A 55584-nucleotide genomic window follows, 5' to 3' on the forward strand; every position below is an offset into this window, starting at 1 on the left:
TCCAGCACGGTAATCGTATTGATCTGGCTTGGCGACGCATTCGGCGGTGGCGTGGTGACTTTGGTGGTGACGTCGTAGGGGCTGAAGTGGCCGCTCCATGCTTTCTGGATCGCGTTGGTGATCCTGGCCTGTCGCTGCGGCGTCAATCCGCTGCCCCTGAATTGCACGGGCATGTCGATGACAACCTTGCTTGCGTGCATCGTGACGCGGATGTTCGGCTGGGCGTTGGCGCTTTCACCGGCCGAGGCGGGTGTCGCGGTGGCACTGTTGGACCAGGGATCATGAAAATTTTTGACCTGGCCCTGGTACCACCAGGGGTTAGAGCCGAATGACGCGTCGGTGTCCGGCGCGACGCCCATGATCTTGGGCGCTCCCGCGGCCATCATCAACGTATAAACCTTGCCGTTCATGCTCACCGTGTCGCCGCTGCGATACCTCGCGGCGGGATCGTAGGGCGGTGGGCTTTGCGCGCGGATGGACGCCGCGGCGCTTCCTTGTCCGGCCTGCGTCTGCCAGGGCGACTGTTGAGCGGCTATGCCGGCCGGCTGGGGCGTCGTCTCGCCGGGGCAGTCATCCGTATCGGCTGGGGCCGGTTGAGCGCGCGCGATGTCGTTGCCGGAAAGCGAGCCATATCGCGGGTTGATAGTCACAAGCCTCTTCCTTGTGGATCGACGAAGTGCATCGACTTTGCATCGGTGCGTACGAAGCGTAGATGGCGGTGCCGGCAAGCGTGCGGTATTTGCGGACATGCCGGATGCAGGCGTTCCGGCGGAAAGGAGGGCGCGGGCGAGTGTCGCCGCGCGGCCGGCGTTGAGGGGATGGCCGGGCTGAAGGCGAACGGGGCATGAATCGGCCGGCCATGCGGCATCGTTCAGGGTCTTCGGCAGGCCTATCGCTGGTGAAAAGGCTCTAAAATGACAAGCTGTTGACAACCACAAGACGAAGCGCCGTCCCGTGAGATGGCGCCACACCAGGGGGATTTCTTCCATGCCGTCGATTCCGTTTCGCATTTCGCGAAACCGCACGACTACGGTCTGCGCGCTGGTTTTTTTTGTCATTTGCTGCTGGTTTACCGCCTGGCAGGAGCCTTTGCTGGAGCAGCGCTGCTTTGTGCTGGCGCTGATGGTGTGCGTTGCCGGCGCCGCCTTTTTCGTGTTTGCGCGCGCGGCGTTTGCGCTGGTGCTGGGCGGTGGCCTGTTTCTGCTGCTGCGCGCGATCACGGTGTTGAAGCAGGAGTACCTCGAATCGCCGCTGATGCCGGCGGACTTCGTCTACTACGTGCGCTCCAGTCTGTTGGAAACGTTGCGTCGCTATCCCAATCTCTACAGCGTGGGCATTTGCGTGAGCATTGCCGTGCCGATCGTGCTGTGGCTGGCGTGGTCGTGCGACCGCCGGCGCTTTGCGCATTGGCGTGCGTTGCCGCAGGCGTTCTTGCGCCTGGGCGGGTTGGCCTTGTGCGTGGTGCTGTTCTGGGTGTGCCTGCTTCCTTCCGGTCCCTTCGCCAAGGTGCACGAGCGCGGCACGTGGGAAAAGATGTCCGACGATGCCGCGCTCACCAATTTCTTCGTCAACCTGCGCGATTCGAGCGTGCATCTGCCTGCGATGGCCGGCGATGACGCGGCCGAGCGCGACTGGCAGGCCACCGCCACGGCGGCGACGCCGGGTACGGTCGATCCCAGCCAGTATCCGGACATCGTGCAGGTGCTGGAAGAAAGCACCTTCGATCCCGCGCCGTACGCGCATTGCACGGTGCCCGAATGCCAGCCGGACATGTTCAAGCCCGATGCGCGTACGCGCGGCACCGGCGTGATGCGCGTGCACACCTTCGGCGGCGGCACGTGGGTGAGCGAGTTCGCCGCGCTCACCGGCATGCCGCAGGACATTTTCGGGCCGGGCGGCATGTATGCGCCTTACGTGCTTGCGCCGCATGTGCGCGACTCGCTGCCGCGCCAGTTGCAGCGGCTGGGTTATCTCACCGTGGCGATCTATCCCACCAACGGCGTGTTCCTCAACGGTCGCGATGCATACAAAGGCTACGGCGTCGATCATTTCTACGGCGCGGCGGAATTGGGCCTGGACGACTGGGACGAAACCGACGCCCAGATGTTCGCCGCCGCCAAGCGCGTGTACGACAAGCTGAAGAAGCCGGGGCAGCCGGTTTTCATCATGGTCCTGACCATCAACCAGCACGGTCCGCACGACGATCCGATGTCGACCCTGCCCAAGCAGTTCCAGAACCTGTTGCAAGGATTGTCTCCGGTCGCGGCGTTGAACTTCGATACCTATCTGCAGCGCCTGCACGACTCAGATGCGGCGATGAAGGGTCTGGAGCACGATTTCCTCGATCGCGCGCAGCCGACCATGCTGGTGCATTTTGGCGATCACCAGCCCTCGTTCGACGACCAGATGCGCCAGCTGCAACGCACGCTGCCGCCGGCACTGGTGCCATACCGGGATTACCTCACCTACTACATGATCAAGAGCAACGTGCCGGGCGCGCCGTTGCCGTCCTACCCGATGCTGGATATCGCGCACCTGCCGGGCATGGTGCTCAAGGCGGCGGGCTTGCCGATGGATCCGTACTTCTCCGCGCTCAGCTCATTGCGCGAACGCTGCAACGGCCTGTATGCCGATTGCGCGGACAAGGGGCTGGTGCGTTCGTATTACGCGTGGATCTTCAATCATTTGCATGTGTACCAATGATGCGGTGCCGTCGCCGGCTCAGCAGTAGCGGTCGGCGAGGCGGTCGGTTGCGTCGACCAGTGCATCGACGATCGCCGGTTCCGAGGCGGCATGTCCGGCCAGCACGATGCGCAGTTGCGCTTCCGGCCACGCGGCGGCAAGGTCGCAGGCGTTCTTCGCGGGGCAGATGATGTCGTAGCGGCCGTGCACGATAGTGCTGGGGATGTGCCGCAGGCGATGGACATCGCGCAATAGCTGGTTTGGCTGCAGAAACGCATGGTTGCGAAAGTAGTGCGCTTCAATGCGTGCCAGGCTCAATGCGACTTCGGGCGCGGCGAAGCTGGCCTCGGTTTCCGGGCTTTCCTCCAGCGTAATGCCGCCGCCTTCCCATGCGCCCCAGGCTTTGGCCGCATCCAGGCGCACGTTTTCATCGTCGCAGGTCAAGCGCTTCCAGTAGGCGTCAAGCAGGTTGCCGCGCTCTTGCGGCGGTATCGCGGCGGCGTAGCGTTGCCATTTTTCCGGCAAGATCCAGGATGCGCCGCCCTCCTCGTAATACCAGCGCACTTCTTCGGGGCGGCATAGAAAGATGCCGCGCAGCACCAGGCCGAGCACGCGCTCTGGGTGCGTCTGCGCATAAGCCAGCGCCAGCGTCGAACCCCACGAGCCGCCGAACACGATCCAGCGTTCGATCTCGAAGTGTTCGCGCAAAGTCTCGATGTCCTGGACCAGATGCCAGGTGGTGTTGTCGGTGAGATCGGCGAAGGGCGTGGAGCGTCCCGCGCCGCGCTGGTCGAACAGCACGATGCGGTAGCGCGCCGGATCGAAGAAGCGGCGGTGGTACGGCGACAATCCCGCCCCCGGGCCGCCATGCAGGAACACTACAGGCAGCCCCTGCCGATGGCCGCATTCCTCCACGTACAACGTGTGCCCGCCGCTCACCGCGATGCGGTGCGTGGCATAGGGTTCGAGTTCGGGATACATCGTGCGCATGATCGGGTTACCCGTACGGCGGGAGGAGGCGATGCGCCGTGGCGCGGCTGACGCGGAGCTTACCGGTTTGCCCGATGGCGGCAAAACGCGCGGAACGTTTAGCGCGCATTAGCCCAATTATCGTCATGGCATAGGCATACTCACAGCCGTTTTCATCCGTGGCCGGATGACGCCGCAGGGAGCGCACCGGCCAACCCGCCAGGGTTTTACGAAGGAGTGTCCCAGTGACCAAACGCTATTCCACCGGCCCGGCGATTGCCGCGGGCCTCTGCGCAACCATGCTGGTGCTGGCCGCTTGCAGCCAGCAGGCATCCAATGCCGGCAACGCACCGGCCGCGTCCTCGACCGCGCCGGCTTCGTCGTCCACCGCGCCCGCGCAGCAGGCCTATACGCCGCCGAGCGCCGATCAGCTTTATCAGCTGGTCGCCCCGATCGCGCTGTTCCCGGACAAGTTGGTGGCGCAAGTATTGGCCGGATCCACCTACCCGGACCAGATCACGGCGGCGGAAAACCTGGTCACGCAGAACCCCAATCTGAAAGGCGACCTGCTGCAGGCCGCCGTGCAGCCGCAGAGCTGGGATCCGAGCGTGAAAGGCCTCACGCAGTTTCCCTCCGTGCTGAGCCAGATGGCGCAGAACGTTCAGTGGACCACCGCGCTGGGCCAGGCCTATGCCAACGATCCCACCGACGTGCTCAATGCCATCCAGGTGATGCGCCAGCGCGCGGCGGCGCAAGGCAACCTGCGCAGCTCCGCGCAGCAGCAAGTGGTCACCCAGCCCGCGCAGCAGGTCGTGCAGAGCGAGGATCAGAGCGGCTATGTGGAGAGCGGCGCGCCGCCGGTGTATGCCGGCCCGGACGTGGTGCCGCCGCCAGGGCAGATCATCCAGATCGAACCGGCACAGCCCGACGCGGTGTACGTGCCCAGCTACGATCCGCAGACCGTCTACGGCGGCGACGTGGCTTACTACCCCGGCTATCAGTACGTGCAGCCCGGCTACAGCACCGGTGAAGTGGTGGCGGTGGGCGCGGTGGCGTTCGGGGCGGCCATCGTCATCGGCAGCCTGCTCGACAGCCACCACGGCGGCTGGCATTCGTGGGGCATGAACTGGGGCGGTGGCGGTGGCGGCTACAACGGCGGCGGCCGGCGTCATCCGGCAGTGGTCTATAACAATCAGACCTACGTGTCGCGCTCGACCACGGTCATCAACCGCTATACCACCATCAACAACGTCACCAACAACCGCTACAACACCGTCAATGACCATCGCACGTTCAACAACGGTGCGCCCACCAACGTCCCCAATAATCTTGCCCGCAACGAGGCTGCCCATCCGCATCCGGCAGGGCAGCCGATGAGCGTGCCGAACTTCAGCCATGCCGGTTATGCGCCGGCAGCAGCGCCGCATGCCACACCGGAGGCGGCGCGTCCGGCGCAAGCGCCGCACGTTACCGAAGCGGCACGCCCGAACATCGTGCACCAGCCCGCGAATGCGGCGGCTCCCGCGCATCCTGCCGCGGTGGCGCATACGCAAGCGGCGATGCCTCACGCGCAGCCGGCGGCAGCGCGTCCCGCGCCGCAAGCACCGCACCCGGCGCCCCATCCCGCACCGGCAGCGCAGCCGGCGCATCCGCAACCGCCGCATCCGGCAGCCGCGCCCGCGCCGCGTCCGCAACCCCCCGCGCAGCATGCGCCCGCGCCTCACCCGCAGCCGCAGGCACATCCGGCGCCGCCGGCTCACCCGCAGCCGCAGCATCAGAACAACGGCAACACACACCAGCCGCCGCCGAAGCGCAAAGACGATAACCAGCACTGATCGCACAAGCCCCTTTGCGCCAGCCGTGCAAAGGGGCTTGCCGTCAGGCGATCCGGCGCATCAGTCTTCCGACAGCTTGCGCGCGGCGTCGAACATCACGCGTGTGATCGAGCGGTTCGCATGCGGCGTCTGCAGCACGATCAGCGTCGTGGTGCTGATGCTCGGATGGATTTTCAGCAGGCGATCGAGCACCACCTCAAGATGGCTGATCGACATGGCTACGACCCGCAGCAGCGCCGAATCCTCGCCGGCGAGGCGGCGGCAATCGAGTACTTCGGTCACGTCCGCCACGATGTTGCCGATGCGCGCGCAGATGCCGCCATCGCAGCGCAGCCGCACCATCGCCTCGATGCCGTAGCCTAGTCGTTTCGGATCGATCACGGCGCGATAGCCGGTGATCACGCCGGCGTCCTCCATGCGCTTGACGCGTTCGGCGACGGCCGGTGCCGACAGTCGCACCTTGCGGCCAAGTTCGGCATAGCCCAGGCGGGCATCGTGCTGCAGGGCTTCCAGCAGCTGCCAATCCTTGGCGTCCCATTCGGGTTTCGATTCGTAGGTCATGGCGTGTATCTGTATTCCGTTCGATGGCGAAACAAGCGGAGCGGTTGCGGGACCATTATTCACCCGTGACTCGGGCAAGACTAGGATTTGAACCATTCCCTCCCCACGGAATTGACCCATGCACAGCGCCGAGCGCCTGGACGGGCGTGCCCTGATTTACATCGCCATCGCCTTGCTGACCTGGTCGTCCGCCTACGCGGCGATTGCCTACGCGCTGCCTTCGTTCACGCCGGGGCAAGTGGCCCTGGCGCGCCTGGCGATCGGCTCGCTGTGCTTTGCCGGCTTGATGTGGTTCAAGCGCACGCCGCTGCCGCAGCGTCGCGACTGGCTGCCGTTGGCGGTGCTCGGCGTCGTCGGCCTGACGGTGTATCACCTGTGCCTCAACGAAGCCGAAACACGCATCGCCAGCGGCACCGCGGCGATCCTGATCGCGCTGGTGCCGGCGGCCACCACCACGCTCTCGGCGTTCTGGCTCGGCGAGCGCATCAGCTCGCGCCGCGCACTGGGCCTTGGCGTGGCGCTGGTGGGTGTGGTGCTGGTGGTGCTGGCCAGCGGCAAGGAGGTGAAGTTTCAGCCGATGGCCGCGCTGGTGCTGGTCAGCGTGATCGCCTGCGCGATCTTCTTCGTGGGCCAGAAGCCGCTGTTTGCGCGCAACGACGTGATCGGCGTGACCGCGTTCGGATTCTTCGCCGGCACGCTGGGCTCGGTGCCGTTCGGACTCGGCTTGTCGCACGCGTTGGCGCTGGCGCCGTGGAAGCATATCGCAGCGCTGCTGTGGCTGGGCGTCGCACCGACGTTCGCCGGTTATCTCGCCTGGAACGCGGCGCTGCGGCGCGCGCCGGTAGCGCAGGTGTCGAGCTTCATCTACTTTTCGCCGCCGATCGCGGTGCTGATCGGCTGGGTATGGCTGGGCGAAAAACCGGGCTGGCTGACCTTGATCGGCGGCGCGATCACCGTGGGCGGCGTTGCGCTGGCCAATGCCAAGGGCGCCGCCAAGCCTGCCGCGCAGGCGGTGGCGGCCGAGCAAACCTGCGAATCGTAAATCGTCCTGCGTCTGTATCAATCGAAGGGGGTTGCATGTACACGCTTTACATCGCCAACAAGAATTACTCCTCGTGGTCGTTGCGGCCGTGGATCGTGTTGAGCGAGCTGGGCATTGCGTTCGAGGAAAAGCTCACGCCGTTCCAGGCGGGCACTTCCTCCAGTTGGACCGCCTTCCGCGCGTTTTCGCCCACCGGCAAAGTGCCGTGCCTGCACGACGGCGACATCACCGTGTGGGATTCGCTGTCGATCGTCGAATACGTGGCCCAGGACCATCCCAAGGTGTGGCCCGCCGACCGGGTGGCGCGCGCGTGGGCGCGCAGCGCCGCCGCCGAGATGCACTCAGGCTTCGAGGCGTTGCGCTCCCATTGCCCGATGAACTGCGGCATCCGCCTGCAACTGGCGGAGACACCGCCCGCGCTTGCGCGTGATCTCGTGCGCCTGCAGGAGTTGTGGCAGGAAGGCCTGCAGCGATTCGGCGGCCCTTATCTGGCGGGTGCCGCGTTCACCGCCGTCGATGCGTTTTATGCGCCGGTCGTCTTTCGCATCCAAAGCTATGGTTTGGAGGTCGATGCCACCGCGCGCGCCTATGTTCAGCGCATGCTGGCACTACCCTCGATGCAGCGCTGGTACGTGGAGGCGTTGAAGGAAGCCTGGCGCGACCGCGACCACGAGCAGGACACCCTGCGCTCGGGCACCTTGTTGCAAGACTTGCGCGCCGGCTAAGCGCAAGCGATATATGCCGATGCTTGCGCGAGCATCGGCATAGCAAAATTTTCAGGTATCGCGAACGGGGCGGTAATCGTTTCGGTAGTAGCTTGCATACTTCGCGTGAGGGTTTGCCAAGTACGTTGCTTATGCGGGCAATGGCAGGGGTTTATAGCTTGGTCGACTGAATACGTGCGCTAAAAGCATTCGTATCCAGGTTGTCGCCAATGAAAGCTATTGCAGTCCCCTGTCAACTGGCAGCGGCTGTGTGTGCGCTGACCTCCAGTTGCATCGCATCACCCGCTTGCGCCGCCGATCCCAGCTTCTCCGTCGAGGGCGGATGGAGTTTCATGGGCGAACATTTCACCACCAACCAGGCTGCCGCGGCCGCCTTCGGCGAAGCCGTGTTCGACCAGCACAGCATCGGCAGCACCAACATCACCTGGGCGCCAGATGCCGGCGTGGGCTGGGTTTCCGGTCGTGGCGATCCGCGCCGCGTCTATGCGCATTACTCCACGCGCGATGACGTCTGGATGGTTGCCGCCGGGCTGCGCTTTCACTTCGGTGCGGCCGATGCATGGTTCGCTCCGTTTTTCGCCAGCGTGCAGCCGACGCTGCACACCGGGCACACGCCCGCCTTGAGCGGCTGCTATGAATTCACCCTTACCTTCGGCTGGCAGTTCCAGCACTGGATGATCGGCGTGCGCCACAGCTCCAATGCCAATACGCACCTGCCCAACCTGGGCGAATCGATGCTGGTGGCAGGCATCACTTTCTAGCGCAATGTTGCGCGCAGTCGCCGCTTACAGTTTGTACGCGCGATGGATCGCCACGATACCGTTGCTGAGGTTGCGCACTTCCACGCGGCCGAAGCCGGCGTGTTCCATCATCGACTTGAGCGTTTCCTGGTCGGGATGCTTGCGGATCGATTCGGCCAGGTACTGGTAGCTCTGCGCGTCGCCGGCGAACAACCGGCCGAGCTTGGGCAATACCTGGAAGGAATGGAAATCGTAGAGCTTGCCGAACAGCTCGCTCTGCACCTTGGAGAACTCCAGCACCAGCGCGCGGCCGCCCGGTTTCAGCACGCGGCAGATATCGGCCAGCGCCTTGTCCTTGTCGGTGACGTTGCGCAGCCCGAAGGCCATGGTGACGGCGTCGAAGCTGTTGTCGGGGAAGGGCAGCACCTCGGCGTTCAACTGCGTCCAGCGCAGGCCCGACACCACACCGCGATCGGTGAGGCGGTCGCGGCCCACGTTGAGCATCGCGGCATTGATGTCGCCCACGATCACCTCGCCATCGGCGCCCACCACCGGCTTGATCAGCGCGGCGATGTCGCCCGTGCCGCCGGCCAGGTCCAGCACGCGGTCGCCGCGCCGGATGCCGCTGACGGCCACGAAGTGACGCTTCCACAGGCGATGGATGCCGAACGACATCAGGTCGTTCATCAGGTCGTAGTTGTGGGCGACCGAGGTGAAGACCTGGCCGACGAGTTTCTGTTTCTCCCCGACCGGAACGTCGCGGAAACCGAAGTGGGTGGTGGGCTGCTCGCTCATGGGTGCATGGTACCCGATGCCGGACGCCGATAAGGCGATCTTATCTGTCGTATAGGCAACACCAAGTAGCCTGATGGCCGCCAGCGGCGTAGCCTTGCCGCGTCGCAACCTGCGTTGCCCTGCGAGATGCAAGCATGAAACGTTCAGTCCTGTTGCTGTCCTGCGCCGTCGGCCTGTTCGGCGGCGGTATCGCCCTGGCCCAGAACCCACCGGCCGCGATCACCGCCGCCGGCGCCTACCATCCGCTGCCCAAGGCGGCTTACCAGCCCGATCCGGCGGCCACCTACAAAGTGGTGTTTTCGCTGACCAAGGGCAGCGACAAGCCCAATGAAATCAATCCGGGCCTGGAGCGCGTGGCGCGCACGGTCAATTTGTTTGTGGCGTCCGGGGTGCCGCTGGATCACCTGAAATTCGTCGCGGTGGCATCGGGTGCGGCCACCGGCCTGGTGCTGGACGATGCGCACTACAAGGCGCAGTTTGGCACCGCCAATCCCAACCTCGCCGCCATCGCGCAGTTGCGCAAGGCGGGCGTGGACGTGGCCGTATGCGGCCAGGCGATGGCTGAGCATCATTATCCCAATGAGTGGGCATCCAAGGATGTGACGCTGAGCCTGTCCGCGCTGACCACCGTCACCATCCTGGAGCAGAAGGGTTACGCCCTGCTGCCGCTGTAAGACACGGGAGCCCATCATGTCGCCACGCTTGAACCGTCGCTGGCAACGCGTGTTGCTGGCCGGTCTGCTGGCCGCCGCATGCGGCGGCGCCAGCGCCGGGCAGAACGATTATCTGCCGCCGTGGAATCCGCCGCCGACCGGTGGCGTATCGTTCGCGGTGCCGCCGTTCGATGCCATCGCCGACCTGCATGGCGACATTGCCGATCCGCAACTGACGGTATTCTTCGCCGGCAACCAGTTCATGGTGGTGCACGACCTGGTGGAGGCGTTCAAGCAGCGCTACCGGCAATACCGGCGCGTCTACGTGGAAACGCTGCCGCCGGGCATCCTCGCCAGACAGATCGAAACCGGTTCGCTGGTAATGGGCAACCTGCGCATCGCGCTCAAGCCCGACATCTTCACCAGCGGCAAAGGTTCGATCGCCGACCTGCAGAAAGAACACGGGTGGTTTGCCGACACGGTGGACTACGCGCGCAATCCGCTGGCGATCCTGGTGGCCAAGGGCAACCCCAAGCATGTGGAAGGGCTGAAGGATCTGGGCCGCCCCGACGTGCGCGTAAGCATGCCCAATCCGAAGTGGGAAGGTATCGCCAAACAGATCGAGGCCAGTTACCGAAAGGCCGGCGGCGACGCACTTGATCGCGCGGTGATGCAGACCAAGCTGAAAGACGGCAGCACTTACCTCACCACCATCCATCATCGCCAGTCGCCGCTGCGTGTGTTGCAGGGCGAATCGGATGCGGCGCCGGTATGGTCGACCGAGGCGTACTTCCAGCAGCAGATCCTGCATCGGCCGGTGGAAACCATCGCCATTGCGCCCGACCAGAACGTCACCGCCACCTACACCGCGGCACGCCTGAAAGCCGCGCCGCATGAGCAGGCCGCCAAGGATTTCCTGGCCTTCATGGCGTCGCCGCAAGCGCAGGCGATCTACCGCAAGTACGGCTTCCAGCCGCCCGCGCCATGAACCGCGCACGCGCCGCCTGGATGGTTCTTTTCGCCTTGTGCGCATCGCAGGCGTGGGCCGGCACGCCCAACGGCGCGACCATTGCACAGCAAGGCAACGGTCATGGCGTGGCGCCCTGCATGGCCTGCCACGGTGGCGATGGCGGCGGGCAGGGTGCGGCGGGTTTTCCGCGCCTGGCCGGACTGCCGCAAGCGTACTTGCGCAAGCAGCTGGACGACTTTGCCAACGGCACGCGCGTCAACGCCACCATGCAGCCGGTCGCAAGCGGATTGAGCGATGCCGAGCGCGATGCGCTTGCCGAGTACTACAGCAAGCTTCCCATTCCGATGTCGGCGCCGTCGCCCGCGCCTGCCGGCGATGCGGCGCAGGCCGGCCAAAAGTTGGCGACGCGCGGCAACTGGACGGCGTCGCTGCCGGGTTGCGAGCAATGCCATGGACCCGGTGGCATCGGCGTCGGCGATCACTTCCCGCCCTTGCGCGGTCAATCGGCCGTCTATCTGTCCAATCAGTTGCATGCCTGGCAACAAGGTTCGCGCCGCAACGATCCGCTGCAGTTGATGCAGAGCGTGGCCGCGAAGCTTAGCGAGGCGGATATCGCCGCGGTCAGCGCGTGGTATGCCGCGCAACCGGCGATGCCGCCGAAGGAGCCGCAGCCATGAAACCCGCACGCTTGATGTTGATCGCCACCGCGCTGTCGCTGGCCGCGTGCGATCACGGCGCTCCGCAAGCTGCGGCGCCTATCGCGAAAGCGCCCGCACCTGCTACATCGGCGCCGAGGAAACCAGCCGCCTTCACGCCGCCGCCCGAGTCGTCGATCCCGGACGACGACTTCGGTAAACAGGTGGCGCTGGGCCGGCAGATATTTATCGACACGGGCCGTTACGCGAAGGCGTATGTCGGCAATCAGCTCAATTGCGAGAACTGCCATCTCGATGCGGGGCGCCTGGCGCATTCGGCGCCGCTGTGGGGCGCCTATCCGTTGTATCCGGCGTATCGCAGCAAAAATCATCACGTCAACACGTTCGCCGAGCGGTTGCAGGGTTGCTTCAACTACAGCATGAATGGCAAGGCGCCGGCGCTGGGCGATCCGGTGCTGGTGGCGCTGGAAAGCTACGCTTATTGGATGTCCAAGGGCGAGCCGATCGGCCGTTCGCTGCCCGGCCGCGGCTATCCCAAACTGACCAAGCCCGCATTGGCTCCCGACTATGGGCGCGGCGAGGCCGTGTTCAAGCGCGATTGTGCGTTTTGCCATGGCGGCGACGGCCAGGGCCAGCAGGCGGCCGGACGCACGGTGTTTCCGCCGCTGTGGGGACCAGAGTCGTTCAATTGGGGTGCGGGGATGGAGCAGGTCAACAACGCCGCGGGCTTCATCAAGGCCAACATGCCGCTGGGTCGCGGCAATACCTTGACCGACCAGGATGCATGGGATGTGGCCTATTACATGGACGCGCACGAGCGTCCGCAGGATCCGCGTTTCACCGGTTCGATAGCGGCCACGCGCGCCGCGTATCACGACACGCCCGAATCGCTTTACGGCACCACTGTAAACGGGCAACTGCTGGGCGCCGGTTCGCCGGATCGGTAGGGCCTGTGCGTGGCGCCAACCTTCGGGGATCGGTCGTTGTCGCAAGATAATTCGAATGCGGCAGGCATTGCGCGCATCTTGCCAGTACCACTGACCTATGCACCGGGAAAGGAATATGCCGTAGCATGAGGGCCTGAACAGGGGGCCTGCACCGGCGTATCCACCTCGTGCCGCGCAGCGGCGCGAGGGAGCATCGCGTGCAACGTGCGCAAGGTCGATTCGTCATCGCCGGAAGGGAGCGACGACGGAACCTTTATCGGCGATGGCTCCTGCAGAGTGGACAGATTGCAGCGCGCAATCTGCCGCCGGCTTGCCAGGGGTTCGAGGGATCGACAATGACTTCAACGCGCATGCACGTCATCTCCGGCACACCGCTACGCTGCCGCGAGCAGCGTCTTTCCCGACTGTTTTTACGAACGTTCCAGCTCACGCCTGCCCAGCGCAGCCAGCGCTGAAATGAGGGTGGCTTTTTCTTTTCCATCGATGACATCGGCGGCATGAGCGTCGCCGCGCATCGACCGTGCATATCCAAACAGGGAGCGTACGCATGAGCTTGTTGAGCCGTCATAACGCACTGGCTTTTTCCGTTACCTTGGCCCTCGCGGCATCCTTGACCGCATGCGGCGGTGGCGGTGGTGGAAACAGCAATGTGCGCCCGTCGCCCGCGCCTAGTCCGGCGCCTTCGTCGGGGCCATCGCCGGCTCCCGCACCGGCGCCTACGCAGGGGCCTGCGCCGGTGGCCTTGACGGGCAGTCCGACGCCGCTTCCCACCCCTGCGATCAACTATTACAGCCCGCTGGATGCGCAGCTTGGCCCAGCGCAGGTGGCCACTGCGTGGGCCACCCCGCAAAGCCCTACCGGCAATCAGGGGCAGGGCGTGAAGGTTGGCATCCTCGATAGCGGTGCGCAGAGCGTCAATCCCGCACTGGTCAATCGCATCACATGGTTCAAGGATTACCAGGACCCGCTCAATACCATCCCGGAGGACGGCGCAGGCCACGGCACGATGATGGCGGAAATCATCGGCGGCACCGCCAATCCATTTGGTTCGGGGGGCGCTCCTTTCGAAGGCGGCGTGGCGCCGCAGTCGCTCTTGTACATCGCGCGGATTGGCGACGACAACGGCAACGTGGATATCGGCCTGGCGCAGCAGGCGCTGGGCGACTTGAACTTGCAAGGCGTGAAGATCATCAACAACTCCTACGGCAGCACGACATCCATTACCGGCGTGTCCTCCACCGACGCCCTGGTGACGCAGGACTATTCGCTGCTGCGGTATTCGGCGGCCAATGGGCAGTTGATGGTGTGGGCCGCAGGCAACTCGGGCATGTCGCAGCCAAGCGTCGAGGCTGGCTTGCCTTATTACGAGCCGAGCCTGCAACAGAACTGGCTGGCGGTGGTCAATGTGGCGATCAACGCCAGCGGACAAGTCACGGGGCTGGACACCACCGCGACATCCAATGCATGCGGCGTCGCCGCGCCGTGGTGCCTGGCGGCGCCCGGATACATCTATGTTTCGCCGGTCGCCAACACACCGTTCTCGACCGGCGCCGGCGACGGCACGTCCGGAGCGGCCGCCGTGGTGAGCGGCGTTGCCGCGCTGGTGTGGCAGCGCTTTCCGTTTTTTAGCGACACCAACGTGCAGGAAACCCTGCTAGGAACGGCCACCAACCTGGGCAGCCCGAGCTATTACGGCTATGGCCTGGTCAACGCGGCGGAGGCGGTCCATGGACCGGGACAGCTCGCCTGGGGCCCGTTCGAGGTCAACGTTCCCAGCGGCACGACGGCATTTTTCATCAACAATATGACCGGTAGCGGCTCCATTGTGCTGGACGGTGCCGGCGATCTCTGGCTGACCGGCATGAACACCATCGGCGGCGTGACGGTGAATGGCGGCTTCCTTTTCCTGGAGGGAAACCAGACCTTCACCAGTGCCGCCGGCGCGACCGTCAACGGCGGAACGCTGGTGGTGGATGGAAACATCACCACCAACGTCACCGTCAATCAGTCGGGCACGCTGACGGGCGAGAAGGGCTCGGTGATCATCGGCAACGTGATCAACGGTGGCGAAATCGACACGGTCAACGGCCCGTACAAGATCAACGGCAATTACTCCGTGAGCAGCCCGCAATCGGCCACCGGACCCAATATCAATACGCAGATCCAATTGACCAGCCCGCTGACCATCACTGGCACGGCGACGTTGAACAAATCGTTGCTGGTGGTGGATATCCCTGCCGGCTACACGCCGCAGCCGCAAGAATTGCTGATCACCGCCAACGGCGGCATCGTGGGCACCTTCAGCTCGCTGGAGGTCAATGGCAGCGCCTACTACACCAGCGGCACGGTGTCCTACACAAGCACACAGGTGGATGTCGCGCTCAATCAGACATCGGTCAGCGCGGTGGCCGAAGCGGCGATGCCGGCGGTGGCGACAACACAGCAGACCGCGCAGCATATCCAAGGTGCCTTGGTGCAGGCGAACCAGTGGGCCGCCACCGATCCGGGCTCCCATCAAGCCTTTCTGGATGCCGCGGGCGACTTTCTGCACGTCAGCTCCATCGCACAGGCGGCGGCTTCGATCGACAGCCTCTCCGGCCAGTTCCTGGCCTCCTCGCAAGCGCTCACGTTCGAGCAAGCCGGTATCGTCAACCGCACGGTGGCCGATCGACTGGCCGATGTGGGGAGTGGCCAGTCGCAGCAGGGCGCTTGGTTCCAGGGTACGGGCGCGAGCGGCGACATCGCGCAGACCGGGTACGCCACCGGTCATTACAACGGCGGCGGTTCCGTGGCCGGCTACGACGCCAAGCTTGCCGATGACGTTACGCTTGGCTTAGGGCTGGACTGGAACCGGCTGGGCGCCAACTACGACCTGCAGGGCGGTAACAGCAGTTCGCGCAGCACGGGCGTGATGCTGTACGGCAAGTACGGATTCGGCAACGGCTACATCACCGGCCGCATCGGTTCGGACTGGATCCACAGCAATACCAGCCGCTGGGGCGTGCTGGGCACGATACCGGCGCCGATCACCAGTTCGCGCAACGACCAGATGACTTCGGCGTATCTGGAAGCGGGCTTGGATGCCAAATCCGACGCCTGGACTACCACGCCATTCGTTTCGGCGGGCGATGAACACCTGGATCGCGGCGCCATCGCCGAACAGGGTGCCGGCGGTTTCGGCATCGCCGCGCCCGCCGACGATTTCAACCAGAGCTACGCGCAGGTCGGCGCGCGCCTGGCGTATCGCTGGACGTGGAGCACCGGCCAGTTGTCCCTGAGCGGCTTTGCGTTGTACCAGCGCGTGCTTGGCGGGCAGAACCTTGGATTCACCGCCGCCTACGCAGGCGCGCCCCATGCAACCTTCGAGCTGGAAGGCGTCAATTCGCCGCGCAACAGCGGCTGGGTCGGCGTGGGTCTGCATGCGGACCTCGGCGAGCACTGGGCCGCATTTGCCAACCTGGATGGCCAAGTGGCCGGCGGCGATACCAAGGCGACGGTATTGAGCGCTGGCGCGCGCTATAGCTTCTAATGCATGGCCGCATCGCCAGGCACCGGATGAACGATGCCTGGCGACGATCTGCCCCTACGCTTGGTTGGAAACGCGCAGCAACAATTTGCCGCGATGGCTGCCATCGAACAGTTTGTTGAGCACGACGGGGGCGTTTTCCAAGCCTTCCTCGATGGTCTCCTCGGCCTTGATCTTGCCGCTTGCCACCCAGCTCACCAGATCGTGCACCGCTTTGTGCGTGTCGTGGCAGTCGAAGGCCAGGAAACCACGCACGGTCAGGCGCTTGACGATGATGATGCTGTAATCGTCGCTGGGACGTGCGCCGCTGGAGTAGTTGGCGATCAGTCCGCACAGCGCGACGCGACCGCCATTGACCATGCGCGACAGCACCGCGCGCATTACCGGGCCGCCGACGTTTTCGAAGTTGACATGCACGCCGTCGGGTGTGGCATCGGCCAGTGCCTGCTTCCAGTTGTCGGCCTTGTAATCGACCGCCGCATCGAAGCCGAGCTCGTCGACAAGGTAGCGGCATTTGTCCACGCCGCCGGCGATGCCGACCACGCGCGCGCCGCGCAACTTGCCGATCTGGCCGGCGATGGAACCCACCGAACCTGCCGCTGCCGACACCACCAGCGTTTCGCCCGCCTGCACGGGCGCGATCTCGGTCAGGCCGTAATAGGCGGTGATGCCGCTGAAGCCGCAGGCGCCGAGCAGGGTCGGCAGCGGCACCGGCGCGCGCGATGGCAGCTTGACGTAATCCTTGCGCCGCCCCTCGTCGATGACGGCGTAATCCTGCCAACCCAGCAAGCCCTGCACGAGATCGCCTTCGGCGTAGTGCTCGGATTTGGACGCGACCACGCGACCCATGCCCAGCGCGCGCATCACTTCGCCGATCGCCACCGGCGGCATGTACTGCGGTATGTCGCTCATCCATACGCGATTGGTGGGGTCCATCGACAGGTACAGCACGCGTACCAGGAACTGGCCGTCCTTGAGTTCCGGCACAGGCGCCTGGTGCAGGTCGAAGTCTTCGCGCTTGACCATGCCTTCCGGGCGGGTCTTCAGGCGCAATTGGCGGTTGATCGGTGACATGGCGGATACCTTTGCGGAAAGAGTCGTTACACGGCGCAGGCGCCGCCGTCGAGCACAAGTTCGGCGGCGGTGACGTAGCGGCTTTCGTCGGAGGCCAGATACAGCACCGCGTAAGCCACGTCGTCGGGTTCGCCCAGGCGACGCATCGGGATGCCGCGCGTGAGCTTGCGCGTGGCTTCCTCTTCGCCCAGCGAGGCGAAGAAGGGGGCTACGATGCCGGTGCGGATGAAAGCCGGGTGGATCGAGTTGCAGCGCACGTCGAGGTTCTGCCGCGCGCAATCGACCGCCACCGACTTGGTGAGCATGGCGACCGCCGCCTTGGAGGTGTTGTAGGCGGTGTAATCGGGATCCACCTTGAAGGCGGCCAGCGAAGAAATGTTCACGATCGACCCGGGCTGCTGCTGGCGCAGGTGCGGCAGCGCGTGTTTGCAGCCGAGCAGGATGCTTTCCACGTTCACCTCCATCACGCGCCGCCATTCTTTCAGTTCGATGCGTTCGACGCTGCCCAGCGATCCGATGCCCGCGTTGTTGACCAGTACCGACAAGCCGCCCATGGTCCGCGCTGCGTCGTCCAGCAGGTGTTGCCAGACGGTTTCGTCGCGCACATCCTGCCTGGCCGCCCATGCCACCTCGGCGCCGGCTTCGCGATTGATGCCGGCGGCCACCGCCTGCACGGCCGCTTCATCGACATCGGTGATGAACACCTTGGCGCCGTGGCGCGCCAGCATGCGTGCGGTGGCGGCACCAAGCCCGCCTGCCGCGCCAGTGACGAAGGCGCGCTTGCCGGCGACGCGTTTGATCGAGGTATCAGTCATGGGTGTCCTTGGTTTTTCAAATGCAGAGGTAGCCGCCGTCGACGTTCAACACCGCGCCGGTGGTGTAGGAGGCCGCGTCGGAAGCGAGGTAAAGCGCCGCGCCCGCCATTTCCGAGGGCTGCGCCACGCGGCGCATCGGTACGTGCGCCAGCGCCTGCTTGAGGATGGCGGGCGTATGGACCAGCACCGAGGCGAACTTGGTGTCGGTAAGGCCCGGCAGCAGCGCGTTGCAGCGCACGCCTGCCTGCGCGCACTCCACCGCGAACGCCTTGGTCATCGAAATGACCGCGGCCTTGGTGATCGAATAAATGCCTTGCTGGAACCCGGGCACCACGCCGTTCACCGACGCCACGTTGATGATCGAGCCGCCGCCGTTCTTGGCCATCAGCCGCGCGCCGTGCGTGGACATGTAGAAGTAACCGCGAATGTTCACATCCACGGTTTTCTGGAACACCGAAGGCTCGGTATCGAGAATCGAGCCGAAGAACGGATTGGTGGCGGCGTTGTTGACCAGGATATCCAGCCGCCCATGCTGCTGCGCCACCTGCGCGAACAAGGTTTCGATCTGCTCCATCTCGCCGATATGACAGGCAAGGGCTTGAGCCGAACCGCCGGCGCCGACGATCTCATCGACCACCGCCTGGCAATCGGCCTGTTTGCGGCTGGATACGATGGTGTGCGCGCCCTGCGCCGCCAGCAGCCTGGCAATGTCCGCGCCGATACCGCGGCTGGCGCCGGTGACGATGGCGATCTTTCCCGAGAGATCGAAACTTGGCGGTGCGCTCATGGTGCGGTATCCGTTGAAGGGGTTGTGTTTAGCGGTGCGTGACCAATGCGCTGTCTTCCATCCGCGCCAAGTGCGGCCACGCGTTGTAGGTCACCAGCGCATGACCTTGCTTGCTCAAGCGCAGGCGCGTCAGGCTGGTGTTGACCAGCGGCCAGCTGAGCTTGAACGTTTGCCCTGCCGGCGCGCCGACGATCGTATTGGTAAGCACGGCGATCGGGCCGCCCGAAGTAAACGCCCAGATGTTTTTTGCGCCGTGCTCGGCAAGGGTCTGCAGGGCGTCCAGTGCGCGCGTGCGGAAGGACGGCCAGGTGAGTGTGTAGTGGGCGTCATGCGCGCCGCCGGTCCAGCGCTCGATCGCGGCGACGAACAATTGCTGGAAGGCGCGATACGGATCAGACGTCTGTTTCAGTTCCGCGCGCAGGGCTTCGGGCGAGGCCAGATCGGGTCGAAGCCGCGCCAGCAGTTCCTCATGATCGACTTCATCCAGGCCATCCAGCTCAAGCAACGGTGGTTCGACGCCAGCGGCTTGCAGGCACAGTTGCGCGGTGCGCCGATGGCGTTCGCGCGGACCGATGGCCACCAGATCGGGTGCGCGATCAGTGCTTGCCAGCCATGCGCCGAGGCGCCGCGATTGCTCTTCGCCCAGCGGCGAAAGCCGGTCGTAATCGGCCGCGCGAAAGCTGGCCTGGCCGTGACGGATCAAAAGCACGCTGCGCACCGTCACAACACCGAGCGCGCGATGATGCGGCGACAGCGCGCTCCCATGTAGCGGGCGGCGTCGCCAAAGCCGGCGAATTGCGGGTTAGTGGTCTGGCCCAGCACGAAGCGGCGGTAGATTTGCTGGATGATCACCATCAGCCGGAACAGGCCGAACACTTCGTAGAAATCAAAATTGTCCACGCTCAAGCCTGTGCGGCTGCCGTAATAGTCGATGACCTCGCGTCGCGCAAGCATGCCGGCCGCGTTGGAAGGCTGGCGACGGAATGATTGGAATACCGCATCGTCGTCCGCCTGCACCCAGTAGGCCAGCGAGCCGCCCAGATCCATCAGCGGATCGCCGAGCGTGGCCATCTCCCAATCGAGCACGCCGATGATGTGCAGCGGTTGCCCAGGATCGAGCACCACGTTATCGAAGCGGTAATCGTTGTGGATGACGCAGGTGCCGTTGTCGCGCGCGGGCTGCTTTTGGGCAAGCCAGGCGAGTACGTCTTCGCAGGCGTCGGTGCCCTCGGTGAGCGCCTGGCGCCAGCGCTCGCTCCAGCCGGCGACCTGTCGCGCGATGTAGCCTTCGCCTTTGCCGATGGCTTGCAACTCGGTGCGCGAAGCATCGACCTGATGCAATTGAACCAGGCGATCGATGAAACCGTGGCAGAGCTTGCGTACGCCATCAGCGTCCAGGCCAAGCTGCGCGGGCAGGTCGCGGCGCAGGATGGTGCCGCGCAGCCGCTCCATGACGTAGAAGTGCTGGCCGATGACCGATTCGTCCTCGCCGATGGCGAGGATGGACGGCACATACCGATAGTGCGGCTTCAGCGCCGCCATCACATGCGCTTCGCGCAGCATGTCGTGCGCGGATTTTGCCTTGGCGCCGGCGGGCGGTCGCCGCAAAACCACTTCGCGGCCGGCGTAAGTGAGCAGATAGGTGAGATTGGAGGCGCCGCCGGGAAACTGCGCCACAGTCGGCGTGCCCTCCAGGCCGTCGATGTGACGTTTGAGATAGGCATCCACGCGCGCGACGTCGAACGCATCTTCTTCGCGCAAGGCGCGCGCCTGATCGAGCGTGTCGCTCATCAAACCATCTCCCTGTGCGCCTGGGCCTTGGCTTCGAGCTTGGCGATGACGCCGCGGTGCACTTCATCCGGACCATCGGCCAGGCGCAATACACGCGCATACGCAAACAGCTGGGTCAGCGGAAAATCGTCGCAAAGGCCGGCGCCGCCGTGGATCTGGATGGCCGCGTCCGCCGCCTGTTGCGCCACGGCAGGCACCACCACCTTGATCTGCGAGATCAGCCCCAGTGCGGCCTTGGTGCCTTGCGTATCGAGCGTCCATGCCGTCTTCAAGGTAAGCAGGCGCGCCTGTTCGATCGCCATGCGCAGGTTCGCCACGATGTCCGGATTGCCGCCCAGATCCGCCAGGTGCTTGCCGAAGGCCTTGCGCGAGCGGGCGCGTTGGCACAGCAACGCGAGCGCACGTTCGGCCGCACCGATCGCGCGCATGCAGTGGTGGATGCGTCCGGGGCCCAGGCGCCCCTGCGCGATCTCGAAGCCGCGTCCGGGCCCGAGGATCACATGGCTCGCGGGTACGCGCACGTCGGTGAAACTCAGTTCGCCATGGCCGGAGGGTTCGTCGTAGTGATGAAACACCGGCAGCATGCGTTCGATCTTCACGCCGGGCGCGTCGATTGGGCAGATCACCATCGCGTGCCGCTTGTGCGGTTCGGCGTCCGGATCGCTCAGGCCCATGAAGATGACGAAGCGGCAATGCGGATGGCCGGCGCCAGTGGTCCACCATTTGCGGCCGTTCAGTATCACCTCATCGCCATCGACGTGTGCGGTGGCACGCATGTTGGTGGCGTCCGAGGAAGCCACATCCGGTTCGGTCATGCAGAAAGCCGAGCGGATCTCGCCGTCCAGCAGCGGCTTCAACCAGCGCTCGCGCTGCTCGGCCGAGCCGTAGCGGTGCAGCACTTCCATGTTGCCGGTGTCGGGCGCGCTGCAGTTGAACACTTCGGGCGCGATGAAAGAGTGGCCCATGATTTCGGCCAGCGGCGCGTAGTCGGCGTTGCCCAGGCCCGCGCCGTATTCGGCATCGGGCAGGAACAGATTCCACAGCCGCGCCTGGCGCGCCTTGGCCTTGAGCGTTTCCATGATCGGCGGCTGGCGCCAGAAGCGGTGGTCGGCGTTACCGCTCAGCTCTGCCGCGTAGACCGCTTCGGCCGGCGCGATCTCTTCGCGCATAAAGCGGGCAAGCCGTTCGGCCAGGGCCTGGGTACGTTCGGAAGGCGCGAAATCCAAGGGGGTATCTCCTCAATCGGCTCAGCCTACGCCCTTCCAAGGGGATTATTGAAATGAATATGTCTTATAGGTACCTATCACTTTCATGCATGGCTTGGCGTATGCTGCAAGCGCTTAGCTGGAGCGCTTATGGAACGCACCGACAGCCGCCTGGACCTCAATCTGTTCCGCGTACTGGACGCGATCTACACCTATGGCGGCGTCAGCGCGGCGGCGCGCGTGCTGCACCTCACGCAGCCGGCGGTGACCCACGCGCTCAAGCGCCTGCGCGACCACCTGGGCGATCCGCTGTTCATCCGCCAGGGCAATCGCCTGTTACCTACCGAAAAAGTGCGCACGATGATGCCCGCCGTGCAGGCACACCTGGAAGGCCTGCACGCCACCGCGCATGTGCAGCCGCATTTCGATCCGGCCCGGCTGGAGCTGGAATTCACCGTCGGCTTTCGCGACATTCTGGAATCGATTGCGTTGCCCGCGCTGCTCAAGCGCATCGAGCGCGAAGCGCCGCGCGTACGGGTGGTAAGCCATCGCATCGCGGCCGGCGAAGTGGACCGGGAAATGCGCGCGGGCACCTTGAGCCTGATCGTGGATCGCCCGCTGCGTGGCGGTCCCCAGATCATGAGCCGTCAGCTGGCCGAAGAAACCCTGGTGGTGGTCATGCGCGCCGGCCATCCGCTGGCATCGTCACTGAAACGCAGCGACTACCTTGCCGCCCAGCACGTCACCGTGTCGCCGTTCGGAGAAATCGGCGCGCTCGATGTTTTGCTTGGGCAGAGCGGCACGTTTCGCCAGATCCGGCTGGTGTGTCAGCACTATTTCTCCGCCTGCCAGATTGCTTCGGGCACCGACCTGCTGCTGACCGTGCCGCGCTCGTATGCACTGCATTTGTCCTCGCTGCTGCCGATCGCGGTGCTGCCGCTGCCGATCAAGCTGAAGGCGTTTCCAATCGTGGCGTACTGGCATGCCTCGACGCATGACGATCCGGCGCATGCGTGGTTCAGGCGCTGCGTGATGGAAGCGATCGAGGCGGGGATTGCGCCGGTGCGGTAGGCGAGGGTTTCTTTGATCGAAAATCGCGGTGTCGGGTGCGATGGAGGCCCACCACCCATCTCGCCCTCGCCGTCATGGCGGCCGGCACCGGAATGACGGTGAGGTGCCGGTAACCGTTTGCCGCAGTCGGCAAGGGATCAGTCCTTGTCCTGATCCTCGGGCGCATGGGCGTGCTCGTGCTCGCGATGCTCGAATTTAACGTGACGCGCGTGCAGCTCTTCGCTGGTGTTCGTTGCTTCGGCGGGAGCGGCCGCGGATTCGGCCTCGGCGGCGCGCTGGTTTTCTTTCTCGCTGTCGTTGCCGGTGATCTTGAGGATGGCGTGGCGTATTTCGCGGGCCAGGATCACGCGCGCATCGCGCACCATGCCTTCCAGCACCGTGTCGTAGTCGAGCTTGCCCTCGTCGTCGGTCCACACCACGCGCCTTTCGCGCAATTTCTGGATGAAACCGCGGAACAGCGCCTTGTCGAAAAATTCCGGCGCGGACGGCTCGCTGAGCAGGCTCAGGCGCTGCGCAGTGAGGGTGCAGACGTTTTCCAGCTCGGCGGCGGTAATGGTGTGCGGACCGTTTTTCACCAGCGCGGCGATGGCGATGTAATAGCGCTCGAACGCCTGGATCAGGCTGCGCGCGATCACTTTCAATTGATACGCCGCGTCGTCCTGGCCGGGGCCGCGTTCCAGCACCCGGCCTTCGCCGGTGGCTTCCAGCAAGCCCCGGCGCACGAAGAAATCGATGGTGGCCTGCAGCTGCGCGCCGAAGCCTTCCGAATCCCATGGCAGGAACAGCTCGCCCTGGATGAAGGGGTAGATGATGCGGCCCAGGCGCAGGATCGATGCGCGCGACATGCGGCGATTGTTGAGGAAGCAGCAGGCCACCCACGCGGCGGGCGTGGTCAGGTGCAGCACGTTGTTGCGGAAGTAGCTCAGCAATACCGCCTGCTCGCTTTCCACCGTCAGCACGTCGCCCAGTGGATGGCGCACGCGCGTGATCCAGCTCATCTGCTCGCCGTAGGCGATGATCGCGGGCGGATCGAGCGGGGTGAACGTGACGCGGTCGGAATAGGGCAGCTCTTCCAGCAGCGCCTTCATCAGTTCCAGCTGCGCGAGCAGGTCGCTTTCGGCCATGGCGTGCTTGGGCGTGGCAAGCAGGGCCAGCGCGAGCAGGTTGATCGGGTTGACGTCCGCCGCGCGATTGATGTTGACCTGGATCTTTTCCGCCAGCTCGTTGACCACGCCGTTGAACCACTCCGGCCTGGCCTCCGGATCGGTGGTGGTGTCGCGCCAGTTGGCCGCGGCGGCGTCGAGCAGGGGGGTCAGTTCGATCGGCTCGCCGAAATTCAGCGCGACGTGGCCGTAGCGCTGGCGCAGCACGCCGAGGCCGCGAATGAGGCCGATCAGCGATTCCTTTTCCTTGGGCTTGCCCGACAGCTCGCCGATGTAGCTTTTGCCCTCCATCAGCTTTTCGTAGCCGATGTAGACCGGCTGGAACAGCACCGGGCGACGTGGCGCGCGCAGGAAGGCGCGCAAGGTCATTACCAGCAGGCCCGCGCGCGGCGCGAGCAGCCGGCCGGTGCGCGAGCGGCCGCCTTCGATGAAGTATTCCATCGGCACGCCGCGGTCGATCAGCTGCGCCATGTATTCCTTGAACACCACCGAATACAGCGCGTTGCCCTTGAAGCTGCGGCGCAGGAAGAACGCGCCGCCGCGGCGCAGGATCGGGCCGATCAGCGGCAGGTTGAGGTTGACGCCCGCCGCGATGTGCGGCACCACCACGCCCGATGCATGCAGCTGATAGGACATCAGCAGGTAGTCGGCATGGCTGCGATGGGTGGGCACGTACACCACTTCGTAGCCGGGCGCGGCCGCACGCGCCTTGTCGAAGTGGTGCATGGTGATGCCGTCGTACAGCTTGTTCCAGAAGTTGCGCAGCAGGAACGAGGCCGAGCGCACCACTGGGTGCGAATAGTCGGCGGCGATCTCCAGCACCATTTTGTAGGCGTGTTCCCAGGCCTTGGCGTAGGGAACGTTTTCCTTGGCCGCATTGGCGGCGATGGCGGCGCGCACGGGCTCGGCGTTGAGCACGGCATCGACCATGGTGCGGCGGTGCGAAAGGTCCGGGCCGATCACCGCGGCGCGGATGCGGCGGAAGTGCGTGCGCAGCACGCGCGCGATCTTGCGCGCGAAGCGTTCGGGGCGGATGTCGCCCGCCTCATTCATCACGCTGCGCAGCGATACGGGCGCTGAGAAGTGCACCACCGTGTCGCGTCCGTTGAGCAGCAGGGCGAGCATGCGGCGGAAGCGGCCGACCACCACCCAGTTTTCCGCGAACAGCACACTGAACCAGCCCGACTCGCGCGAGGGCGCGCGGCCGACGTAGATCGACACCGGCACGATCTGCACGTCGCGCTCAGGGAACCCTTCCAGCGAGCGGATCAGTTGGCCGAGGGGTTCGTTTGGCGATCGCTGTCGGTTGCGTCCGAAGATCCAGCCGTCGCGGCGCGCCAGCGCGAACACCGAGCGCTTGCGGCGCGTATGCGCCAGCGGCTGCATGGGGCTGGGCAGGCCGGCTTCGCGGCAGGCGCGCTCCAGGATCAGCCCGTCGGAAAGACCGTCGCGCTCGATCACGTAGCAGACCGGCGCATCCCCTTGCAGCAGGCCGGCCGGTTCGGCCGGATCGCGGCGGATGTGGATCCACGGTTCCAGCAGGTGCCCGGTGAGGTTGAACCACCACGGGGCGCGGCTGCGGTAACTGGATGGAGCGGTCGAGGTGCCGGTCTTCATGTTCCACATGCCCCGTGCTGCCCAAGGGGTAACGAAGGCAGACGTGCCGATGCGCAACCGGGCGGCAGCGCAGGATCGCGGTCGCTCGGGCGCGGGGCGGGGTGTTTGGAACGTGAAGACAGGCGGCTAGGCATCGGCATAGTGTAGCGGGACGGCGCTCAGCTCACGGTTTGGCGGCTAGCGCCGGCGGTGTCGAGGCTGCCTTGGCCGATGCCGGTGCGAAGACCGGCGCGGCGGCGCTGCTGGCCGGCGCCACGGACGGCGCCGTGCTGCTCGCCGGGGCCGGATGCAGCGATTGCTGGTGTTGCGCACGTGCGCTGTTGATCAGGTCCTGGCTGTACCAGCGCCCATCCACCTGCACTAACTGCGAGGACGCGCTGAGCGGTTTGCCGAGCAAGGTGTAGTCGATCTTCACGGTCGCGTGATCGTGATCGACGTTCTGGCTGGAGACCTTCACCGAGTTCAAGGTGTCATCGACCGACAGGCCATAGATCGTCAATAACTGCTTGATGCCGCCGTAGGCGATCGAGTACTGCTTCATGGCGGTATCGAAATCCATGTTCTGCAGCTGGTCGGGGCTCTTCAAGTCGAGCTGGCGCGCGGTGGTCACCACCACGCCCACGGCCTGCTTGGCCTTGTCCTGGTCGAACCACGGCGTCTGCTGCGCCCATGGCAGCAGCACGTTGAGCGCGTCGCGCGCCTGCTGCTTCTGGTCTTCGGTCAACGTCTTGCTTTGCGCGATGCCGGTGGTGAGGATGGCCTGGCCAATGCCGATCATCACCGGCAGCTGGTCGTGGTACTGCTGTTCCATCTGCGCCAGCTTGGGTTGCAACTGCTGGTAGAGCTTGGCTTGCGCATCGGGCTCGGTGAGCTGCTGCACGGCGCTGGCGAAGCGGGCACGCTCCTCGTCGGTGATCGGCTTGTGATCCATCGGCTGCAGTTTCCAGTCGGCGCGCAGGTTGGCGTAATCGGCCGCGGGCAGCGCCTGTTTCCAGAAGCCGGCGAAATCGCCGTTCTTGATCAACGTCACGGATTGCTCGACGGCCGCTTCCGGCGTGGCGCCGCCGGGTGCCGTGGAGGCTTCTTCCTTGTTGTGGCAGGCGACCAGCGCAAGCGTCGCCAAAAGCAGCATGCTGCAGCTAAGTGTCTGAAAACGCATGGAATATCTCGCTCAGTAGGGCGGTAACCTGCGGCGGGGCAGGCGTGGGCTGGCGGTAGATCTTAAAGAAAACCCCACGGGCGTTGGGCCTCGCGGGGTGATGCCGGCATTGCCGGAAGGGAAATGGCCAGGCCCGCAGTGAATTGGAGGTCAGCAGGTTCCGGCCGGGCCATGATACGGGCCTATTCGAGTTCAGGCAATACTTTAGATGTAATCACATAAGTATTTGATATTTAATCATTCTATGCGCAAGGCGTCGATCTTCTGCTGCCGCCGCTGGTCGCGCGGGGTGCTCCAATCATTGTTGAACAGGGCCGGCTCCCACGAGCCGTAGGTCGGGTTGGGCAGCACGAACCAGCGGCGGCCGATCCAGTCCAGATAGGGCGCAATCGCCTGCACGCGGCCGGCCCGGGTGTTGCTGAGCACGGTGACGAAATCGCCGAGCTGGTCGCCGAACTGCATCAGCACGCGATAGTGCTGGCCGACCAGCTGGCGGCGGCAGTTCTTTTCGGTGCCGACCTGATCGCAGCCCTTGAGGATGGTGCCAAGGCCCAGGAACGCCTGCGGGCCGGACACGGGCAGGCCCACCTTGCGCAGGTTGTCAATGGTGGCGGCATCCAGATCCTGCGAGCGGTTGGAGATGTAGATCACCGCCACGCCATGCTTGGCCGCGAACTGCGTGAAGGCGACCGCGCCGGGCAGGGCGCGTGCATGTTCTTCCTTGCACCAGGCGGCCCAGTCCGCTTCGTTGAATTCCCCACCGCTGCGGATCAGGCGCGCCTGGTAGGGCGAGTTGTCGAGCACGGTTTCATCGATGTCCAGGATGACGGCGGGCTTGAGGTTTTTGTACGGCGTCAGGCGGTCATCCTTGGGCAGCGCATCCCACTGCTTGTCCTTGATCGCCGCCAGCAACTGCGACTGCGCGTCGCGGAAGGTTTCCAGGTAGATCAGGTCGTGTTCGGGCGCGGTCTGCGTCCATGCGACGGCGTTGAGGTTGTCGTCGGGGCGCACCGGCGGCGGCGCAAGCGGCGCGGCCGGCGGCGTGGCTGCAGCCGGCGCCGGCATGGGCGCTGCATGAGGGGCCTGGCTGGCACAACCGCAAAGCGCGAACAACGAGCCCATCAGCATGGGCAGGATCTTGGACATGGAGCACCCTGTGGAAGACATGAAGAAATAAACGTGCGTAGTCAGGATGGCGAAAGTTTATGACAGACTTGCCAGTACCTGATTTTCAGAGCAAGTGTCGATGCCTGTCTCCCTCGATCCTACGCGCGGCATTCGCATCGCCAGCTACGTGCTGGCCGCCGTCGCGATGCTGCTGGTGCTGGAAATACGCCTGTTGCCGGCCTTGTTCGCGGGTCTGCTGGTGTATGAGCTGGTACACGCGATGACACCGCTGCTGGGTCGGCGTATTTCCGGCGAGCGTGCGCGCCTGGTGGTCGTGACGGGGCTGGGCGTGATCGTGGTGGGGCTGCTGACCTTGCTGGTGGTTGCGCTGATCAGCTTCTTCCGCAAGGAAATCGGCAACCCGGACCTGATGTGGCAGCAGCAGCTGATGCCGATGGTGGAGAAGGCGCGCCAGCAATTGCCCGCCACGCTCACCGGCTGGCTGCCCGACAGCGTGGACGAACTGCGCGTGATGGCGCTGGATCTCACCCGCAAGCACGCACTGAGTTTGCAGATGGCGGGCAAGGAAACCGTGCGCGTGCTGGTGCGCATCGTCATCGGCCTGGCGCTGGGCGCGCTGGTGGCGCTCAATCGCGAGCGTCCGTCGCATCAGGTCGGGCCACTGGCCGCCGCGCTGGGCGAGCGTTGCCAGCATCTGGCCGAAGCCTTCCACAATATCGTGTTCGCGCAGATCAAGATCTCGCTGATCAACACCCTCGCCACGGCGGTGTTTCTGCTGGGCGTGCTGCCGTTGATGGATATCCACGTGCCGCTGGCCAAGACGCTGGTCGTGCTGACCTTCATCGCCGGCCTGCTGCCGGTGATCGGCAACCTGATTTCCAATACCGCCGTGACGATCGCCGCGCTGTCGGTGTCGGTATGGGTGGCGGCCGCCTCGCTCGGTTTCCTGATCGTGATCCACAAGCTGGAGTATTTCCTCAACGCGCAGATCATCGGCACGCAGATCCGCGCCCGCTCGTGGGAACTGCTGGTGGCGATGCTGGTGATGGAGGCGGCATTTGGCCTGTCGGGACTGGTCGCGGCGCCGATCTACTATGCCTACCTGAAGAGCGAGCTGGAAACCGAAGGGATGATCTGAGCGCGTTGCGCTCAATGGCCTTCGGCGGCCGTGCGCACCTGGGCCAGCAGCGCCTCGTCTTCCAGCGGCTGGCCCCAGGTATTGCCGTGCAGCAGCTGCTCCAGCGGCAGGCGCGAACGCCAGCCGGCGATTTCCAGTTCCGGGCGCGGCAGAAATTGGCTGACGTAGCCCAGGCACAGGTACGCGACCGGTTGCACGTGTTCGGGCAACTGCAATGTCTGCGCCAATTGTGCCGGATCGACGATGCTTACCCAGCCTACGCCGATGCCTTCGGCGCGCGCGGCCAGCCATAGGTTCTGCACGGCCAGGCAGGTGCTGAACAGATCGGTTTCCAGCATCGTATTGCGCCCGAGCACGTGCGGGCCACCGCGCTGGCGGTCGCAGGTGATGCACAGGTTGATCGGGCTGTCGACGATGCCTTCCAGCTTCAAGCGGCGATACAGCGCCGCGCGTTCGTCGCTGTAGTTGTTGGCCGCATCGGCGTTGGCTTGTTCGTACAGCGCCTTGATCTGGCGCTTGACCTGGATGCTGTCGATGACCAGGAAATCCCACGGCTGCATGAAGCCGACCGACGGCGCGTGATGCGCCGCGCGCAGCAGCCGCGCCAGCACGTCGGGCGCGATGGGGTCGGGCAGGAACTGCGAGCGCACGTCGCGGCGCTCGTGAATGGCGCGGTACAGCCCTTCGCGCTGTTCCGGCGGAAAGCCGTGGGCGTTGTTCATGCGATCACCTCAGTTGCCGGCCAGCATCGCGGCGATTTTCGCCATGTGCGATTCGGCGGTTTCGCGCACCGCTTCCTTGTCCGCTTCGGGATCCTTGCCTTCCCAATGCAGGTCGTCCTGCGGCAGTTCGTGCAGGAAGCGGCTGGGCTGGTTGCTGTGGATTTCGCCGTAGCGCCTGGTTTTGGACGACCAGGACAAGGTCAGCAGTTCCTTGGCGCGCGTAATGCCCACGTACATCAGGCGGCGCTCCTCGTCGGTGCGGCCTTCGTCGATGGCGCCTTCGTGCGGCAGCGTGCCTTCCTCGCAGCCGACGATAAAGACAAAGCGGAATTCCAGCCCTTTGGCCGCATGCAAGGTCATCATGCGCAGCGCGTTGCCGGGCTCCTCGCGATCGGCGTGGCTGAGCAGCGCCAACTGCGAGGCGAGATCGCCCGCGCCGCTGCCGCCTTTCTGCATCGCGCCGAACCAGTCGGCCAGTTCGCGCAGATTGCCAAGGCGGCGCTCGCGCAGCGCGGCATCGGCGGTGCCGGTGGCGATGTGCGCGGCGTATTGCGTGCGTGTCAGCACGCGTTCGACCAGGTCCGCCGCGCTTTCATGCAGGGAAGCGCTGCGCAATTGGTCCAGCAGATCCGAAAACGACGCCAGCGCCGCTGCCGGACGCGGCGTGAGCTGACGCAACACGCTGTCGCTGCGGATCGCATCGAGCAACGAGCTGTGCCGCGATTGCGCCAGCTGGCCGAGCTTTTCCAGCGTGGTGGAACCGATCTCGCGCTTGGGTACGTTCACCACGCGCAGGAACGCGGCGTCGTCGCTGGGGTTGGTGAGCAGGCGCAGATAGCACAGCAGGTCTTTCACTTCCGCGCGATCGAGAAACGACAGCGCGCCGGTGAGGTGATACGGCACGCGTGCCAGCCGCAGCGCTTTTTCCAGCGGACGTGCCTGGAAATTGCCGCGATACAGGATCGCCATGTCGTGCCAGCGCACCTTGTGCTTTTCGGCCAGCGTGGCGGCCATGCCGGCGATGCGCTCGGCTTCGTGCTCGCCGTCCTTGCACTCGATAATGCGGATCGGCGCGCCTTCGGGGTGCTCGCTCCACAGCTTCTTGGTGTGCAAGTGCGGGTTGTTGGCGATCAGTTGATTGGCGGCGCGCAGGATGCGCTTGCCGCAGCGGTAGTTCTGTTCGAGCTTGATGACGCGCAGGCTTGGCCAGTCCTTGCCGAGCTGGTCGATGTTCTGGGGGTTCGCGCCGCGCCAGGCGTAGATCGACTGGTCGTCGTCGCCCACGCAGGTGAAGTTGCCGCGTTCGCCGGACAAAGCCTTCAGCAGGCGGTACTGCGCGTCGTTGGTGTCCTGGTATTCGTCCACCAGCAGATAGCGCAGGCGTTCGCGCCAACCGTCGCGGCATGCCTGGTCGCTTTCCAGGATGCGCAGCGGCAGGCGGATCAGGTCGTCGAAATCCACCGCGTTGAACGCGGCCAGGCGCTGCTGGTACATCTGGTAGAGGGTGGCCGCTTCCAGCTCGCGCGGACTGCGCGCGGCGGCGAGGGCTTCCTCCGGCGAAAGGCCGCCGTTCTTGGCGCGGCTGAGCAGGTTGCGCAGGCCGAACAAAACGTCGGGTTTGGCCCCTTTGGGGGCCAGTTCCTTGACGATGTTTTCGCTGTCGTCGGCATCGAGCACGGAAAAGCCGCGGCGCAGGCCGGCGCGTTCGTGTTCGATCTGCAGGAATTTCAAGCCGAGGGCGTGGAAGGTGCACACGGTCAGCGCCTGCGCATCGTCCGCGCTCACCAGCTTGCCCACGCGCTCGCGCATCTCGCGCGCGGCCTTGTTGGTGAAGGTGATGGCGGCGATTTTCGAGGGCGGCAGCTTGCGCCGCTGCACCAGGTGGGCGATCTTCTGGGTGATCACCGAGGTCTTGCCGGAGCCGGCGCCGGCCAGCACCAGCAGCGGGCTTTCCACGTGCTCGACGGCGGCCAATTGTTGGGGGTTGAGCATGCGGCGACGGACCGGTAGGAAGGTGGCGGGCGTAGCGAACGATCCTAGCAAACGCCGGCTGCCCCGAGCAGGCTTGCGCCGGACCCGTTCCGATGGCAGCGCGGCAGGTTACCATGCGCCATTCGGCAACCCGGCGCCCGCATGGCCAAGCTCTATTTCTATTATTCGGCAATGAATGCCGGCAAGACCACCAACTTGCTGCAGAGCGCTTACAACTACTTCGAGCGCGGCATGCGCACGTTGATTCTCTCCCCGGCGCTGGACAACCGTTACGGCGAGGGCGTGGTGGCATCGCGCATCGGGCTCAGATCGCAGGCGCGGCGTTTCGTCGCCGACACCGACCTCCTCGCGCTGGTGCAGGCGGACATCGCCGAGCATGGCGCGCTGCATTGCGTGTTCGTCGACGAAGCGCAGTTTCTGGGCAAGGCACAGGTGTGGCAGCTGTCCGACGTGGTCGACACGCTTAACATTCCGGTGCTGGCCTATGGCCTGCGCACCGATTTTCGCGGCGAATTGTTCGAGGGCAGCCGCTACCTGCTGGCCTGGGCCGACAGCCTGGAAGAGATCAAGACCATCTGCCACACCGGCCGCAAGGCCACCATGGTGGTGCGCGTGGATGAACAGGGACGGGCGATGACCGAAGGCCCGCAGGTTGAGATCGGCGGCAACGAACGCTATGTCTCGGTGAGCCGCGCGGAATTCAAGAAAATTACCCAGGGATGCGGTCGCATCGAACTGAAACAACCCGGCCTGCCGCTGGACGACAAGCACTGATGCGCCGCGGCGCCGCGACAAGGAAACCAAGCATGAGCCACCCGATACCCTTCCCCGCCTGGCAGCGCCCGCACTGGCAGCCGAACGACGAGGAAATCGTCCTGCAGTTCTATGTCTTCGGCGATTTCAAGCCGGTCCGCGTACCGTCCGCGCCGTATGGCAGCGATGGCTTGCCCGAGGAAGTGGAACTGTCCAGCCACCACCACAGCAGCCTGCGCGAATGGGACGGCTATCCGCTGAAGGGGGCGCTGGGCGAGCTGTTCGAGAACGACTCGCCGGAGGCGTTCGAAAAAGCCGTCGCCGCGCCGCAAGTGCTGGTGATCCGCGGCCGCTTCAAGGACAGCCCCGACACCGGCTACCTGCGCGACGTGTTCGGCGTGCTGGCAGGCTTGCTCGACATCGGCGGCGTGGCCATCCTCGATCCGCAGATCCTCACCTTGTTCGACGCCGAGGAGTGGCGCGACCGCTATGTGGTCAAAGACGGCGCGCCGTTGCGCAACCATGTGCTGATCCTGCGCGACCAGGAGGAAGATTCCGATCGCCTATGGATCCACACGCGCGGCCTGCGCAAGTTCGGCCGCCCCGACATCAGCCTGCATGACGTGCCCCCCGCCCAGGTCGATCGCGCCGGCACACTGGTGCAGCGCCTGATGGAGCTGCAGGCGCTGGGCGCGCGCTTCGTCGATGGACAGACGCTGGACGTGGACGGCATGTTCGGCGGCCTGGTGGCCGAACTCGGCGGCGGCTACGACCATCCGCAGTTCAACAACACCTACGTGGCGTTCTACTGGCCGGGCCACGAATGAGTTTGCGCAAGGCGGGCGCGCAAGGTGCTCACTTCTGGCAGCGTGGACACCAGAAAGTCGAGCGCTGCCCGAGCACGGCCTGCCGGATCGGCGTGCCGCATACCTTGCACGGTTCGCCTTCGCGTCCGTAGACGAACAGTTCGCGGAAGAAATAACCGGGTGCCCCGTCCGGATTGAGGAAGTCGCGCAGCGTGGTGCCGCCGCGTTCGATCGCCCACGCCAGGATACGCTTCACTTCCGCGGCCAGCCGTTCGTAGCGCGGGCGCGTCACGGTGCCGGCGGCACGGCGCGGATCGATGCGGGCGGCGAACAAGGCTTCGCTGGCGTAGATGTTGCCCACGCCCACCACGATCGCGTTGTCCATCAGGAATAATTTCACCGCCGCCTTGCGCCCGCGCGAGCGCCGCCACAGCAGCGCGCCATCGAACGCATCGGTGAGCGGTTCGGGGCCGAGTCCGGCAAGCAGTTCGTGCGTGGTGCCGGGCGGCTGCCACAGCAGGCAGCCGAAGCGGCGCGGATCGGTGAAGCGCAGGATGCGCTCGCCCGTCTGCGGGTTCGGCTCCAGCAGCAGGTCTACGTGATCGTGCGCGCCGGGTGGGATGTCCGGCGGCAGCACGCGCAACACGCCGGTCATGCCCAGATGGAGCAGCGCGCTGCCGGCGGCGGTATGCAGCAGCAGGTATTTGGCGCGGCGCTCCACCTCGTCGATGCGCTGTCCCGGCAGCAGCTGGGAAATTTCGCGCGGAATCGGCCAGCGCAGATCGGCGCGGCGCAACGTCACCTTTGCAATGCGCCGGCCGATCAGGTGCGGGGCAATGCCGCGCCGGGTGGTTTCCACTTCGGGCAGTTCCGGCATGTCACTGTGCCTTGATCGATGCGCTTTGCGCCGAACGGGGCATGTAGCGCAGAGAAACGATGCCGACCCGCTGGCCGTCCAGCACGTAGCAGGACTGGCCGATCGCGGTCATGCCGCCAAACAACAGCGTATGGCCGTCCAGATCCAGTCTTGCCTGCGCGGGCGAGAGACCGATTTTCGCCGGATCGTAGCGATCCATCGGCTGCCAGCTTTGCACCGGCGCGGCGGCGATGCGCGTCAGTTCGCCAAGGCGCAGGTCGTCCGCGCGGGCGAGCCTGGGCTGGTCGGTGCGCCACCAATGGCCGTTGCGTTTGAGATAGTGTTCAGCCGCGTTGCCGATCTGCAGATCCACGTGCGTGATCGCATCGGGATCGATCGCAAGCAGCGTGCCCGGCGCGGATGCGCGATCGCTGCGCAATTGCCACCACGCCGCCGCCAGCAGCGCCAGCACGGCGGCGGCGAACACCCGTTGCCGACGCACTGCACGTTTCATGCGCGGCGCCGGCGCCAGGCGATCAGGCCGCCGGCAATGATCAACAGCAGCGGCATGCCGAGGATGTAGGTGATGCTCAATGCATCCAGTCGGCCTTGTGAAATCATCAGTACGCGATCGGGCGCGCCGCGCGGCGGCATGTTGATCAGAGCGTCGTCGCCGAGCAGCCAGTTGAAGATGCGCTCGCCCAGCGCGCGATTGCCGCCGTTGCCAAGATAGCTGTTGGAAAGAAAATCGCCGTTGCCGATCGCCACCACGCGTTGCTCGCTCTTGGCGGGGCTGGGCGAAAGCCGGCTGAGCGCGAAGCCGAAATCCAGCGGCCCCTTCAGCGCATTGGCCTGCGCGGCTCCGACCGATTGGGTGCTCGCCTGTGCGCTGGAGCGCAGGAACGGCACGATCTGCCAGTCGCTTTTGTTTACTTCGGCCAGCGGCGCCACTTCGGGGAACAGCGTGGTGAGCGTGAAGCCGCGCGTGATGTCGCTGGGCGGATAGTCGCCCAGTACGATCATGCGCGGGTCTTTCAGGCCGGCGGCGGCCGAGGCATCGACCAGTTCGCCGGGCAGCACGCGAATGCCCAGCGCGTCGGCGAGCGGTTGCAGGCCCGGATCCTGGTTGCCCGGATCGGCCAGCCACAGCAGGTTGCCGCCGCCGCCCACGTAATCGACCAGCGCTTTCACCGCACCGGGCGATAGCGCGGCCTGCGGACCGGCCAGCACGACCAGGTCGGTGTGCTCGGGAACGCGGGTGACTTGGGAGAAATTCAACGGCACCGCGCGCATGCCGCTGTGTTCGAGCTGCTGCACAAAGATGCCCAGGTCCGCGTTGGCATCGCCGTCGGCGCGGCGCTCGCCGTCGCCGGTGACGAAGGCCACGATGCGGTCGTTGCCGCGCACCAGGCGCTCGAACGCGTCGGTAAGGCTGCGTTCGGTAAGCGTGTCCAGGCGCTGTTCGCGATCGCGATAGTGCAGAATCAATTCGCCATCCACCGTAATCCCGAGGTTGCGCATCGCGGCGGGGTCTTTCTGTGGATCGACGAAGCTAAGGTGCAGATCCGGCTTGGCCTGCTGGTAGCGTTTTAGCGCTCTGGCCACGCTTTCGCGCAGGTCGCCTTGTGGACTGGCGTAACTGACCATGTCGATGGGGCCATTGGCTTTCGCCAGGATCGCGCGGGTCTGCGGCGGGATGCTGGCACGGCCCAGATAACTCCAGTCGCTCACCACCTCGTGGCGCGAAGTGAGAAAACCGGCGGCGCCGGCGGCGGCCAGCACCAGCAGCGCAAACAGCCAGCCGCGAAGCCGCCGCATGAACGGTATGCTCATCAGCCGCGCTCCTTGTCCGATGCCAGCCGATGGATGCCCAGTGCCAGCGCTACCGCGATGGCCAGCAGGAACCAGCTGACATCGACGCTCGAAACCAGGCCGCGCATCATGTTGTCCTGATGCGTGCTCATCGCCAGCCAGTTGATGAACCCGCTGTCGACGCCTGCGTGCTGCGCGCCGAGGTTGACGCAATAGAGGGTGACGCTGACGATCAGCGCCAGTGCCGCCGATGCGGCCGGATGCTGCGAAAACGCCGAACACGCCAGGCCGATGGCGGCGAGCACCGCAAGCGTGAGGAAGGTGCCGAGCGTCGCCGCCGCCAGCTTGCCCCAGTCCAGATGCGCACCCTGCGCCATGCTCACCGGAATGGCGAGCGCCAGTGCCAGCCACAGTGCAAGCCAGACCAGCACGGCCAGGTATTTGCCGATGAAGATGCGCGTGGCGGACAGGCCGCTTGCATACAGCAGTCCAAGCGTTCCGGCCGCGCGCTCGGACGCCAGGCTGGACATGGTCAGCAGCGGCACGATCAGCAACGCCAGCTCGGCCAGCGCGAACGGCAACGCGATGCTGCTCAGCAACGGCATGATGACAATGTCGGTGTAGCCGGGGCCATCGGGAATGCTGGCCAGCTGTACCTGGTTCATCAGGAAGAACTGCAGCAGCAGGGCGAAGCGCCAGCCCAGCTCCGCCAGCGCGAGCGCGCCGATGATCCAGCCCAGCGGGCGTACGAACAGGCGGCGCAATTCCAGCCGCGTCACGGCAAGTAGCGTCATGCGGGCTGCATCCTGCCGGCCAGGGCGATGTCGAAGAAGGTTTTTTCCAAGGCGGTGTGTCCGTTCGCGTGCAGGGGCTGGTCGTAGCGCAGCGTGCCTTCGTGCAGGATCGCAACGCGGTCGCAGACCGCGGTGACCTCCCCCAACTGATGGGTGGAGAGGATGACCGCCGTGCCCGCCGCCGCCACTTCGCGCAGCAGGCCGCGAAGTGCGACCACCTGCACCGGGTCCAGCGCATTGGCCGGCTCGTCCAGCACCAGCAAGGCCGGGCGATGGAGCAGGGCGCAGGCCAGCCCCAGGCGCTGGCGCTGGCCCTGGGACAGCACGCCGGCAAGGCGGCGCTGCAGGTCGTTCAATTCCAGCCGGGCCAGCACCGCGTCGCCGGCTCGCTTGAGATCGGCCCCTTTGAGCCCGCGCAGGCGGCCATGGGCGTCAAGATGTTCGCGCACGGTCAGTTCTGGCCACGTTGGGGCACTTTCCGGCAGCCATCCCAGCACCTGCCCGGCCTGTTCCGGGTACTCCTGGAAGTCCTTGCCCTGCAGTTCGATGGTGCCTTCATCGGGCAGCAAGGCCCCCGCGATCATGGCCAGGGTGGTGGACTTGCCGGCCCCGTTGATCCCAAGCAGGCCAAGCACTTGCCCGGCCTCCAGGGTCAGGTTGAGCTGGTGCACGGCCGGGCGCCCGGCGCGTTGCCGGCTGACGCCTTCGAGTTTCAGTACGGGAGGTGAAGCGGGTTTGGGCGCGTTCATTGCATGATTGTCCGGGGGACCCCATCCCTCGCACAACCGTCAGCCGTCACGCATGCCGCATGTCGGCGCCAAAGTGAACGCTTTAACGGAAGCGCAAGCGTTGGGGTCCTACCATGCTGGTAGGTACGGACGCCCTCGACTAGACTGCCTTTTCAACCATCCCCGGGTTCTTTCACGATGTTCGACGTAGTGCTGCATTTTCTTGCCGGCGGTCTGGCCCAGGCTGGCTGGGTGGCGACGCTGATTTACCTTCTGGTGGTCACGCAGATCACCATTTTCACCGTCACCCTTTACCTGCATCGTTGCCAGACGCATCGCGGCATCGACATGCATCCGTCCATTGCGCATTTCTTCCGTTTCTGGGGCTGGCTCACCACGGGCATGGTCACCAAGGAATGGGTGGCCGTGCACCGCAAGCACCACGCCAAGGTGGAAACCGAGGAAGATCCGCATAGCCCGCAGATCTACGGCATCAAGAAGGTGTTCTGGGACGGCGTGTCGCTGTACCGCGACGCCAGCTTCATCAAGGAAGACCTGGAGAAATACGGCCGCGGCACCCCCGACGACTGGATCGAGCGCAAGCTCTACACCGCCCATCCGTACTGGGGCCCGGCGCTGATGATGATCATCGACGTGGCGCTGTTCGGCGTGATCGGTCTGGCGATCTGGGGCATCCAGATGGCGTGGATCCCGTTCTGGGCGGCCGGCTTCGTCAACGGCATCGGCCACTGGTGGGGTTATCGCAACTTCGAAAGCTCCGACACCGCCACCAACCTCATCCCGTGGGGCTTCTGGATCGGCGGCGAAGAGCTGCACAACAACCACCACGCCTTCCCCAGTTCCGCCAAGTTCGCCCTGCGCAAGTGGGAGTTCGACATCGGCTGGGCAATGATCTGCCTGTTGCGCGCGGTGGGCCTGGCCAAGGTGCTGCGCGTGGCGCCCACGCTGGATGTGCGCCCGAACGTGCACCTGCCCGATGCCGAGACGCTCAAGGCCGTGCTTACCCATCGCTTCCAGGCGATGACCGACTACTACCGCCACGTGATCGTGCCCACCCTGCGCGAGGAAGCCCAGCACGCCGGCGAAAGCATCAAGGCCACCCCGCGCCGCATGCGCCGTGCGCTGGCCGATGGCGGCCGCTGGCTGGACGGCGAAGGCCGCGAGCGGATGCAGGCGGTCCTGGCCAAGCGCCCGATGCTCAGCACGGTGTGCGACTTCCGCAATCGCCTGGCCGAATTGATGGACCAGCGCGGCGCCGAGCAGGCCCTGAAAGGGTTGCAGCAGTGGATTGCGGAAGCCGAGCAGAGCGGCATCCGCGTGCTGCAGGATTTCGCACAGCGTCTGAAAGGTTATTCGCTGGCCGCCAGGATCTGAGCAGCCGGCCCATTGGCTAAGATGAAAAGCCCGCCCTCGAGGCGGGCTTTTTTGTGGACAGGTGCGGCATGGCGATGCGGATTCTGTTGATCGGTGCCACAGGGGTGTTCGGTGCGCGCATCGCCGAGCGCCTGGCGCACAATGCGCGGTTCGAGTTGATCCTTGCCGGGCGGACTCCGAAGGCGCTTGAGCGCCTGCGCGATGAGATCGGCGATGCGACCCTTCGGGTTGCCGTGATCGACGTGAATGCCGGCGATTTGGAGACATCCCTGCGCGACTGCGCGCCGGGCATGGTGATCCACGCGGCCGGGCCATTTCAGGCCCAGGATTACCGCGTGGCGAAAGCCTGCATCGCCTGCGGCAGCGACTATGTGGATCTGGCCGACGGCCGTGATTTCGTCGCCGGCATCGGCACGTTGGATGCTAAGGCGCGCGAGGCGGGTTGTCTGCTGGTCAGCGGTGCGTCGACAGTGCCTGCGCTGAGCAGTGCGGTGGTCGATCATCTGCGCGATCGCTTTTCCTTGTTGACGGCCATCGATCACGCCATCAGTCCGGGCAATCGCACGCCGCGCGGCGATGCGACGGTCGCCGCGATACTCGGCTATTGCGGCCGCCGCATGGCGGTGTGGCGGAATGGTGCGTGGCATGTGGGGTTCGGATGGCTTTCGACGCGACGCGTGCGTTTCATGTCGGGTCCGCGCTGGGTGGGCTTGTGCGACGTTCCGGACCTGGCGCTTTTCCCCGAGCGTTATCGCGGCGTGCGTCGAGTGACGTTTCGGGCCGGACTGGAACTGCGCCGCCTGCATTTCGGTACATGGCTGCTGGCATGGCTGGTGCGTCTGGGCCTGGTGAAGCATCTTGCGCGCCATGCGTCGCGATTGCGCCGTATCAGCGAATGGTTTCTTCATGCGGGCACCGATGAAGGCGGCATGGTCGTAGCCTTGCAAGGCCTCGACGTTCACCAAAGGCCTTTGCATTTGCGCTGGTCATTGCACGCGCAGGCCGGTCACGGGCCCCACATACCGGCGATGCCCGCGGTGTTGCTGGCTCGAAAAAAGGCCGAGGGCAGCCTCAAGGTCAGCGGAGCCATGCCGTGCATGGGGTTGTTCGATCTGGATGAAGCGTTGTCCGCGCTGGGCGATGATGAGATCCGCGCCACGCTCGATGTGCTTACGACATGAAGCGCGAGCGTTGCTCGGGCGTCGGCACGAAGCACTGCTCGCTGCGCCCGAAGATGCGGTAGCGATGACGCGCGACCAGGCGATACGCGGCGTCGCGCAAGCGCCGAGGCATGAACAGCAGCGCAGCGCTGAGCCAATGCCAGCGTTTGCCGGGCAGTCCGCGCAGCACACGTGCTATGGCGGTGGTATCGGTATAGCCGTTGTTGCCGTCAACCAGAAGCATCGAAAACGGAGAGTCTGGATCCAGTCCATGCGTTTGCAGCAGCCGGCGGCCGCTGTCCGATTGCATGGGCGCAAACCGGTAGCGACCTTCGCGATCGTGCGTGAGCAGAAAACGCACCCAGCGGCTGCACAGCAGGCAAACCCCGTCGTAGACGATCACAGGTGGGGTGGCGTCATCCGTCATCGGCAACGATCTCCAGCCAGCCATGATAGGCAACGAGCCTGCCTATCCACGGCAATTGCGTATCGATGTCGAAGGCGTAGCGACCCTGGCGTTCGCCGCTGCGCGACATCACCTTGCCCAGCCACGCGGTCGGCACGCGCACGCCCAGCAGCCATGCGCGATCGACATGCCATGGGATGCCGTGCGCATCGGGGTGCAAAGCAAAGCGCAACGTGATCGGCCCCAGGCGTTCGAGCAGATGCTTGCCTTGCGCGTCGGCGTGCAGGGTGGAGCGCATCTGGCCAAGTGCGAAGCGACGCGTCCAGGTTTCCCGCGTGCCCTGGCGTTCAATGCAAACGTCGACCGCTTGCTGCATGCCCGGCGGCGGCAGTCCGAGCAGGCGCCGCAAGAGTCGGGCGAGAGGATGGCTGCTGCCATCCACATCGGCCACGCCTTGTGCGAACACGCGTGGCGTATCGCCATGCATGCGCCGCACGGTCTCGGGCAGATTGCGCCAGGCACGCAGGCCCAGCAGGTTCGGGAAAAGCGCCGGTGCCGTCTCCATGGCGGCGATCATGCGCAGCCGGCGCGGGTGCTGACAAGCGGGCAAAAGAAACCCGCCACAAGGGCGGGTTACTCGTGTCGAGGCGGGATGCGTTGCTTGGCTCACCCTTCGGGGGCGGTTCTTCCAACGGCGCCGCGCCTCGCGCTGCGTCCGGCTTTCGCCGGCGTGACATGACGGCCGCCATGCGCTACGCGCACGGGCCGTTGCGTCACTTGATCTTGCCTTCCTTGTAGATCACGTGCTTGCGCACGACCGGATCGTATTTCTTGAATTCAAACTTGTCCGGGGTGTTCTTTTTGTTCTTTTGCGTGGTGTAGAAGTGGCCGGTACCGGCCGAAGAGATCAAACGGATCTTGTCGCTCTTGCTCTTGGACATGACTTAAGCTCCCTCAGATCTTTTCGCCACGGGCACGCAGGTCGGCGATCACGGCCTCGATGCCCTTCTTGTCGATGGTGCGCAGCGCCTGGTTGGAGACGCGCAGTTTCACCCAGCGGTTTTCGCTGGCGACCCAGAAGCGGCGCTCATGCAGGTTGGGCAACCAGCGGCGACGGGTCTTGTTGTTGGCGTGCGAGACGTTATTGCCGGTCTGCACACCCTTTCCGGTGACTTGGCATACACGGGCCATGATGACCTCCGTAAATTTGTCTACCGCCCGTTGGCCAGGGCGACATCGGCCCAGCGACGCCATGCGCCACGCGATGCTGGAGGGTGTTGCGGTCGCCGTATGCCGTAAGGCCCACATCGCGTCGTGGGCATGCCCGACAGATCGGGTCGGCTTGGGGCGAGCCGTGCATTGTCTCAGAAAAACAAGCCGCTGCGCAATCTTTACGCCATGCCCGGTGCGGGCACGGGCGCCCCGGGCGGGTTTTGGGCGGGCGGCGACCCGCGTTGCCCCGGGGCAACACCGCATGACGGAAGCCCCGGATCTATGGAACAATCCTCTCCTTTGCGCATTGCGCGCCCGCCCATTCGAACCGAGGGATTCTCATGGCAGAAGTTACCGCCAACGGCCAGTCCAGCCAGCCGCAGCTGATGCTGCAGCGGATCTACGTGAAGGACGTGTCCTTCGAGGCCCCCAACGCGCCGCAGATCTTCCAGGAAGTGAGCGAGCTGAACGAGGCCCCCCAGGTCCAACTCAACCTTAGCCAGCGCGCCACCGGCCTTGGCAACGACCTGTACGAAGTGGTGCTGAGCCTCACCCTCACCTGCACCGTCAACGAGCGCACGGCCTACCTGGCCGAAGTGCACCAGGCGGGCCTGTTCGGCATCGCCGGCTTCTCCGAGGCCGACCATGCCAGCGTCATCGGCAGCTACTGTCCGAACCTGCTGTTCCCCTACGCGCGCCAGGTCATTTCCTCGCTCGTCCAGGAAGGCGGCTTCCCGCCCTTCCTGCTGCAACCGATCAATTTCGAAGCCCTCTACGCCGAGCAGCAGCGCCGGATGGCGGGCGGCGAGGCCCCCACGCTCAATAGCTGAGCGAACACCATGAGCGACCAGCCGATTCTGGGGCAGCCAGTTCTGGCCGTTCTGGGTGCGGGCTCCTGGGGCACGGCCCTGGCAACGCTGGCAGCGCGCAATGGCGTGGCCACGCGCCTGTGGGGCCGCGATGCGGCCGCGCTGGCGGCAATGGCGGCTACCCGGCGCAACCAGCGCTATCTGCCCGATCTCCCATTGCCCGAGGGGCTCGCGTTCGAGCCGGACCTGTCCAAGGCACTGCGCAATGCCACGATCGTGCTGATCGTGGTGCCCAGCCATGCGTTTGCCCGCATGCTGGACGAGATCGCGCCGCTGCTCGACCCGGCCGCCAGCATCGCGTGGGCAACCAAGGGCTTCGAACCGGGTACCGGCCGCTTCCTGCATGAACTGGTCGCCGAAAAGCTGCCGGGCCGCGCGGCTGCGGTCATCACCGGCCCCTCGTTCGCGCGCGAAGTGGCGGGCGGCATGCCCAGCGCCGTCACCGTGCACTCGGAAGACGAGGCCTTCGCCCAGCAGGTCGCCACGCTGCTGCACGCGCCCAATTTCCGCGCCTACACCGGCAAGGACGTGCTGGGCGCCGAGCTAGGCGGCGCGATGAAGAACGTGCTGGCGGTCGCCACCGGCGTCGCCGACGGCATGCAGCTGGGCCTGAACGCCCGCGCCGGCCTGATCACGCGCGGCATGAACGAAATGCTGCGCCTGGGCGTGGCCCTTGGCGCGCGGCCGGAAACCCTGATGGGCCTGTCGGGCCTGGGCGACCTGGTGCTTACCTGCACGGGCGACCTGTCGCGCAACCGGCGGCTGGGCCTGGCGCTGGGGCGGGGTATTGGCATCGGCGAGGCGGTGGCGCAGATCGGCCAGGTGGTGGAAAGCGTGGTCACCGCCGACGAAGTGGTGCGCCTGGCCGACAAGCACGGCCTGGACCTGCCCATCAGCAAGGGCGTGCGCGCCGTGCTGCACGGCGAAGTGACGCCGGTGGAAGGCTTGAAGGCGCTGCTGGCGCGCGAGCAGAAACCGGAATACCCCACGGGCCTGTTCGGGCCTTACTGAGTCGGTTCGCTGACGGGTGTCACTATCGGTTTGCGGTATCGACCCGGATCGCTGCTAAGCTCAAGGTTTTGATCGCTCCAGGGATCGCATGGGCATGCACCTACCGGACGAGAAACACCAGGGCGATCCATCCGCGGCCACGGATGAGCGCGCGGAGGAGAGTTTGCCCAGCGTGTGGCGCAAGCTGTTGGCGAGGCCCGCGACCGCGGCCGCGCACGAACACGTGGTGCTCGGCTTTTTCTTCGAGGTGGTGCCTGAGGAAGGCGTGCCCTATGCGCGCCTGGACGCGGCGCCGGTCCTGCTGACGCCGGCCGAACATGGCCGCTTCGTGCGGCCGGCACCGCTGGAAAGCAAGGCGGTGACGCACGCCGCGCTGCAGCCGCACGAGCAGCGGCTCGCCACCGCCGTGCTCGGCTTGCCGCAGACGCCGCGCAAGTCGCGCAGCTACGCCCGGCTGGCCGGGCACGTGGGCAATGCCTTGCTGGCGGAAATGCTCGACTGCTCGCCGTGCTTCCTGGGCGGCCTGGCCGGTCTGCGCCTGTCGCGCGGCAAGTCGCACCAGCTCAACTGGCACTGGCACCTGGAACACGATGGCAGCCAGCGTCTGCTGCCGGCGTTGCCGCACAGCCAGCGCCTGCTGCGCGTGGATGGGCTGTGGTACCTGGACGCCGAACGCGCGGAACTTGGCCACCTGGAAGCCGATACGGAAGAAACGCACTGGCTGGACCTGCCGCCGCTCAAGCACGAGTACAGCCGCGGTCTACGCCGCATCCTGCCGTCGAGCCGCCTGGCCCAGCGCATTCCGCTGCCGCAGGTCTTCGACGAACTGCGCCGCGCCGAACTGGCGCCCAAGCCGGTGCTTACCCTGCACGCGTTGACCCGTCACGCGCGGCTGGCCGCGGGCACTCCACCGCTGGCCTATGCGCGGCTGGCCTTCGACTACGCCGGCGAGCGCCTGCCCGGGCGCGGCGGCGAGCCCCTGGTGCGCCGTGTGCGCAACGGCCAGCTGGTGGAAATCACCCGCCGCCGCGCCGAAGAACTGTCCGCGATGGAGCAGCTTGAACGCGTCGGCCTCACCCTTGGCGTGGATACCGAAGGCCTGCCCTGGGACCTGGCCGACACCCTGCCCGAAGATGCCTGGCTGTTCCCCGGCAAGGGCCATTCGGGTGCACTGGAAGTGAACACGCCCGCGCGCTGGCTCGCGCTGCGGCCGAAACTGGAAGGCGAAGGCTTTTTGCTGGAATACGCACCGAGCTTTCCGTTCGAAGTGCTGGAAGGCCCGGTGCGCTGGTACGGCAACGCCGTCGAGGACACCGACGATCACGCCTTCGACCTGGAAATTGGCATCGAGATCGAAGGCAAGCGCCGCAACCTGCTGCCCGCCGTGGCGCAGGCGCTGGCCGAGCACCAGCTCAACTTGAGTCCCGCGCCGAACGAGCCGGAAGACGCCGTCTGGTATGCGCCGGTCGACGAACGCCGCCGCGTGCCCGTGCGCCTGAAGGAACTGCGCGGCTTGCTGGCGCCGCTGGCCGAATACCTGGAAAAACCCAAGAAAAAACTCCACCTGCCGCGCGTGCAGGCCGGCCGCCTGGAAGAAATCGTCGAAGCGTTGCCCAGCGGCGGCGAGCTGCAGGCGCCCGAGCAGCTGCGCGGCTTCACCGCGCGCCTGCGCGATGCCGCCGAGCGCGCCAGCGACGCGATACCCGAAGGCCTGGCGGTGGAATTGCGCCCCTACCAGCGCGAGGGCCTGCGCTGGTTGAATGCGCTGGCCGAAGCGGGCGTCGGCGGTGTACTCGCCGATGACATGGGCCTGGGCAAGACGCTGCAGCTGATCACGCACCTGCTGGCGCTGAAGGAACGCGGTGCGCTGGCGCAGCCGGCGCTGATCGTGGTGCCGACCAGCCTTATTCCCAATTGGCTGGCCGAAATTGCGCGCTTCGCGCCCACGTTGCGTGCGCTGGCGCTGCACGGCCCGCAACGCAGCGGCGATTTTTCGCAGATCGGCGCGCAGGACATCGTGCTGACCAGCTATGCGCTGTTGCCGCGCGACGTGGTCACGCTGCGCAAGCAGCCGTTCTCGCTGATCGTGTTCGATGAGGCGCAGCAGGTGAAAAATCCGCGCACGCAGGCGCGTCGCGCCGCGCTCACGCTGCGTGCGCCGCGCTGCATCTGCCTCACCGGCACGCCGCTGGAAAACCATCTGGGCGAGCTGTGGTCGCAGGTCGATCTGGCCGTGCCGGGGTTGCTGGGCGACGAAGGCGCGTTCCGCCGCCACTATCGCGTGCCGATCGAAAAGCAGCACGACGAGGAATGCCAGGCCCGCCTCAACCGCCGTCTTGCGCCGTTCATCCTGCGCCGCACGAAATCGCAGGTGGCATCGGAGTTGCCGTCCAAGACCGAGATCACCCGCCGCGTGGTGCTCGATGGGCGCCAGCGCGAATTGTACGAAAGCCTGCGCCTGTCGCTGGCGGACGAATTGCGCGAAGTGATCGCCCAGCGTGGCATCGCGCACAGCGGCATTGTGGTGCTGGACGCCTTGCTCAAGCTGCGCCAGGTTTGCTGCGATCCGCGCCTGGTGAAGCTGGAGGCTGCTCGCGGCGTGCGCGACTCGGCCAAATTCGAGTTGTTGATGGACATGTTGCCGGCGCTGCTGGCCGAAGGCCGCAAGGTGCTGCTGTTCTCGCAGTTCACCGAAATGCTCAAGCTGATCGCCAACGAGCTGGAACGCCACCGCATCCGCTACGTCATGCTGACCGGCGAAACGCGCGATCGCGCCGAGCCCGTGCAACGTTTCCAGGAAGGTGACGTGCCGCTGTTCCTGCTCTCGCTGAAAGCCGGCGGCGTAGGCCTGAACCTCACCGCCGCCGACACCGTCATCCACTACGATCCATGGTGGAATCCCGCCGCCGAGGCGCAGGCCAGCGACCGCGCGCATCGCATCGGCCAGGACAAGCCGGTGTTCGTATTCCGCCTGATCACCGCGGGCACCGTCGAAGAGCGCATCGAAGAGCTGAAAGCACGCAAGGCGGAGCTTGCCGAGGCCGTGCTCGAAGGCGGCGGCACGCGCGAGAAGCTCAGTTTCGACCAGGCGGATCTGGATGCCTTGCTCGCGCCGAGCTGAGGTGCCGTGTGCCCACGCTCATCGGGTAAACAGGCCCCAGGCTATTGCACAGGCGTCGCCGCCGACGAAGCACTGGCCGGTTGCTGCGCATGCAGCCATTGGGGCTTGCCCACCACCACGGTCCCGCTGAAGTTTGCGAAATCGGCGGTGGCCTGGTCGTGCAGCTTATTGGCTATCACGAAGGCGCTTTGCGGAAACGGGGCGTAACCGCTCAGGTAGACGATGTTGTTCCCGCGCGCGGCATCGTCGATATCGCCGATGGTCTGGTTGAAACGCCGGATGGCGCGCTTTTCCGCGACCTTGTCCGCGTATTTCAGGCGCATTCGCCGCCATAGCGCGGTGGCCTGCTGGGCTTCCTCCGGCGTGAGCCTGGCGAGCGCCGCGTCATAGGTGAGCTTGTACTGCGGGTTGTTGCGTTCGGCGGCCAACGCCAGCCATGCAACGCCCAGCGGCCGGTTCTGCGGCACCTCGGCGAAGTCGCCGTTGAAGTACGTCAGGCCCAGGGCGTACTGGGCGTCCTTGTTGGCCCAGTACGCGGCTTCCTCAAGCATGTCCACCGTCTTGCGGTCTTTTTCGTTGCCGAACGCCACGCGCGCTTCGCACGCGTAGTAATCGCCCGGCAGGAACTGCTCATACGCCTGCAGGCACACAACGTCCTTGTCCGAGGCGGGCGGCGGATTATCTTGCGTGGCTTGCGCGGGCGGCGGCGAGAGGTCGGGCTTGGCGCCATTGACCGTGACACCTTGTGCGCGGGCGGCCGTGGCACAACCCAGACCCGCGGCCAGCGCGCAGGCGGCAAACCAAGTTGCTTTGAACATACCCCTACCTGTAGCAAGTCCCCAAAGCAGCATAACGGACGGCGTCCGTTTTTGATGACGGCGCCGGTCAGTCGCGCGCCGCGACTTCGTCGATGTGCTTGAGCAGGTCGGCCGGATCATCGTACACGCGGAATGCGCCCGCGCGCTGCAGTTCGTCCTGGCCGTAGCCGCCCGACAACAGACCGATGCCCAGCGCCCGCGCGCGCTGGGCGGCGAGCATGTCCCAGATGCTGTCGCCGACCACCAGCGCTTGATGGATGTCCACGTTCAGGCGTTCGGCCGCGGCAAGGAACAGATCCGGATCGGGCTTGGCATGACGCACCATGTCGCGCGTCACCACCGGCACCTTGTCCGGATCGACCCCAAGGGCGGCGAGATTATGTGCGGCCGTTTGCATGCGCCCGCTGGTGGCGATCGCCCATGGAATGTTTTCGGCGGTGAGAAAATCCAGCAACTTGCGCGCGCCCGGCAAGGGCCTGACCGAGCCCTGCGTGTGATGGCGGTTGAACGCCTCGGCGTGCCATTGCTGCAACCGCTGGATGCGTTCGGGCGTGATATCCAGACCCGTTTCGCGCAGCAGGATATTGGTGAACAGGCCGCCGCTCATGCCGATCTTGCGATGGATGCTCCACACCGGCAGCACCACGCCTTCGCGATCGAGCGATTCCTTCCACGCCAGCACGTGCTGGTAGACGCTGTCGATCAGCGTGCCGTCGAGGTCGAACAGAAAGGCCGTATGGGAGCGGGGCATGGGCGGAAATCTCGATCGATGTGCAGGATGCTGCCGTGAGTATCGGCGATCAGCCATGGCGCGGATGTGTCCCTGGACATCGAACCGGCAGCAGGCGCACGGTGGCCGATCGCCGGCGCCTCCTGTGCCACCTCAGCGCGCCAGCGTTCGGCCCGATTCCAGCACAGCCAGCGCGGCCGCGCCTAGCAGGCCCGGTTCCGGATGGGTGATGGCGATGGTCGGCACGTGTTCCATGGTGTCGCGGAAGCGGCCCTTGGCTTCGAAGCGTTCGCGGAAGCCGCCGCTCTGCAGCCACGGCATCAGGATCTTCAGCACGCCGCCGGTGAGGTAGACACCGTCCCAGCCGCCCAGGCTCAGCACCAGGTCGCCGGCCACGCTGCCAAAGATGCCGGCCAGCGTTTCCACCGTGCGCACGCACAGCGCATCGCTGCCGTCGGTGGCGCGCGCGGTAATGTCTTCGGGCGTGTATTCCTGCGCCTGCTGGCCGTTGATGTCGGCCAGGGCAAGGTACAGATTCACCAGGCCGTTGCCGCAGATCATGCGTTCGTTGGAGACACGGCCAAAGCGCGCGTTGAGCCGGTGCAGGATCTCTACATCTTCGGCCGTATGCGCGGCGAAACCGGCGTGGCCGCCTTCGGTTTCCAGCACAATCCAATGGCCAAAGCGCAGCAGCAGGCCGGCCACGCCCAGGCCCGTGCCCGGCCCCATCACCACGAAGCTCTGCGACGATTTTCCATCGTGCTCGGGCGCCAGCACGCGACCGACCGGCTGCAACTGGTCTTTTTGCAGCAGCGGAATGGACATGCCCTGCGCGGCGAAATCGTTCACCAGCCGCACGCGTTCGAAGCCGATTTCGGCCTCCAGCCCATGCGCGGAGACCGCCCACGGGTTGTTGGTGATCTGCACCGTCTCGCCATTGGCGATGCGGCCTGCCGCGGCGATGATCGCGTGCGAGGCCGTGTGCCCGGTGTCGGCAAAATACTGGCCGATGGTGTCGGCCAGCGTGTCGAAATCCTTCACGCGATAGCGCCTGACGCTATCGAGCAGCAACGGCGCGGCGGCACGGGTATCGGCGAGCGCGAAACGGACGTTCGTGCCGCCCAGGTCGGCAAGCAGGGTGGGGGTGGTGGCGGAGCGATCCATGGGGTATCCAGACGACTAGCCCGACAAGACTGCCCTGTGTCGTTGCATTCGTCTAGTTCGGCTGTAGGTGCGGGCCGACAAAACAGGTCGGTGTTATTGCATGCCGGCCCGTTTCGTCGCGAATGGAAGGCCAAAAGCCGCTATGAACCTTTCAGCGCCGCCAGTGCGCTGAGCAGCGCCTGGCCGTTGGGGCTGCCCAGCCCCGTGCACGCATCCCAGCCCGGCCCGGCCTGATAGCTGCCGTTGTTGCCCTGCGTAATGTCGCGGAAGGCCGACTCGCCGATCTGGTACAGCGCCGCATGCACATCGCCCAGCGGCGCACCCAGTTGCTGGTTCAAGCGCGCGATCAGCGCCGCCCACAGCGGCGCCACCGCACTGGTGCCGCCGATCACCTGCGACTGCCCGTCGGCCAGCACCTGGTAGCCGGTGGCCGGATCGGCATTGCCGGACACGTCGGGCACGCCGCGCCCGCCGCTGCCACTGGGCGATGCGGGCACGTTGGCGTTCTGCTGCCAGCTGGGCAGGTCAAATTCGATGCTTACGCCGCCACCGGTCGCGCCCTCGTTGCTGGCGGTCTCGTTCCACACCACCTCGCTCTGGATGGCGCTGCCGCTGGCATCGAGCGTGGTGCCGCCGCAGGCCAGCGAGTAGGGGCTGGAGGCGGGAAAATCCACGTGCGGCTGGCCATCGCTTTCGCCGTCGCTGGAGCCGTTGTCGCCTGCCGCGACCGTTACCGTGACGCCCAGTGCGGCGGCATCCTGCAGCGCCGTTTCCATGGCGTCGCGCGAAGCGCTGCTCCAGCTGTCCTCGGGGCCGCCCCAGCTGATGGAAATCACCGAGGGTTTGTTGGTGGTGTCGTGCGCGGCCTGCGAAATCGCGTCGTAGAAGCCCTGGTCGGTATTGGTGGCGAAATACACCGCGATGGTCGCGCCCGGCGCCAGCGCGCCGGCCATTTCGATGTCCAGCATTACTTCGATGTCGGCGTCGCCGCTGCCCGGCTGGTTCTGGCCGCCATCGACCGATACCGCGACCACCTTCGGCGCCGTGATGCCCAGGCCGCTGAAATACGTGCCCAGGTCGCTGCTGCTGTAGCCGCCGCCCAGCTCGATGATGCCGATGGTCTGGCCGCTGCCGTCGGTGTTTGCGGGGAAGTTGTACAACTGGCCGATCTGGGGCGGCGTGAAGCTGGTGCTGGGTGTGGTCATCGGCTTGCGAAAATGCGGACGCGCCACCGGCCGCCGGTCAAGGCCCAGCACCGCGATCGCCTCCGGCGGCAGGGTGGGCGCGTGGCCGCAGCCGATGAACTGGCCGCGCCCTGCCAACTGATAGCGGCCAAGCTTGACCCCGAAGGCCTGTTCCAGCGCCGCCGGCGTGCCGCGCAGGCGCAACACGCGGCGGTGGGGGTCATGGCCGGTTTCGGTCAATCCATGCTTGTGCGCAAAGCCGCGCACGTTGCCCACGTCGGCCGGATCGGCACCGAAATGCTCGCCGAACTCGCCGCGTTCCCAGCGCGGCCGTTGCGGCCATGCGGCGGGCGTCGGTTCGGCGCCCTGGCGGCGGCGTAATACAACGGTCACTTCGATCGGTTCGGTGCCTTCGTGCGGCCCGAGGTAGGTCATGCCTTCGGGCGAAGTCCAGTGTGAGGTACGCGTGGCGCGCTGGTTCATGACGCAACTCCTTGGGGAAGGGGACGTGCACCGCACGAAGATCGCACATTCCATGTGTGAGTCTTGCGTAGGCGCGGACACGCGTTAATTTTCAGCTCAGCGCGTCTCAGCAGCTGAGCGGCGCGCGGACCGGACGCGTGAGGGCGGTCACGGCGCTAAACTAGGCGGATATCCGCACGAGATGCCCGGCATGAACTTTCCCGCCATCCGCATGCGCCGCATGCGCCGCGACGCTTTTTCCCGCGCGCTGATGCGCGAACACACCCTGTTGCCGAGCGATCTGGTCATGGTGGCGTTCGTGATCGAGGGCGAAGGCAAGCGCGAGCCGGTGCCGTCGATGCCCGGCGTGGATCGCGTATCGATCGATGGCCTGCTGCAACTGGCCGGCGAGTGCGTGCGCCTGGGAATTCCCGCGCTGGCGCTGTTCCCGTCGCCGGGCGCCGCCGTGAAAAGCGAGGATGCCGCCGAAGCGTGGAACCGGCAGGGCCTGATGCAGCGCGCCACGCGCGCGTTGAAAGCGAAATACCCCGAGCTCGGGCTGATCGGCGACGTCGCGCTCGACCCGTACACCACCCACGGCCAGGATGGCTTGATCGACGAGCACGGCTACGTGATGAACGATCCGACCGTGCAGGCGCTGATCAAGATGTCGCTGGCGCAGGCGGAGGCGGGCATGGATTTCATCGCGCCCTCGGACATGATGGACGGCCGTATCGGCGCCATCCGCCAGGCGCTGGAGCAGGCCGGCCACATTCACACGCGCATTCTTGCGTATTCGGCCAAATACGCCTCCGCCTTCTACGGCCCGTTCCGCGACGCGGTGGGCTCGGCGGCGAACCTGGGCAAGGGCAGCAAGCACACCTACCAGATGGATGTGGGCAACAGCGATGAAGCGCTGCGCGAAGTGGAGCTGGACATCGCCGAAGGCGCCGACGCGGTGATGGTGAAACCGGGCTTGCCTTACCTGGATGTGCTGCGCCGCGTGAAGGATGCCTTCGGCGCACCCACCTTCGTCTATCAGGTCAGCGGCGAATACGCCATGCTCAAGGCGGCGGTGCAGAACGGCTGGCTGGACGAGCGCGCGGCGGTGCTGGAATCCCTGACTGCGTTCAAGCGCGCGGGCGCCGACGCCATCCTCACCTATTTCGCCATCGACGCCGCGCGCTGGCTGCGCGGCGAATGACACCCTGACGTCCGACACATCCGGCGCGCGCATGCGCTGGACTATCGTGCGAGCCAGTCAGCCAGGACGCGCTTGCCATGACAGCCACTGCCCGTGCACCGGTCCTGATCGTTGGCGCAGGCCCTACCGGACTTGCCGCGGCACTTTTTCTTGCGCATCGCGGCGTGGCGGTGCGCATCATCGACACGCAGCGCGAGCCCAGTACCACGTCCAAGGCGCTGATGGTCAATCCGCGCACGCTGGAAATTCTGCACGACAGCGGCGTGGCCGCGCGCATCATGACCGAAGGCATGCGCGTGGCAGGCATCCGCATGCATCGTGGGGACAGGCTCGTCGCCACCATCGATGCACTGGAACTGCTGCCCGGCCAGCCGCTGATCGCGCTGTCGCAAGCGCGCACCGAAGCGTTGCTGACCGAGGCGTTGCAGCAACGCGGCGTGATGGTGGAGCGCGAGACGTCGCTGCAAGCGTTGCAGCAGGATACCGATCGCGTCGTGATGACCTTGCACCACGCCGACGGACGCGAGGAAACCGCCACCGCCGCGCTCGTCCTGGGCGCCGACGGCGCGCGCAGCACGGTACGCCAGCAACTGGGGCTTGCGTTCGAAGGTACCACGCTGCCGGAAAACTGGCAGTTATGGGATGTCGCGTTGCGTACCGCGCTCGATCCACACTGCGCGCACATGGTCTTGCTGGCGCGAGGTTTCATCTTCATGCTGGCGTTGGAAAGCGGCGTCTGGCGCGTGGTCAGCAACGCCGACGATCCGCTGGCGCAGCTGCCCGGCGGCGGCGAGGTGGGCCGTGTGGCGTGGCAATCGACGTTCCGCATCGGCCACCGATTGGCCAGTCGCGCGTGTGTCGGGCGCGTGGCCCTGGGTGGCGATGCCGCGCACATCCACTCGCCGCTGGGCGCGCGGGGCATGAATCTGGGCATCGAGGACGCGTGGGTGTTCGCCCAGTGCGCGGCCGATGCGCTGGACGGCAGCTTGCAGCGCATGCGCGAGTACGCGTTGTTGCGCGAGCCGGTGCATCATCAGGTAGTGAAAAAGATCGCAGCGATAACACGTCTGTTTCGCGGCCAGCCGGCCGCGCTGGCGAGTATCCGCAATATCGTGGCGCCACAGCTGGTGCAGTTGCCGGCAGTGCAGCGGCTGATGGCGACGACCATTTCGGGCATGGATCATCCGCTGCGCGTGCATCCCTAAACGTATTGCGCGATGCCGTTGCCGAATGACCAGTTTTCCTTTGCCGTTTCCAGCAGGTTGATCAGCACGTCTTCTTTGCGCACGCCGGGATCGGCCGCCAGTTTCTCGGCAACCGCACGATAAAAAGCCTGTTTCTGTTCGACCGTGCGCGTGTTGTTGCAGGCGATCTGTATCATGATCAGATCGTCGCTGCGCGCAATGCCGAGATAGCCGGCGTCATAGTCGAACTCCTCCGCGTCGTGCTGGCTGACCACGATGAAGCGGTCGTTCTCCGGCACGCCGAAGGATTCGCGCATGGCCTGGTAGATGCCGTTGCGCAGCGCGGCGAGGTAGGCCGGGGATTTGCCCCGGCGCAGGGCGATACGGACCAGAGGCATGGTGCGGCTCCTGTGCTTTAGTGATGATTCGAAGGCTGCGATACATGGCCGACCCGGTAGACGTCCACGTCCTCGCCGGCGGGCCATTCGACGGCCTCGCGCCACAGGCGAAAACGCAACACGCTCCAGTGCATCGGGTCGTAGGCGCTGATGGCGGCGAGCGCGCCGCGGTCGAGATCGGCGCGAAGGCGCGCGTGTTCCGCTTCGCGCAGCTCGCCAAGCGGCATGCGTGCGGCCATCGGTGCGCGTTCGCGGGTGGCATGCGTGGCGCCGGACACATCCGCAGCCATGTGCGCTTGCCACACCGGCCACATTTGCACGTCTGGACGTCCAAACGATGCGACCACGCCGGCAAATCCCGTGCCGCCGAGAAAGGCGTTCATGCCATCCGTGCCGTGCCAGAGATAGAACGGTGCATAGAGATTTTGCCCGCCATCGGCCACGTCTCGTTCGGCGAACAGGTAAGCCTTGAAGGCGAGCTGCGCGAGGCGATCGGTCAAATGGCCGCGCTCGGCGATGCGCCGGCGGATGAGCCCCATGTCGTAGTCGGCCGGCAGGGTGATGCGGTATTGCATCGTGATCATGGCGGTTTCGCTTCCGATGACTTGACGGGGCTACCTTAGCGGCTCAGCATGGTTCTGAAAATTGGTAATTTTTGGACTAATAATCCCGAAAATCAGGATGGTTCCATGCAACGGATCACCTTCGATCTGGACGTCATGCGCAGCTTCGTGATGGGTGTGGAGCTTGGCAGCTTCGCCAAGGCGGCCGGCCGGCTGGCGCGTTCGACCTCGGCCGTCAGCGCACAGCTGAAGAAACTGGAGGAGCAGGCCGGCACCGCGCTGTTGCGCAAGGTCGGGCGCGGCATGGCGCTGACCGAGGCCGGCGAAACCATGCTTGGCTATGCGCGGCGCCTGCTCGAACTGAACGACGAAGCAGTCAGCGCCATGCGTGGCGCGCAACTGGAAGGACGCGTGCGGCTGGGCCTGCAGGAGGATTTTGGCGAGAGCGTGTTGCCCCAGGTGCTGGGACGCTTCAAGCGCGCGCATCCGAAGTTGCGGGTGGAGGTGCACATCGCGCGCAACGCCGCCCTGCTCGATGGCATCAACGGCGGCCGGCTCGACCTTGCCCTTGCCTGGGAAACCGGCCTGCACGCGGCGCACGTGCAGCATGTGCAGACCTTGCCCATGTGCTGGATCGCCAGCCGCGACGGACAGCCGCTGCGCGAAGCGGGCGAGCCGTTGCCGCTGGTCGTGCTGGAGGCACCGTGCCTGCTGCGTTCGGCCGCCATCGATGCGCTGGACCGCGCCGGCATGCCCTGGCGCATCGCGTTCACCAGCGCGAGCCTGGCGGGCACGTGGGCGGCGGTGAAGGCCGGGCTCGGCATCAGCGTGCGCACGCCGTTCGGTTTGCCGGCGGATGTGTGCGTGTGGGATGCGCGGGAGGCAAAGCTGCCGGCGTTGCCCAAATTAGGGCTTGCGCTTTATCGCGGCGAGGCTGAAGCGGAACCGGCGGTGCGGCAGCTGGCGCAGTTGGTGTTGCAAAGCTTGCGCGGATGAAGGCTGCGTTATCTGAGTGACGCACCGTGCGTCGCCGATGCGGAGGCGTCGAGCGGGGCCGCCGTCGTTCCGGCCTGCGCCGGAACGACCATGCGGGGCGATGCGCCTCGGCAAGAGGCCGGCGCTTACTTCCCGTCCGCCTGCGGCGGCGTCAGCTCGATCTGGTAAATCGACGGCCAGCGCTTGCCGGTGACG

Annotated in this window: 53 protein-coding genes (2 of these 53 running past the window's edge); 22 read left to right on the forward strand and 31 right to left on the reverse strand. The window is 65.6% G+C overall.

The window, feature by feature from the left end; translation table 11 throughout:
* Window positions 1-1058: the 5' portion of a hypothetical protein gene (locus tag VME63_RS12665; RefSeq protein ID WP_325433715.1), read on the reverse strand. 271 nt of this gene lie to the left of the window's left edge; the window shows 1058 of its 1329 coding nt (coding positions 1-1058); its start codon is at window positions 1056-1058; the stop codon falls past the left edge of the window.
* On the opposite strand from VME63_RS12665, the gene VME63_RS12670 reads away from it, so the two are divergent.
* Entirely contained in the window at window positions 988-2703 is a 1716-nt protein-coding gene (locus tag VME63_RS12670; RefSeq protein WP_325433716.1) for an LTA synthase family protein, read from the forward strand. The two genes, VME63_RS12665 and VME63_RS12670, sit on opposite strands and share 71 nt — an antisense overlap.
* Window positions 2704-2721: 18 nt before the next feature.
* Here the strand turns inward: VME63_RS12670 and pip are convergent, their stop codons facing one another.
* Window positions 2722-3672, reverse strand: coding sequence for a prolyl aminopeptidase (pip, locus tag VME63_RS12675; protein WP_325433717.1), 951 nt, complete (start codon window positions 3670-3672; stop codon window positions 2722-2724).
* Window positions 3673-3896: 224 nt separating this feature from the next.
* Between pip and VME63_RS12680 the strand changes: the two genes are divergently transcribed.
* Window positions 3897-5486, forward strand: coding sequence for a DUF3300 domain-containing protein (locus tag VME63_RS12680; RefSeq protein WP_325433718.1), 1590 nt, complete (start codon window positions 3897-3899; stop codon window positions 5484-5486).
* Window positions 5487-5546: 60 nt separating this feature from the next.
* Here VME63_RS12680 and VME63_RS12685 read toward each other — a convergent pair whose 3' ends face one another.
* A complete protein-coding gene (locus tag VME63_RS12685; RefSeq protein ID WP_325433719.1) occupies window positions 5547-6047 on the reverse strand; it encodes an Lrp/AsnC family transcriptional regulator in 501 nt (166 codons plus the stop codon).
* 118 nt (window positions 6048-6165) lie between these two features.
* Between VME63_RS12685 and VME63_RS12690 the strand changes: the two genes are divergently transcribed.
* The 3 genes from VME63_RS12690 to VME63_RS12700 all read left to right on the forward strand — a co-directional run bounded on the left by VME63_RS12690 (window position 6166) and on the right by VME63_RS12700 (window position 8575).
* A complete protein-coding gene (locus VME63_RS12690; RefSeq protein WP_325433720.1) occupies window positions 6166-7089 on the forward strand; it encodes a DMT family transporter in 924 nt (307 codons plus the stop codon).
* A gap of 35 nt (window positions 7090-7124) precedes the next feature.
* Entirely contained in the window at window positions 7125-7814 is a 690-nt protein-coding gene (locus tag VME63_RS12695; RefSeq protein ID WP_325433721.1) for a glutathione S-transferase family protein, read from the forward strand.
* 332 nt (window positions 7815-8146) lie between these two features.
* Window positions 8147-8575 carry a lipid A 3-O-deacylase gene (locus VME63_RS12700; RefSeq protein ID WP_325433722.1) on the forward strand — a complete coding sequence of 143 codons (429 nt, stop codon included), beginning with the start codon at window positions 8147-8149 and terminating at the stop codon, window positions 8573-8575.
* A gap of 24 nt (window positions 8576-8599) precedes the next feature.
* On the opposite strand, the gene ubiE is transcribed toward VME63_RS12700, so the two are convergent.
* A complete protein-coding gene (gene ubiE, locus VME63_RS12705; protein ID WP_325433723.1) occupies window positions 8600-9349 on the reverse strand; it encodes a bifunctional demethylmenaquinone methyltransferase/2-methoxy-6-polyprenyl-1,4-benzoquinol methylase UbiE in 750 nt (249 codons plus the stop codon).
* Between the two features lie 134 nt (window positions 9350-9483).
* Here ubiE and VME63_RS12710 point away from each other — a divergent pair, with 134 nt between their 5' ends.
* The 5 genes from VME63_RS12710 (at window position 9484) to VME63_RS12730 (ending at window position 16104) form a co-directional block, all read left to right on the forward strand.
* Entirely contained in the window at window positions 9484-10023 is a 540-nt protein-coding gene (locus tag VME63_RS12710; protein WP_325433724.1) for a DsrE family protein, read from the forward strand.
* Window positions 10024-10039: 16 nt separating this feature from the next.
* Window positions 10040-10990: a substrate-binding domain-containing protein gene (locus VME63_RS12715; protein WP_325433725.1), complete on the forward strand. Its 951-nt coding sequence runs from the start codon at window positions 10040-10042 to the stop codon at window positions 10988-10990.
* The gene (locus VME63_RS12720) at window positions 10987-11649 is read left to right on the forward strand and encodes a c-type cytochrome (protein WP_325433726.1); all 663 of its coding nucleotides are present in this window, start codon (window positions 10987-10989) and stop codon (window positions 11647-11649) included. The genes VME63_RS12715 and VME63_RS12720 overlap by 4 nt, the downstream gene beginning before the upstream one ends.
* Window positions 11646-12575, forward strand: coding sequence for a c-type cytochrome (locus VME63_RS12725; RefSeq protein ID WP_325433727.1), 930 nt, complete (start codon window positions 11646-11648; stop codon window positions 12573-12575). Before VME63_RS12720 ends, VME63_RS12725 begins: the two co-directional genes overlap by 4 nt.
* A 547-nt stretch (window positions 12576-13122) precedes the next feature.
* Entirely contained in the window at window positions 13123-16104 is a 2982-nt protein-coding gene (locus VME63_RS12730) for a S8 family serine peptidase (protein WP_325433728.1), read from the forward strand.
* Between the two features lie 54 nt (window positions 16105-16158).
* Here VME63_RS12730 and VME63_RS12735 read toward each other — a convergent pair whose 3' ends face one another.
* The 6 genes from VME63_RS12735 to VME63_RS12760 are packed head-to-tail and all read right to left on the reverse strand — an operon-like array spanning window position 16159 to window position 21794.
* On the reverse strand, window positions 16159-17175 hold the full coding sequence (locus tag VME63_RS12735; RefSeq protein WP_325433729.1) for an NADP-dependent oxidoreductase: 1017 nt from the start codon (window positions 17173-17175) through the stop codon (window positions 16159-16161).
* Window positions 17176-17201: 26 nt separating this feature from the next.
* Window positions 17202-17990: an SDR family oxidoreductase gene (locus VME63_RS12740; RefSeq protein ID WP_325433730.1), complete on the reverse strand. Its 789-nt coding sequence runs from the start codon at window positions 17988-17990 to the stop codon at window positions 17202-17204.
* Between the two features lie 16 nt (window positions 17991-18006).
* Window positions 18007-18777 carry an SDR family oxidoreductase gene (locus tag VME63_RS12745; protein WP_325433731.1) on the reverse strand — a complete coding sequence of 257 codons (771 nt, stop codon included), beginning with the start codon at window positions 18775-18777 and terminating at the stop codon, window positions 18007-18009.
* A gap of 28 nt (window positions 18778-18805) precedes the next feature.
* Window positions 18806-19486 carry a histidine phosphatase family protein gene (locus VME63_RS12750; protein ID WP_325433732.1) on the reverse strand — a complete coding sequence of 227 codons (681 nt, stop codon included), beginning with the start codon at window positions 19484-19486 and terminating at the stop codon, window positions 18806-18808.
* A gap of 11 nt (window positions 19487-19497) precedes the next feature.
* Complete coding sequence (locus VME63_RS12755; protein ID WP_325433733.1) at window positions 19498-20568, reverse strand: phosphotransferase family protein; 1071 nt, start codon at window positions 20566-20568, stop codon at window positions 19498-19500.
* On the reverse strand, window positions 20568-21794 hold the full coding sequence (locus VME63_RS12760) for an acyl-CoA dehydrogenase family protein (RefSeq protein ID WP_325433734.1): 1227 nt from the start codon (window positions 21792-21794) through the stop codon (window positions 20568-20570). Before VME63_RS12760 ends, VME63_RS12755 begins: the two co-directional genes overlap by 1 nt.
* Before the next feature lie 129 nt (window positions 21795-21923).
* Between VME63_RS12760 and VME63_RS12765 the strand changes: the two genes are divergently transcribed.
* Window positions 21924-22844, forward strand: coding sequence for a LysR family transcriptional regulator (locus tag VME63_RS12765; protein ID WP_325433735.1), 921 nt, complete (start codon window positions 21924-21926; stop codon window positions 22842-22844).
* 137 nt (window positions 22845-22981) lie between these two features.
* Here VME63_RS12765 and plsB read toward each other — a convergent pair whose 3' ends face one another.
* The 3 genes from plsB to VME63_RS12780 all read right to left on the reverse strand — a co-directional run bounded on the left by plsB (window position 22982) and on the right by VME63_RS12780 (window position 27929).
* The gene (gene plsB, locus VME63_RS12770; RefSeq protein WP_414648261.1) at window positions 22982-25624 is read right to left on the reverse strand and encodes a glycerol-3-phosphate 1-O-acyltransferase PlsB; all 2643 of its coding nucleotides are present in this window, start codon (window positions 25622-25624) and stop codon (window positions 22982-22984) included.
* A 163-nt stretch (window positions 25625-25787) separates the two neighbouring features.
* On the reverse strand, window positions 25788-26783 hold the full coding sequence (locus VME63_RS12775; RefSeq protein ID WP_325433737.1) for a hypothetical protein: 996 nt from the start codon (window positions 26781-26783) through the stop codon (window positions 25788-25790).
* Window positions 26784-27020: 237 nt separating this feature from the next.
* Window positions 27021-27929 (reverse strand): 5'-nucleotidase, lipoprotein e(P4) family, encoded by a 909-nt coding sequence (locus tag VME63_RS12780; RefSeq protein ID WP_325433738.1) that lies wholly within the window; start codon window positions 27927-27929, stop codon window positions 27021-27023.
* A 100-nt stretch (window positions 27930-28029) separates the two neighbouring features.
* Between VME63_RS12780 and VME63_RS12785 the strand changes: the two genes are divergently transcribed.
* On the forward strand, window positions 28030-29049 hold the full coding sequence (locus VME63_RS12785; protein ID WP_325433739.1) for an AI-2E family transporter: 1020 nt from the start codon (window positions 28030-28032) through the stop codon (window positions 29047-29049).
* 11 nt (window positions 29050-29060) lie between these two features.
* On the opposite strand, the gene bluB is transcribed toward VME63_RS12785, so the two are convergent.
* A complete protein-coding gene (bluB, locus tag VME63_RS12790) occupies window positions 29061-29771 on the reverse strand; it encodes a 5,6-dimethylbenzimidazole synthase (RefSeq protein ID WP_325433740.1) in 711 nt (236 codons plus the stop codon).
* A gap of 9 nt (window positions 29772-29780) precedes the next feature.
* Window positions 29781-31763: a UvrD-helicase domain-containing protein gene (locus VME63_RS12795; RefSeq protein ID WP_325433741.1), complete on the reverse strand. Its 1983-nt coding sequence runs from the start codon at window positions 31761-31763 to the stop codon at window positions 29781-29783.
* Between the two features lie 141 nt (window positions 31764-31904).
* Between VME63_RS12795 and VME63_RS12800 the strand changes: the two genes are divergently transcribed.
* On the forward strand, window positions 31905-32537 hold the full coding sequence (locus VME63_RS12800; protein WP_325433742.1) for a thymidine kinase: 633 nt from the start codon (window positions 31905-31907) through the stop codon (window positions 32535-32537).
* A gap of 32 nt (window positions 32538-32569) precedes the next feature.
* Window positions 32570-33343, forward strand: coding sequence for a hypothetical protein (locus tag VME63_RS12805; RefSeq protein WP_325433743.1), 774 nt, complete (start codon window positions 32570-32572; stop codon window positions 33341-33343).
* Window positions 33344-33371: 28 nt separating this feature from the next.
* Here VME63_RS12805 and mutM read toward each other — a convergent pair whose 3' ends face one another.
* The 5 genes from mutM to VME63_RS12830 are packed head-to-tail and all read right to left on the reverse strand — an operon-like array spanning window position 33372 to window position 37533.
* On the reverse strand, window positions 33372-34199 hold the full coding sequence (gene mutM, locus VME63_RS12810) for a bifunctional DNA-formamidopyrimidine glycosylase/DNA-(apurinic or apyrimidinic site) lyase (protein WP_325433744.1): 828 nt from the start codon (window positions 34197-34199) through the stop codon (window positions 33372-33374).
* A gap of 1 nt (window position 34200) precedes the next feature.
* A complete protein-coding gene (locus VME63_RS12815; RefSeq protein ID WP_325433745.1) occupies window positions 34201-34692 on the reverse strand; it encodes a hypothetical protein in 492 nt (163 codons plus the stop codon).
* Window positions 34689-36011 (reverse strand): GldG family protein, encoded by a 1323-nt coding sequence (locus VME63_RS12820; protein ID WP_325433746.1) that lies wholly within the window; start codon window positions 36009-36011, stop codon window positions 34689-34691. Before VME63_RS12820 ends, VME63_RS12815 begins: the two co-directional genes overlap by 4 nt.
* A complete protein-coding gene (locus tag VME63_RS12825) occupies window positions 36011-36784 on the reverse strand; it encodes an ABC transporter permease (protein ID WP_325433747.1) in 774 nt (257 codons plus the stop codon). Before VME63_RS12825 ends, VME63_RS12820 begins: the two co-directional genes overlap by 1 nt.
* Entirely contained in the window at window positions 36781-37533 is a 753-nt protein-coding gene (locus VME63_RS12830; protein ID WP_325433748.1) for an ABC transporter ATP-binding protein, read from the reverse strand. The genes VME63_RS12825 and VME63_RS12830 overlap by 4 nt, the downstream gene beginning before the upstream one ends.
* 177 nt (window positions 37534-37710) lie before the next feature.
* Between VME63_RS12830 and VME63_RS12835 the strand changes: the two genes are divergently transcribed.
* Window positions 37711-38907, forward strand: coding sequence for a DesA family fatty acid desaturase (locus tag VME63_RS12835; RefSeq protein ID WP_325433749.1), 1197 nt, complete (start codon window positions 37711-37713; stop codon window positions 38905-38907).
* 68 nt (window positions 38908-38975) lie between these two features.
* Window positions 38976-40088, forward strand: coding sequence for a saccharopine dehydrogenase NADP-binding domain-containing protein (locus VME63_RS12840; RefSeq protein ID WP_325433750.1), 1113 nt, complete (start codon window positions 38976-38978; stop codon window positions 40086-40088).
* Here the strand turns inward: VME63_RS12840 and VME63_RS12845 are convergent.
* From VME63_RS12845 to rpmB, 4 genes are all read right to left on the reverse strand, one after another.
* On the reverse strand, window positions 40078-40494 hold the full coding sequence (locus VME63_RS12845; RefSeq protein WP_414648262.1) for a thiol-disulfide oxidoreductase DCC family protein: 417 nt from the start codon (window positions 40492-40494) through the stop codon (window positions 40078-40080). The genes VME63_RS12840 and VME63_RS12845 overlap by 11 nt on opposite strands.
* Entirely contained in the window at window positions 40484-41038 is a 555-nt protein-coding gene (locus VME63_RS12850; RefSeq protein ID WP_325433752.1) for a DUF4166 domain-containing protein, read from the reverse strand. Before VME63_RS12850 ends, VME63_RS12845 begins: the two co-directional genes overlap by 11 nt.
* A gap of 208 nt (window positions 41039-41246) precedes the next feature.
* Window positions 41247-41414: a 50S ribosomal protein L33 gene (gene rpmG / locus VME63_RS12855; protein ID WP_026635435.1), complete on the reverse strand. Its 168-nt coding sequence runs from the start codon at window positions 41412-41414 to the stop codon at window positions 41247-41249.
* A gap of 13 nt (window positions 41415-41427) precedes the next feature.
* Window positions 41428-41664 carry a 50S ribosomal protein L28 gene (gene rpmB / locus VME63_RS12860; RefSeq protein WP_026635436.1) on the reverse strand — a complete coding sequence of 79 codons (237 nt, stop codon included), beginning with the start codon at window positions 41662-41664 and terminating at the stop codon, window positions 41428-41430.
* A 362-nt stretch (window positions 41665-42026) separates the two neighbouring features.
* Here rpmB and secB point away from each other — a divergent pair, with 362 nt between their 5' ends.
* The 3 genes from secB (at window position 42027) to VME63_RS12875 (ending at window position 46686) form a co-directional block, all read left to right on the forward strand.
* The gene (gene secB, locus VME63_RS12865) at window positions 42027-42515 is read left to right on the forward strand and encodes a protein-export chaperone SecB (RefSeq protein ID WP_325433753.1); all 489 of its coding nucleotides are present in this window, start codon (window positions 42027-42029) and stop codon (window positions 42513-42515) included.
* A 9-nt stretch (window positions 42516-42524) separates the two neighbouring features.
* A complete protein-coding gene (locus tag VME63_RS12870; RefSeq protein ID WP_325433754.1) occupies window positions 42525-43565 on the forward strand; it encodes an NAD(P)H-dependent glycerol-3-phosphate dehydrogenase in 1041 nt (346 codons plus the stop codon).
* A gap of 94 nt (window positions 43566-43659) precedes the next feature.
* A complete protein-coding gene (locus VME63_RS12875) occupies window positions 43660-46686 on the forward strand; it encodes a DEAD/DEAH box helicase (protein WP_325433755.1) in 3027 nt (1008 codons plus the stop codon).
* Window positions 46687-46727: 41 nt separating this feature from the next.
* On the opposite strand, the gene VME63_RS12880 is transcribed toward VME63_RS12875, so the two are convergent.
* From VME63_RS12880 to VME63_RS12895, 4 genes are all read right to left on the reverse strand, one after another.
* The gene (locus VME63_RS12880; RefSeq protein ID WP_325433756.1) at window positions 46728-47504 is read right to left on the reverse strand and encodes an SEL1-like repeat protein; all 777 of its coding nucleotides are present in this window, start codon (window positions 47502-47504) and stop codon (window positions 46728-46730) included.
* A 67-nt stretch (window positions 47505-47571) separates the two neighbouring features.
* A complete protein-coding gene (locus VME63_RS12885; RefSeq protein WP_325433757.1) occupies window positions 47572-48255 on the reverse strand; it encodes an HAD family hydrolase in 684 nt (227 codons plus the stop codon).
* A 132-nt stretch (window positions 48256-48387) separates the two neighbouring features.
* Window positions 48388-49398: a glucokinase gene (glk, locus tag VME63_RS12890; RefSeq protein ID WP_325433758.1), complete on the reverse strand. Its 1011-nt coding sequence runs from the start codon at window positions 49396-49398 to the stop codon at window positions 48388-48390.
* Between the two features lie 140 nt (window positions 49399-49538).
* Window positions 49539-51065: a S53 family peptidase gene (locus VME63_RS12895; RefSeq protein WP_325433759.1), complete on the reverse strand. Its 1527-nt coding sequence runs from the start codon at window positions 51063-51065 to the stop codon at window positions 49539-49541.
* 190 nt (window positions 51066-51255) lie between these two features.
* On the opposite strand from VME63_RS12895, the gene hemB reads away from it, so the two are divergent.
* Both hemB and VME63_RS12905 read left to right on the forward strand, forming a co-directional pair.
* Window positions 51256-52248 carry a porphobilinogen synthase gene (gene hemB, locus VME63_RS12900; RefSeq protein ID WP_325433760.1) on the forward strand — a complete coding sequence of 331 codons (993 nt, stop codon included), beginning with the start codon at window positions 51256-51258 and terminating at the stop codon, window positions 52246-52248.
* A 77-nt stretch (window positions 52249-52325) separates the two neighbouring features.
* On the forward strand, window positions 52326-53453 hold the full coding sequence (locus VME63_RS12905; RefSeq protein WP_325433761.1) for an FAD-dependent oxidoreductase: 1128 nt from the start codon (window positions 52326-52328) through the stop codon (window positions 53451-53453).
* Here VME63_RS12905 and VME63_RS12910 read toward each other — a convergent pair.
* Together VME63_RS12910 and VME63_RS12915 are read right to left on the reverse strand one after the other, a co-directional pair.
* Window positions 53450-53830, reverse strand: a complete 381-nt coding sequence (locus VME63_RS12910) for a tautomerase family protein (protein WP_325433762.1) — start codon at window positions 53828-53830, stop codon at window positions 53450-53452. The genes VME63_RS12905 and VME63_RS12910 overlap by 4 nt on opposite strands.
* Window positions 53831-53847: 17 nt before the next feature.
* Window positions 53848-54414 carry a DUF4865 family protein gene (locus tag VME63_RS12915; RefSeq protein WP_325433763.1) on the reverse strand — a complete coding sequence of 189 codons (567 nt, stop codon included), beginning with the start codon at window positions 54412-54414 and terminating at the stop codon, window positions 53848-53850.
* 105 nt (window positions 54415-54519) lie between these two features.
* Between VME63_RS12915 and VME63_RS12920 the strand changes: the two genes are divergently transcribed.
* Window positions 54520-55389 (forward strand): LysR substrate-binding domain-containing protein, encoded by an 870-nt coding sequence (locus tag VME63_RS12920; protein ID WP_325433764.1) that lies wholly within the window; start codon window positions 54520-54522, stop codon window positions 55387-55389.
* Between the two features lie 125 nt (window positions 55390-55514).
* Here the strand turns inward: VME63_RS12920 and VME63_RS12925 are convergent, their stop codons facing one another.
* Window positions 55515-55584, reverse strand: the final stretch of a protein-coding gene (locus tag VME63_RS12925; RefSeq protein WP_325433799.1) for a glutaminyl-peptide cyclotransferase. Its footprint extends 719 nt past the window's final position; the window shows 70 of its 789 coding nt (coding positions 720-789); its start codon lies beyond the right edge, outside the window; the stop codon is at window positions 55515-55517.

Origin of the sequence: Dyella sp., from assembly GCF_035503745.1 — a bacterium.
In the GTDB taxonomy this organism is placed as follows: domain Bacteria; phylum Pseudomonadota; class Gammaproteobacteria; order Xanthomonadales; family Rhodanobacteraceae; genus Dyella_B.

What these genes read in the sequence shown, in the direction of transcription:
- VME63_RS12670 (WP_325433716.1), top strand. Translation starts at nt 988, where the DNA reads ATGCCGTCGATTCCGTTTCGCATTTCGCGAAACCGCACGACTACGGTC.
- pip (WP_325433717.1), bottom strand. Translation starts at nt 3,672, where the DNA reads ATGCGCACGATGTATCCCGAACTCGAACCCTATGCCACGCACCGCATC.
- VME63_RS12685 (WP_325433719.1), bottom strand. Translation starts at nt 6,047, where the DNA reads ATGACCTACGAATCGAAACCCGAATGGGACGCCAAGGATTGGCAGCTG.
- VME63_RS12690 (WP_325433720.1), top strand. Translation starts at nt 6,166, where the DNA reads ATGCACAGCGCCGAGCGCCTGGACGGGCGTGCCCTGATTTACATCGCC.
- VME63_RS12695 (WP_325433721.1), top strand. Translation starts at nt 7,125, where the DNA reads ATGTACACGCTTTACATCGCCAACAAGAATTACTCCTCGTGGTCGTTG.
- VME63_RS12700 (WP_325433722.1), top strand. Translation starts at nt 8,147, where the DNA reads ATGGGCGAACATTTCACCACCAACCAGGCTGCCGCGGCCGCCTTCGGC.
- ubiE (WP_325433723.1), bottom strand. Translation starts at nt 9,349, where the DNA reads ATGAGCGAGCAGCCCACCACCCACTTCGGTTTCCGCGACGTTCCGGTC.
- VME63_RS12710 (WP_325433724.1), top strand. Translation starts at nt 9,484, where the DNA reads ATGAAACGTTCAGTCCTGTTGCTGTCCTGCGCCGTCGGCCTGTTCGGC.
- VME63_RS12715 (WP_325433725.1), top strand. Translation starts at nt 10,040, where the DNA reads ATGTCGCCACGCTTGAACCGTCGCTGGCAACGCGTGTTGCTGGCCGGT.
- VME63_RS12720 (WP_325433726.1), top strand. Translation starts at nt 10,987, where the DNA reads ATGAACCGCGCACGCGCCGCCTGGATGGTTCTTTTCGCCTTGTGCGCA.
- VME63_RS12725 (WP_325433727.1), top strand. Translation starts at nt 11,646, where the DNA reads ATGAAACCCGCACGCTTGATGTTGATCGCCACCGCGCTGTCGCTGGCC.
- VME63_RS12730 (WP_325433728.1), top strand. Translation starts at nt 13,123, where the DNA reads ATGAGCTTGTTGAGCCGTCATAACGCACTGGCTTTTTCCGTTACCTTG.
- VME63_RS12735 (WP_325433729.1), bottom strand. Translation starts at nt 17,175, where the DNA reads ATGTCACCGATCAACCGCCAATTGCGCCTGAAGACCCGCCCGGAAGGC.
- VME63_RS12740 (WP_325433730.1), bottom strand. Translation starts at nt 17,990, where the DNA reads ATGACTGATACCTCGATCAAACGCGTCGCCGGCAAGCGCGCCTTCGTC.
- VME63_RS12745 (WP_325433731.1), bottom strand. Translation starts at nt 18,777, where the DNA reads ATGAGCGCACCGCCAAGTTTCGATCTCTCGGGAAAGATCGCCATCGTC.
- VME63_RS12755 (WP_325433733.1), bottom strand. Translation starts at nt 20,568, where the DNA reads ATGAGCGACACGCTCGATCAGGCGCGCGCCTTGCGCGAAGAAGATGCG.
- VME63_RS12765 (WP_325433735.1), top strand. Translation starts at nt 21,924, where the DNA reads ATGGAACGCACCGACAGCCGCCTGGACCTCAATCTGTTCCGCGTACTG.
- plsB (WP_414648261.1), bottom strand. Translation starts at nt 25,624, where the DNA reads ATGAAGACCGGCACCTCGACCGCTCCATCCAGTTACCGCAGCCGCGCC.
- VME63_RS12775 (WP_325433737.1), bottom strand. Translation starts at nt 26,783, where the DNA reads ATGCGTTTTCAGACACTTAGCTGCAGCATGCTGCTTTTGGCGACGCTT.
- VME63_RS12780 (WP_325433738.1), bottom strand. Translation starts at nt 27,929, where the DNA reads ATGTCCAAGATCCTGCCCATGCTGATGGGCTCGTTGTTCGCGCTTTGC.
- VME63_RS12785 (WP_325433739.1), top strand. Translation starts at nt 28,030, where the DNA reads ATGCCTGTCTCCCTCGATCCTACGCGCGGCATTCGCATCGCCAGCTAC.
- bluB (WP_325433740.1), bottom strand. Translation starts at nt 29,771, where the DNA reads ATGAACAACGCCCACGGCTTTCCGCCGGAACAGCGCGAAGGGCTGTAC.
- VME63_RS12795 (WP_325433741.1), bottom strand. Translation starts at nt 31,763, where the DNA reads ATGCTCAACCCCCAACAATTGGCCGCCGTCGAGCACGTGGAAAGCCCG.
- VME63_RS12800 (WP_325433742.1), top strand. Translation starts at nt 31,905, where the DNA reads ATGGCCAAGCTCTATTTCTATTATTCGGCAATGAATGCCGGCAAGACC.
- VME63_RS12805 (WP_325433743.1), top strand. Translation starts at nt 32,570, where the DNA reads ATGAGCCACCCGATACCCTTCCCCGCCTGGCAGCGCCCGCACTGGCAG.
- mutM (WP_325433744.1), bottom strand. Translation starts at nt 34,199, where the DNA reads ATGCCGGAACTGCCCGAAGTGGAAACCACCCGGCGCGGCATTGCCCCG.
- VME63_RS12815 (WP_325433745.1), bottom strand. Translation starts at nt 34,692, where the DNA reads ATGAAACGTGCAGTGCGTCGGCAACGGGTGTTCGCCGCCGCCGTGCTG.
- VME63_RS12820 (WP_325433746.1), bottom strand. Translation starts at nt 36,011, where the DNA reads ATGAGCATACCGTTCATGCGGCGGCTTCGCGGCTGGCTGTTTGCGCTG.
- VME63_RS12825 (WP_325433747.1), bottom strand. Translation starts at nt 36,784, where the DNA reads ATGACGCTACTTGCCGTGACGCGGCTGGAATTGCGCCGCCTGTTCGTA.
- VME63_RS12830 (WP_325433748.1), bottom strand. Translation starts at nt 37,533, where the DNA reads ATGAACGCGCCCAAACCCGCTTCACCTCCCGTACTGAAACTCGAAGGC.
- VME63_RS12835 (WP_325433749.1), top strand. Translation starts at nt 37,711, where the DNA reads ATGTTCGACGTAGTGCTGCATTTTCTTGCCGGCGGTCTGGCCCAGGCT.
- VME63_RS12840 (WP_325433750.1), top strand. Translation starts at nt 38,976, where the DNA reads ATGGCGATGCGGATTCTGTTGATCGGTGCCACAGGGGTGTTCGGTGCG.
- VME63_RS12845 (WP_414648262.1), bottom strand. Translation starts at nt 40,494, where the DNA reads ATGACGGATGACGCCACCCCACCTGTGATCGTCTACGACGGGGTTTGC.
- VME63_RS12850 (WP_325433752.1), bottom strand. Translation starts at nt 41,038, where the DNA reads ATGGAGACGGCACCGGCGCTTTTCCCGAACCTGCTGGGCCTGCGTGCC.
- rpmG (WP_026635435.1), bottom strand. Translation starts at nt 41,414, where the DNA reads ATGTCCAAGAGCAAGAGCGACAAGATCCGTTTGATCTCTTCGGCCGGT.
- rpmB (WP_026635436.1), bottom strand. Translation starts at nt 41,664, where the DNA reads ATGGCCCGTGTATGCCAAGTCACCGGAAAGGGTGTGCAGACCGGCAAT.
- secB (WP_325433753.1), top strand. Translation starts at nt 42,027, where the DNA reads ATGGCAGAAGTTACCGCCAACGGCCAGTCCAGCCAGCCGCAGCTGATG.
- VME63_RS12870 (WP_325433754.1), top strand. Translation starts at nt 42,525, where the DNA reads ATGAGCGACCAGCCGATTCTGGGGCAGCCAGTTCTGGCCGTTCTGGGT.
- VME63_RS12875 (WP_325433755.1), top strand. Translation starts at nt 43,660, where the DNA reads ATGCACCTACCGGACGAGAAACACCAGGGCGATCCATCCGCGGCCACG.
- VME63_RS12880 (WP_325433756.1), bottom strand. Translation starts at nt 47,504, where the DNA reads ATGTTCAAAGCAACTTGGTTTGCCGCCTGCGCGCTGGCCGCGGGTCTG.
- VME63_RS12885 (WP_325433757.1), bottom strand. Translation starts at nt 48,255, where the DNA reads ATGCCCCGCTCCCATACGGCCTTTCTGTTCGACCTCGACGGCACGCTG.
- glk (WP_325433758.1), bottom strand. Translation starts at nt 49,398, where the DNA reads ATGGATCGCTCCGCCACCACCCCCACCCTGCTTGCCGACCTGGGCGGC.
- VME63_RS12895 (WP_325433759.1), bottom strand. Translation starts at nt 51,065, where the DNA reads ATGAACCAGCGCGCCACGCGTACCTCACACTGGACTTCGCCCGAAGGC.
- hemB (WP_325433760.1), top strand. Translation starts at nt 51,256, where the DNA reads ATGAACTTTCCCGCCATCCGCATGCGCCGCATGCGCCGCGACGCTTTT.
- VME63_RS12905 (WP_325433761.1), top strand. Translation starts at nt 52,326, where the DNA reads ATGACAGCCACTGCCCGTGCACCGGTCCTGATCGTTGGCGCAGGCCCT.
- VME63_RS12910 (WP_325433762.1), bottom strand. Translation starts at nt 53,830, where the DNA reads ATGCCTCTGGTCCGTATCGCCCTGCGCCGGGGCAAATCCCCGGCCTAC.
- VME63_RS12915 (WP_325433763.1), bottom strand. Translation starts at nt 54,414, where the DNA reads ATGATCACGATGCAATACCGCATCACCCTGCCGGCCGACTACGACATG.
- VME63_RS12920 (WP_325433764.1), top strand. Translation starts at nt 54,520, where the DNA reads ATGCAACGGATCACCTTCGATCTGGACGTCATGCGCAGCTTCGTGATG.